A 44,853-nucleotide genomic window follows, 5' to 3' on the forward strand; every position below is an offset into this window, starting at 1 on the left:
TGGGGGCATGCCCCCAACCCCGTTGCCATCACATCAACCCTCAGCCATCAAAGCAAAGGACTCTACTTCTGAACGGTACCAATCAGGGGTGCACGTCAGATATGATCGCGACCCTATGGGTTCCATGTGGCAACCGATACACACTCATTGGAGCGGCACTGCTGTCTGGCACAAGAGCCTTGCCGCTTACACAGACTTGGAAATGGCCCGGTATCTGCCGAAAACCGCGCGCGACAAGCCGGTATTGCAAAACAGTCCTGATGCGAGCGAGATGGGGCCCACCGTCGATTACGGGTGCGCAAACGTGTACCGGATCGCGAAAAGGAGGATTAAAGTTAGCAAACAACGTGATATAATTAATACCATCAGAAAATTGGTTCCGGTTTCCACAATCAAGGTAAGTCTCAACCGGCAGCATTTCAGCCAAAATTACATCATGATTTTCAAGCTCGATATGATGATACGTTACACTCGGCACGGATACCTGTCGTATCGAAAGTCCATTGATCAATTTTTTGATCTCGATCAGGTATCCATCAATCCAGATCGCATGGTCCGGTGAGAGATAAAGATCCCGGCATGGTTGGCCAGAGCCGAAGGCATCCTTCTCGATCAGAACCGGCAGGACCAACTCTGGCGACCGGTGCCTGCGGCAATCCACCCGCCGCTGTCCATGCCAGATAATCTTGTGACGATCTCCGGTACGGGTAATGACGTGGTCCCCTTCGCACAAGGTTTCCACCAGCCGCAATCCGTCCGGGGTCAACAGCCGGGTGCCTTGCCTGAAACATGGAACAACGATCTCTACGGTTTTCGGATTGGTCCCACTGACAGCCTGGACGGCCAGTGAACCCGGCGCTGTTGAGAATGTAATCTGGTACGGCGTTTGCCCATCGTTGAGTGTCAGAACATTGCCTGTCACAGAACCGCTGACCTGCTGGGTCTGTCCGTAACCCGTTATGTCAATTGTATCGCCGGCAGAGAACCCTCCAATAGTACCGGAAAACGGGTGCGCCTGGTTTAAAACGACATTTGAACCTGAACCTGTAAAATCGATTAACATTCCAGAGGTAACATTATTTGAAAAAGTAACATTCCCGCCAGCCAGATCGATAATACCAGTACCAGATGCGATAGTATTAAAATCTAAATTTGTTCCTGATGAAATAACTATCGTTCCATCATTTACAAATGGGGCCAAAATGGTCGAGCTGCCAGAAAACTGCCAATTTGCGCCTGCAGCAATCGAAACGGTGCTGAATTGTAGAAATTCCGCCGATGGATCGGAAAATGTTCCGGCAACGTTCCCACCAAACACGAGATCGGCAACCGATCCGCCATAGACAAGGCCATCAAAGGTGGCGCCGGGCAAAATTGTCAATATATCTGTCGGGGTTGCCGCAACACCTGAAGCAAAGGATATGGCAGCCCCCGAGCTTGCACTGACCATACCTCCTTGAATAATATCAACATAATTCTGGCCACTTGGCACCAGAATGCCTGTCGCTCCGTCAATTGTCCCCAGATTGGTCAATTCAGCGACATTATTGAGTTCTACACCGACGCTACCCCCCTGTATCAGGGCTCCAACAAGATTTATCGCGCTTGCCGCTCCAATCTCCAGTCCAATGCCACCGTTTCCGGCAGTAATCATGCCTGCATTCAGAAGCGAACTGCCCGTTACATCGCCACTCAATTTGACCGCAATCGAGCTTGAACTGACTATCGTGGCCAGTGCATTATTCTGAATGCCAAAAGCGCGACCCGTTGTGGATTGTATTGCGCCAAACGCTCCAGAAATCAGTCCTGAATTATCGATCTGGCCGCCTTCATACAGAACGATACCTTCGCCAGACGGCGCCACGAGACTCCCCGCGACATCAATGGTCCACACCGCCGGTGCGACAATCGCGTTTCCCGATGCCACGGCAAAATTGCCCGTTACTGTAACCGGGTCAGCATACTGAGTTGATGAAAGCGAGATCTCTGTCGCCTGGCTCCCGGTAATCGTGTCAGACATTTTTGCCCCTCAAGATTCAGCCGAACAGCCATATAATCCTGAGGTTGTGTATATATTAAACTTTAAGTTGATTCTATATAAAATTTACGTTTCATTAATTTTTGCCCCCCTGAGGATGGTGCCAGGCAACTGGGCATCAGGGTTGAAATACCCATAAATCAGTCGAGCAGTTGCGCGATTGATCCCCGCCACCGCCTCGAGATCTTTCAAGCCTGCCTGGCGAACGCCTCTTGCGGACCCAAAATGATTAAGCAGGGCGCGTTTACGGGCTGCGCCAATACCAGGAATACCGTCGAGTTCGCTTGTCGTTATTTTGCGGCTCCTTCCGGCTCTATGGGTCGTGATTGCATACCGATGGGCCTCGTCTCTCAACCTTTGCAGGAAATAGAGTACGGGATGGCGCGGCGGCAGTTGAAACGGGGCACGCTCCGGCAAATGAAACCACTCACGCCCGGCATCCCTGTCCGGTCCCTTGGCAATCGCTACAAGCGGAATATCGACGATACCGAGTTCATCGAGCACAGCGCACGCCGACGAGAGTTGCCCCTGCCCACCATCGATGACGACCAGATCCGGCCAGGAGCCTTCTTCACGCAGCGGATCATCTGCCTGCGCGCGCGCGAAGCGACGCGTCAGAACTTCCCGCATCATGGCAAAGTCATCTCCGGGGGTGACGGGCCCCTTGATGGCGAAACGCCGGTAGGCTGACTTCACGAACCCTTCAGGCCCGGCAACGACCATCACGCCATAGGCATTGGTGCCCATGATATGCGAGTTGTCGTAGATCTCGACGCGCTGCGGCGAAGCCTCAAGCCCGAACAACGAAGCTGTGGCGGACAGGAGCTTTTCCTGGCCAGCAGATTCGGCGAGCTTTCGTTCCAGGGCTTCGCGGGCATTGGTGGCGGCATGATCGACAACCTGCCGCTTCTCCCCACGTTGGGGAACAGCCATCTCGACCTTATGCCCTGCCTTGAGACTGAGAGCGTCCCGCAGCAGTCCCGCCTGGGTAACGGCGGTGCTGAGCAGGATCAGAGGCGGCGGAATCTTGTCGTCATAGAACTGGGTGATAAACGCACCGATCACGTCACCAGCGACTGCCCCCTGAGCATGAGTGGGAAAGAAACTTCGATTCCCGTAGTTTCGTCCGCCGCGGATGAAAAAGACCTGGACACAAGACTGGCCTGCAGCCTGATGGATTGCGATGACATCGGCATCCCCAACCGTTTCGGGGTTGATCACATCGTCACCGCTTATATGTGCAAGACCGCGAATTCGATCCCGGATTGCAGCGGCCCTCTCATACTCCATGGACTCAGACGCTGCCTGCATTTCCGCAGCCAGATCACGCTGAACTGTACCGGCGCGGCCTGAGAGAAAATCGCTCGCCTGCCGCACCAGCGCACCATAGGCCTCGGCGTCTATGCGCCCGACGCATGGGGCGGAGCATCGTTTGATCTGATAAAGCAGGCAGGGTCGGGAGCGGTTGGCGAAAACGGAGTCTGCGCATGTGCGAAGCAGAAACACCCGCTGCAGCGCCTGGATTGTCTGGTTCACAGACCAGGCGGAGGCAAATGGTCCCCAATACCGCCCCTTTCGCGTCCGAGCACCTCTGTGCTTGACGAGTTGGGGAAACTCGCCCTCCTCGGTGATCATCAGCCACGGATAGGACTTGTCGTCTCGAAGCAGGATATTGAACTTCGGACGCAGCTTTTTGATGAGATTTGCTTCGAGAAGCAAAGCCTCGGCCTCCGTGTGCGTCGTGATGATCTCGACGCTCACAGTCTCCGAAACCATGCGCCGCAGCCGCTCCGGCAACCGGGCGACCTGCGTGTAGGTCGTCACACGTCTCTTCAGGCTGCGGGCCTTGCCCACGTAGAGGGCACTACCGTCGCGATCGAGCATCCGGTAGACGCCCGGCGCTGCCGGCAGCGACCCCAGAGCGGCCGCAATGATGTCGACCCCTTTGGGGGGCGTTTGGGGATCGGGCATTATGGTGGCCTGTCAGTGCGGCAAGACTGTGGATAACTCTGTGAACGAATTCGAAGCCTCTTGGCTTCAAGCGATAGTCAAGTCGGCCGGGGAATTTTATGGCAACCCGGGATCGGACAGATAAGCGACTGATATTGCAAACTAATCTTTCAACTCAAAACAACATGGCGAACTCCTGTAAACAATTGAACAAAACCGATTTGCCACGTCTATACGCGTGGACAACTTGCGATACAGCCGTTCAAAGATTTTGCCGGGATGGGATGATACAATGCCAAAAGGGATCACCAGCTATCGGAAAGTATCGCATCCAAACCGCGGTAAAGTCCCGATTGTCGATAGTGATATCATGACAGCCCGTTGCGCATCGAGGAGCCTCTTATGCCCGCCCAGCCCAATTCGCCAGATATCAACTCGCGTTCAAGCCTTTCGGTCCATGCGCTGAGACCTGGGGAAATCGAACATTTCCTCACCGACCTGAATGAAACGGAAGCTGCCTATCTGCGTGCGCAAGATTTCTCGGGCAAGGCCGCATCCGTCGTGTTGCTGCCAAGCCCGGAGGGGATATCGCGAGCCGTCTTGGGGCTTGGTGACCATCCGGGTCCGGCAACATTTGGCGACCTGCACAAGAAACTGCCGAACGGTATCGACTGGACCCTATTGCCTGGGAGTTATGATCCCGGCGAGGCATATCTCGGCATCACGCTAGGCGCATACCGGTTCGACCGCTTCCGCAAGCCAGACGCGAAGCTACCACACATTAGCGTGCAGAACGCACCAGACCGGGCCAAGCGTCTTGCCGAGGCGGTTTGTTTCGCCCGGGATCTCGTCAACATGCCAGCCAATCATCTGGGGCCTGCGGAACTCGCCGACGCGGGGGAAGCGCTGGCGAGGCGCCATGGCGCGCGATCCAGGCGGATTCGCGGTGCTGAACTTGCAAGCGGCTACCCGGCACTCCACGCTGTGGGGGCAGGGTCGGACCGCAAGCCGGAAATCCTCCAATTCAGTTGGGGGGAGAACCCTTCGCATCCCTTGATCTCACTTTGCGGCAAGGGCGTGTGTTTCGATTCGGGCGGCTACGATCTCAAGCCCAGCGCGGCGATGTTGCGCATGAAAAAGGACATGGGTGGCGCGGCAATAACCCTGGGCGTCGCGCAGGCCATCATGGCGCTCGACCTCCCGGTGAGGCTCGAAGTACGGATCGGATGCGTTGAAAATAGTGTTTCAGGACACGCCATGCGTCCGTTGGACGTACTGGCCACACGGGCAGGCCTAACTGTGGAGGTTGGAAACACCGATGCAGAGGGCAGACTGGTCCTGGCGGATCTGCTAACCGATGCGGCGGATGCAAAACCGGACTGGCTGATCGATTTTGCAACGCTGACAGGAGCCGCGCGTGTCGCACTCGGGCCTGAATTGCCCGCACTTTTCGCGAATGACGACAGGCTCGCGGATGCATTGATTGCCTCCGGTACTGCTGCACATGACCCTTTGTGGCAGTTGCCCCTTTGGCATGGCTACGAGTCGTGGCTGCACAGCAAAATCGCCGACATGAATACGGTTGCACCGAAACCCTTCTCCGGAGCAATCGTGGCGGCTCTCTTCCTCAAACGCTTTGTCCCCGCAGGCATAGCCTGGGCTCATATCGATACCTATGCGTGGAACGATTCAACTACACCGGGAAAACCGGAAGGAGGAGAAGCCCAGTCGCTAATGGCGACGGTTGGCGCTATTGAATATTTGGCCAGTATATCGGTTAGCGAACGATCCTAATAATTTGTAGGTAATTAAATAATATACAGCAACGGAATTGCAATGTTTTCATGTTTCAATATCTTGAGAATTAACTTCGACGTTCACACTTGACCTTCGATCAACCTGCTGGAAAGTTGGCGAACATCGATGTGATCTTTCGTAACGAAAGTTCAAGCTAGACGATGCAACGCCAGTGTCTTCTGGTGATCAGAATGCCGGGTAGCCGGAAGGAAATTGTGTCATGAGACAGCGTATGGATGCAGAAGGACTGGTGGAGATTTTCCGTGATACGATCGTCGCTCTCGTCAGGCGCGAAGGCGTCGATCTATCGGCCCGTCAGCTCGGTGTTTTTCTCACCTGCTATCTCGATGAAGACGCTCACACCGTGCGTGGCCTCGCGAACCAACTGAATGTTTCAAAGCCGGCAATCACGCGCGCCCTCGACCGGCTGTCCGATCTTGACCTTGCCCGCAGGAAGGTTGATCCAGCCGACCGTCGTAGCGTACTGGTTCAGCGTACAACCAAGGGCTCAGCGTTTTTGCGGGATATCCGTTCCGTGATGAGTGAATTGGCGATGGACGAACCACGACATTCAGAGCAAACCAACCGCTGTTCGGCGGCACCCAACTGAGTGGAAGAGTGGAATTAGATGATCGATCGGCGCGGGCTATTAGGCTTTGCTGTTGCCTTCCTCACCGCGTCAGGCATCCAAGCGCACGCAGCAACGGCACTGCCGGACCATACGCAAAAAACCCTTACGGCAGTTCTGACTTATCTGAATGGCCTGAAAACCGTAACCGCGCACTTCATGCAGGTTGGCCCTGACGGATCAGTTCGCACGGGCACTGCGATTGTCCAGCGTCCCGGCAAAATGCGGTTCCAATACGACAAGCCGAATCCACAACTCCTGGTTGCCGGCTTTGGCTTGCTTGTCTATCACGATCCCGAACTGAACCAGACAAGCAATATCCCGCTGGCCTCCACGCCGCTCGGCATTCTGCTGTCAAAACACATCCGTTTCGACGGTGACGTGAAATTGCTGCGGGTGACCACCCCGCCCGGTGAGATCCAGGTCACCTTGGCAAGGGTCGGGAAGGAATCTCAGGGGCATATCACCCTCGTATTCTCCACCAATCCGATCGAATTGCGGCAATGGCGGATCACCGACGCCCAGGATCGCGTTACTCAAGTCAGCTTATATGACCTTAAAAAAGCCCCCCCCTTCCCCGACAAGACATTCGAGTTCATCCCGGGCTTCAATTCGAACTGACCTCCCGTGATACGGCCGCCATTGTGGGTGCAACTCTGGCAGTCCGGAGAGCGATGCTGACAGGGGACGCCGGATTTGCGACAACCCGGTCATGATCTCCCGCTCATCAAAACTGATCGGCATTTCGTGCTGCCGCAAGCTCTTTGGCATTTACGGCATGGTCAATCACGCTGCCTCGGATACCTATGTCCGCGCCGTCGATTTCGTGGTTGGGGGGATGCCTCTGCTCATTCCAGCAAACGGCGATCGGGCGCATATCGATACGCTTCTGGACCGGCTCGATGGACTGATCCTGACCGGCAGCCGCAGCAACGTCGCTGCCGTATTCTATGGCGGACCGCCGCAACCGCCTGAAGATGCGCCCGAGGACCCCGAGCGGGACCTCGTGACGCTGCCCCTCGTGCGCGGTGCCATCGAACGGGGCTTGCCGGTCCTGGCAATCTGTCGTGGCCTTCAGGAGCTTAACGTTGCTCTCGGCGGCACTCTGCACCAGCGCCTGCAGGACCTGCCGGGAAGAATCGACCACTCGACACCCATGCAGCCACACGGGCCGGTCAGGACCGGGAAAGCTCATCATGTCATCTTGCGCTCCGGTGGCCAGCTCGCGCGGATCGTCAAAAGCGAAGCTCTTTCTGTCAATTCCCTCCACAATCAGGGGATAGACCGGCTGGCTCCGGGCCTGCTGGTAGAGGCTCGCGCAACCGATGGCACCATCGAAGCGGTCACCGGCACGGGAGCGGGCTATCTCGTCGGTGTGCAATGGCACCCCGAATATGATTTCGAGCATGATGCAGCGTCGCGCCGCATATTTGAAAGCTTCGGTGCGGCAGTGGATAAAGCAGGCTGATCGCTCGCAGGAAAAGTAGGAAACGGACATGCTCGACTTCGTGATCGCCCCTCCAGCCACACCGGCCGTGCCAGTCGCTGGCGGAGGATATTTTCCAATCCGGCGGATTTTCTGCGTCGGGCGAAACTATGCCGCCCACACCCGCGAGATGGGCGGAGATCCAAACCGCGAGCCGCCGTTCTTCTTCACAAAGCCCGCCGATGCGATCGTCGTGGGCGATTCCGTTCCCTTCCCCTCCGCCACGGACAACCTTCATCACGAGATGGAACTGGTTGTCGCTCTCGGCTCGGGCGGCAAGGATATTCCGCCCGGCGCCGCCCTTGATCACGTCTACGGATATGCCGCGGGCGTGGATCTCACCCGCCGGGATCTTCAGGACGAAGCAAAATCGCTTCGCCGTCCATGGGACATGAGCAAAGGGTTCGACCATTCCGCCCCGGTCGGCCCAATTGCCCCCTCATCGCGCGTTGGTCATCCTGCTTCGGGCCGCATCTCCCTCACCGTCAACGGCGAACAGCGTCAGAACGGCGACCTATCCGACATGATATGGCCCGTTGCCGATATCATCGCTTGTCTCTCCAGCCTCGTGGAACTGATGCCCGGCGACCTGATCTTCACCGGAACGCCGGATGGGGTCGGTCAACTGCGCCGCGGCGATCGAATCGCCGGGGTCATTGACGGTGTCGGCCAGCTCGAATTCACGCTCGCATGACACAACTGACCATCGCGACCTGGAACATCAATTCTGTCAGGCTCCGCCGCGATCTGCTGCACCGCCTGAACGAACTGGCGATGCCCGACATCATCTGCCTGCAGGAAACGAAAGTACCTGACGAACTCTTCCCCGACGATTTAGGCGCCGCGCTTGGCCTGCCTCACGTGCTCAAGCGCGGCATGAAAGGTTATAACGGTGTCGCCATTCTCTCTCGGCTCCCGCTTGAGACGCTCGAAGAGACGCCCGACTGGTGCATGAAATCCGATTGCCGGCACCTCGCCGCCCGGGTCGAAACCGGGTCGGAACCGCTTGTGGTGCACAATTTCTATGTTCCGGCCGGTGGCGACATTCCTGACCGCGAGGAGAACCCGAAATACGGCCACAAGCTGGATTTCATCGCCGAAACCCGTGCCCATTTCGCGGCCAACCGCCCACACCGCGCAATCCTGGTCGGGGATCTGAACATCGCGCCGCTGGAAAACGATGTCTGGAGCCACAAGCAATTGCTGGGCGTCGTCAGTCATACCGCTGCGGAAACCGAAGGGTTGAACGCGTGGCGGCGCGAAGGCTTCATCGACGCCATCCGGCATTTCGTGCCCGATGATCAGAAGCTTTTTACCTGGTGGTCGTACCGGAACCGGGATTGGCGAGCGTCAAACCGTGGCCGGCGCCTGGATCACATCTGGGTTTCGGCGGACCTGTCAGGCAAGCTGACCCGGTACGCCATTCTTCAGGATGCCCGAGACTGGGAACGCGGTTCCGATCACGTCCCTGTGGCGCTGACGCTCGATCTGTAAGCCTGCAAAGCGCGCTTCAGGGCGCGCCGCGCGGCGGCAGCCTCGCGGGCCAGCGCAAGCAGCTGCGGGATCTGGGCGGGCTGGCGCAAAACACTCCTCACGACCTGACCAAGCTGGATACGGCCATCCGTGCCGAGTGCGAGAAGCGCTGCCGGCGGCAGATGCCGTCCGGCAGGATCGGCGACAGCCCGCAGAACGGCAAACCCGAGGCCATGCTCCAGGGCAACGCGTGCAACGGCCGCGGATTCGAGATCGATCGCGACCGCACCGGTGGATGCGAAGAGCATCATCTTGTCTTGGGGAGTAACGGCAACCTTCCCGCCGCCGATCATGGCGTCAGCGGTCACCCCGCCGAAAATGTCCGCAAGCCGGTTGTCACATGGAAAAGCAGTGCCGGCAGCATCGAGTATCCGCCTTGGGATGAGCAAGTCGCCCGCCGCAGAACCTGGATCCAGCCCGCCTGCAAGACCGAAACTGATGATCGCCGAAACCGAGCTATCCCGTGCCAGCGATCGCGCTGCACGAGTTGCCCCTTCCGGCGTTCCACCGCCAACGGCGACCTTTGCGTCCATGCCATGCAGGAGGCTGGCTTCCGCGGTCAGCCCCGTCACGAATCCCAGCATGATGCGGACCGGGTGCTCAGCGCGGGCTGAGCACCATGATCATCTGCCGGTTTTCCATCTTCGGCATCTGCTCGACTTTGGTATCCGTCTCCATGTCAACACGGATACGTTCCAGCACCTTCACACCAAGCTCCTGATGAGCCATTTCTCGGCCACGGAAACGAAGCGTGACCTTGACCTTGTCGCCTTCGCCGATGAAGCTTTTCATGGCGCGCAGCTTCACCTGATAATCGTTCTCGTCGATATTCGGGCGGACCTTGATCTCTTTGATCTCGATCACTTTCTGCTTCTTGCGCGCCTCGTTTTTCTTCTTTTGCTGCTCGTATTTGAACTTGCCGTAATCGAGCAGCTTACAGACAGGAGGATCAGCATTCGGACTGATCTCGACAAGGTCGAGCCCAACCTCGCCGGCGCGGCGCTGCGCCTCTCTCGTGCTCATCACACCGAGCATTTCGCCCTCCTGGTCGATCAAGCGGACCTGGGGCACACGAATATCTTCATTGACGCGCGGGCCATCGCGGTTTGGCGGGCTCGGCGGAGCAGGTAGTCTGGCTATGTCGGTCTCCTGTCGTTGTGGACGCAAATAGAAATTAGCTTTATTGCTCTAGACGATATCGGGCTGCCAAAGCAACAGAACAAGCGCCCGGCCCTTCAGTTCCCCACGATCAGGTCCCCACGAATGGATCAGCCTCGTAGCGGACCGCGACCAGGGACAATCCCTCCGGCGGCGCAGTCGGCCCGGCGGCGGCACGATCGCGCGCAGCAAGAGCCTCGGCCACCCGGCCGACTGGCCAGCGCCCATCCCCCACCAGCTTGAGCGTGCCCACCATGTTCCGCACCTGATGATGCAGAAAGCTGCGCGCGTCCGTCTCGATCACCACCATGTCGCCATCCCGCATCACGTCGAGCCGATCGAGCGTACGCAGCGGCGACTTCGCCTGGCACGCACTAGCCCGGAAACTGGTGAAGTCATGCCGGCCCAGGAGGGACTGGGCCGCTTCGTGCATCGCCGAAACATCGAGCGGCACCTTCACATGCCAGACGAAGCCCTCCTGCAAGGCCGGCCGGGCTGCTCGATTGAGGATCAGGTAGCGATATGAGCGTCCGATCGCCGAAAAGCGCGGACTCCAGTCCGCCCACAATACCGGCGCTGCGGCAAGCACCACTACGGCATGCGGTTTCATATGGAAATTCAGCGCCTCGCGCACCGCCCGCGCGTCGAACTGGTCCGGCAATTCAAGAGCCGCAACCTGCCCGGCGGCATGCACCCCCGCATCCGTGCGACCCGCGACAACGCTTTCAGCAGTGCCGCTACCGCATAGCCGAGACGCTGCGGTCTCCAGCACCTCCTGCACGGACAATCCATTCTGCTGACGCTGCCAGCCGACAAATCCCCTGCCGTCATATTCAAGCCGGAGAGCCCAGCGTGTCACCCGAGACGCGTCCCGATACCCACCGAGTGCCCACGCAGAAATGCCTCCGCGGGCATGGCGGCGCGTCCAGCGCGTTGCACCAGCGTCAGCCGGATTGCTGCCTCGCCGCAGGCAATGGTCAGCCGATCGTCGAGCACCGTTCCCGGCTCACCCTGCCCTTCTGCGGCGTCCGCACGCAGGATCTTGAGCGTCTCGCCGTCCAGGCGAGTCTCAGTGCCAGGCCAGGGCTGGAATGCCCGGATTCGCCGCAGAATGGCCGCTGCCGGCGTGGACCAGTCGATCACGGCATCCGCCTTTGACAGTTTCGGGGCATAGGTCGCCCCGATTTCCGGCTGCGGCACCGGGATGCAATCCGCTTGCAAAGCCTTGAGGATCAAGCGGGCGCCAAGGGCAGCGAGCCTGTCATGCAGATCCGCCGTCGTATCCTCCGGGCCGATCGGCAGCGACTCGGCCAATAGCATCGCACCGGTATCCAACCCTTCGTCCATCTGCATGATGGTAACACCGGTCTGCGTATCCCCCGCCAGCACCGCGGCGTGGATCGGCGCGGCGCCGCGCCAGCGCGGCAACAGGCTGGCATGGATATTGATGCAGCCCCGCCGCGGCGCGGCCAGCATGTCCGCGGGCAGGATCTGGCCATACGCGGCGACAACGGCAACATCGAGATCGAGGCCACGGAAATAGGCTCTTTCTGCGTCATCGCGACGCAGGCGCTCCGGCGTCCGCACCGTCAGGCCGAGTTGATCGGCCGCCTCGTGAACAGGGCATTTGCGGATGCGATGCCCTCGCCCGACCGGACGCGGCGGCTGACAATACACCGCCACCACATCATGCCCCGCCGCATGCAGCGCCATCAGCGCCGGGACGGCAAATCCCGGCGAACCCATGAACGCAACGCGCATCAGCGCGTCGGCTTTCGGGCTGCCTTTTCGCGCAGATCCTTCGCCAGCTTGCGCAGAATCATGTTCCGCTTGAGCGCCGAGAGATGGTCAACGAACAGGACGCCATCCAGATGGTCGATCTCGTGCTGGATACAGGCGGCCAGAAGTCCATCAGCATCGAGCAGCCGCTTCTTGCCGCCCTCGTCCTCGAACGACACGCTGATCCGCCCCGGCCGGATCACCTCGGCATACTGTCCCGGCAACGACAGGCAGCCCTCCTCACGCGAGACAAGTTCGTCGCTGCGGGTGGTGATCTCCGGGTTGATCATGACGATGGGCTGCTTCTGGCCGTCCGGCGCCAGATCCATCACCACCAGGCGCAGCGACACGCCGATTTGCGGGGCGGCAAGACCGATGCCCGGCGCGCGATACATGGCGGCAAACATCCGCGGCACCAGTTCAGCGACCTCACTCCGGTCGGCGCCGACAACCCGGCGCGCCTTCATGCGCAGTCGCTTGTCGGGCACGATCAGGATTTCGGGGATTCCGGCATCGGCAATATCGGTCGTCACACTCATGCGCGGCATGTAGCGCCGCCGCCCCGCCCGATCAATCGGTACTTGCATTGGCCGCGATTTATACCCATTTCGGGGGTGCGAAACGCCGTCCGGGTTTCGCTTGTCTCGCTCGAAAGGAGGAGGCTTTGACCACTCGCGTTTTCACTTCGCCCCTGTTTCTGGGCTTCGATCATCTTGAGCAGGTGATTGAACGTGCCGCAAAGGCCTCGTCGGAGGGATACCCTCCCTACAACATCGAACAACTCAGTTCGACGAGCCTGCGGATCACGATCGCTGTCGCCGGGTTCACGATGGATGATCTCCAGATCACACAGGAAGACAATCAACTGGTGATCCGTGGCCGTCAGAACGACGACATGCAGGGACGTATCTTCCTGCATCGCGGGATTGCTGCACGGCAGTTCCAGCGGGCTTTCGTTCTTGCCGAGGGCATCGAGGTCAAGGGAGCATGGCTCGACAACGGGCTCCTGCATATCGACCTCGCACGACCGCTACCGGAAGCAAAAATCCGCACGATCGCCATCAAGAAAGGTGCAGGCGGCCAGAATGGCGCCAGCACGGCACGCACGCTCGACAGCGACGCGATTGCATCGCGCGTGGTTGGCCGTGAACTCCAGGAGGGTTCCTGACATGAACATCAAGACCCATGACGGCATCACCGAAGATGCCCCGTTCCAGGCGTTTCTCGATCCGCATCAGATCACCGAATCGCAGCTCGCCGAACTCGGCCTTGAGGAAATCGCTTACGTCCGCCCGATCATGACGCCTTCAGGCCCGGCCTTCGGTGTGTTCGCTGCCAACGGCGTGCCGATGGCGATCGCAGCCGACAATAACGTCGCCCGCGCCGCCATCGTCCAGCATGAACTTGCGCCGGTATCGGTTCACTGAGACCTTTGCGCCGGCTTGAGTAACGAGCGCATTGATTACCTTGCCATGGCAAGACATCCGGTCAGATGGAAACATCTGACCGGATACTTCTTTACAAGGCAGACATGACCCCGCCGGGGCAACCCACACCCGTGCCGCCAAGCCCGCAATAACCGTTCGGGTTCTTGGCCAGATATTGCTGATGATAGGCCTCGGCAAAAAAGAAGGGGGACGCCGGAACAATTTCCGTGGTGATCGTGCCAAATCCGGCCGCAGAAAGCGCCGGCTGGTAAGAAGCGCGGGCTTCTTCAGCGAGACGCAACTGCTCATCCGATGCCGCACAAACGATCGAGCGATATTGCGTGCCGATATCAGCACCCTGGCGCATGCCTTGCGTCGGATCGTGATTTTCCCAGAACACCTTCAACAGAGCCTGGAACGAAGTCACCTTCGGGTCGAAAACGACAAGAACGACCTCTGCATGGCCCGTGCGACCCGAACAGACTTCCTCATAGGTCGGGTTGGGCGTGAATCCGCCTGCATAGCCGACAGCGGTCACCACAACGCCCGGCACCTGCCAGAATTTACGTTCGGCGCCCCAAAAGCAGCCAAGACCGAAAATCGCGGTTTCCGTTCCCTGGGGATAAGGTCCGGCCAGCCGCGCACCGCTGACATGGTGGAATTCGGGACCGGCTATTGGCGTCGCGCGACCTGGCAGCGCCTCAGCAGGCGTCGGCATTCGCGTTTTCATCAAGCTCATCATGGCTTTGATCCCCTCCAACACTTTCATGCCCGGAAATCCAGCCCAACGGCAATCAGGCCAGCTCGGCCAGAAGCGAGTGTTGAGGATCTCTCGGCTCGGCATGATCTGTCAACGGGATCGGATAATCGCCACTGAAACAGGCATCGCAATAGGCCGGCGCTTCCGGGTCGCGCCCGCTATGGCCCAGGGCGCGATAAAGCCCGTCGATCGAGATGAATGCCAGACTGTCGACGCCGATCAGCGCGGCCATCTCCGCCTCACTGTTGCGAGCTGCAAGCAGTTTCGCGCGCTCTGGCGTATCGATGCCGTAGAAGCAGGAATGCGTGGTCGGCGGCGAGGATATCCGCATATGAACCTCGCGCGCGCCGGCCGCGCGCACCATCTCCACAATCTTCTTCGACGTGGTGCCGCGCACGATCGAATCGTCCACCAGCACAACGCGCTTGCCCTCAAGCGCCGGCCGGTTGGCCGAATGCTTCAGCCGCACGCCAAGATGGCGAATCTGGTCGGTCGGCTCGATGAACGTCCGCCCCACATAGTGATTGCGGATAATGCCGAGTTCGAACGGGATACCGCTCCGTTCGGCATAACCCATCGCGGCCGGCACGCCGGAATCGGGGACAGGGACGATCAGATCGGCCTCGACAGGGGATTCCTCGGCAAGCTGGCTGCCAATACGCTTGCGCGCCTCGTAAACCGACTTTCCATCGACAACCGAATCCGGCCGAGCGAAGTAAATATATTCAAAAACGCAGAATCGCGGCTTTTGCGGCACGAACGGCTTGAGGCTCCGCACGCCGTTGCGATCGATCGCCACGATCTCGCCCGGCTCGATATCGCGCACGAATTCGGCGCCGACCATCTCAAGCGCGCAGCTTTCCGAAGCCAGCACCCAGCCGGGACCGCTACCGTCAGCCCCATGCGTGCGGCCAAGAACCAGCGGACGGACACCCAAAGGATCACGAACGCCGATCAGCAGGTCATTGGTCAGCGCGACCAGCGAATAAGCCCCCTGGACTTGCTTCACCGCGTCGATCAGACGGTCGAGCACGGTTGCATAGAGGCTGATGGCAATCAGATGAACGAACACTTCGGAATCGGTCGTGGACTGGAACAGGCAACCGCGCCGCACCAAGGTCCGCTTCAGCGTATGGGCGTTGGTCAGATTGCCGTTATGGCCAACCGCCAGGCCACCGAATTCGAATTCCGCGAACAACGGCTGGACATTCCGCAGTAGCGTGGCGCCGGTCGTTGCATAGCGATTGTGGCCGATTGCGCGGGTTCCCGGCAGACCGGCCATGACCTTGGCGTCACCATAATTGTCACCGACGAGGCCTATACCCTTATGGGCATGAAAGCGGACGCCGTCATGCGTGACGATGCCCGTCGCCTCCTGGCCGCGATGCTGGAGCGCGTGCAGGCCGAGCGCCGTGATCGCGGCAGCGTCGGCGACGTTCCAGACGCCAACGACACCGCACTCCTCGTGCAACTTGTCGTCATCGCCAGCAGTCATTTGATTTTCGGATTGTATCACGCCGCTTGATCCCCTTGCGACCGGAGCTTGTCACATAATGCCTCGGTCCTGCCCTGTCGAGGACCAAACCATGCCGGCATCTATTGGCTGGGTCCTGTCACGCCCGCGGCGGAATTCGGCTGAGCGGACGGCATGGACGGTTCCGGACTGAGGTTGTCGACATGGGGCCTGTAGGCTGGCGGCAGAAACGCCACCAGAAATGCAGAGCCGTTCTCGGCGTAATTCAGGAACCGCGCATGCCGGATTGCAGCAGGCCATTCAGGCGGCTGCAGGAAAATCGACAGGCCGATATAGGCAAGGCACACGATCACACCGCCGCGTACAATGCCAAAGGCCAGACCAAGCGTGCGATCGATGCCCGAAAGGGCAGAGTCCCGCACGAGCGATCCGAGCCAAGCACTCAGGATCGACAGCACGATGAGCACAACGATGAACACAATACCAACCGAAGCCGGCAGCACGAGTTTCGGATTCCCCACAATCCCGGTGATCTGCGGCTCGATATCGGGATAGAGAAGGAATGCAGCCGCACCAGCTCCGATCCAGGCGCCAATCCCCAGAACCTCCCGCACGAAGCCTCGGGCCAAAGCGAGCAGGCCAGAAAGCAACACGATAGCAATCCCAACACCATCAGCCCAAGTCATAATTCCTCCTCCGCCCTGCTGCCACCCTCACTACCCATGGCCGCAACAAGATCGCTCAAATGTCCGTATTCGACCAATGACATGCCATCCGGCGACATCAGCCGCCTTTGTCCGCCAGCCACACGGCGCGGCAGCACGGCTCTTGCGAAGCCGAGCTTGACCGCCTCCTTCAACCGCAATTCCGCCTGCGCCACCTGGCGCAATTCGCCAGACAGGCCGATCTCGCCAAAGAAGACCGTCTGCGGATCGGCCGGCACTCCGCTGGCCGCCGAAATGAGGGCGGCGGCGACAGCAAGATCCGCGGCCGGCTCGGATACGCGCAATCCGCCGGCGATATTGAGATACACGTCGTGACCGCCAAGCTTCAGGCCGCAGCGTGCATCGAGAACAGCCAGCAGCATCGACAGCCGGCCCTGGTCCCACCCGATCACCGAGCGCCGAGCTGACCCCGCCCCGTTGGCCGAGAGCAGCGCCTGCACCTCCATCAAGACCGGCCGTGACCCCTCCAGACCCGCAAGCACAGCGCTGCCCGTGACATTGCCGTGCCGCTCGGCAAGAAAAAGGGCGGATGGGTTGGCAACCTCGGCCAAACCACCCCCGGTCATTTCAAATACGCCGATCTCATCGGTGGCGCCGAACCGGTTTTTCGCGCCGCGCAAAATGCGGAACTGGTGACCACGATCACCCTCGAAATGCAGCACAACATCGACCATGTGCTCGAGTACACGCGGCCCCGCGAGCGCGCCTTCCTTGGTGACATGTCCGACCAGCATCAGCGCGAAACCCTGCGTCTTTGCCGCCTGGATCAGGGCAAAGGCATTCGCGCGCACCTGGCTCACGGTGCCGGGAGCCGATTCGATGGTCTCGTCCCAGATGGTCTGGATACTGTCGATCACGACGAGTGCGACATTGGTCTCGGCGCGCAATGAACCGAGTATGTCGGCGAGAACTGTCGCGGAGGCCAGGTTAACCGGCGCCGCCTTGAGGTCGAGCCGTTCGGCCCGCAGCCTGATCTGCGCAACCGATTCCTCTCCGGAAACATACAGCACCCGCTGGCCGGAGGCGGCGAGACGGGCCGCGGCCTGCAAAAGCAGGGTAGACTTGCCGATTCCCGGATCGCCGCCCACCAGAATGACGGAGGCCGGCACCATCCCGCCCCCGAGCACGCGATCAAACTCGTCGATCCCAAGCGGAATTCGCGGCGGCGGAGGCGTCTCTCCCGCCAGCCCGACGAAATCGATTCCCCGGCCGGTCTGAACCGGTGCCTTGCGCCCCGTGCCGGTTGGAATGACCGTTTGCGGCTCAAGGGTGTTCCAGGCGCCGCAAGCTTCGCACCGGCCCGCCCATTTCGGGGCCACTGCGCCGCATTCATTGCACACGAAACGGGTGGCACCCTTCGCCATTCAGTCGCCGGTTACCGGTGAGATCGGCATCAGTTCGGCCGCCAGCCAAACCGCGTGAACAGAAATTGCCGCAGCGCCAGAAGTGCGTCCGGCGGAGCCGTGATCGGCGCGAGGGCGAGACCGGCGCTGTCCACCGTGAGGGCAATCGCACTCGCCGCCGCCGCAGACTGAAGGGCAGGCTGGCCGATCGCCCCCAGCGCGGCCTGGCGCCATAGCGCGACCGATACTGCGGGCGTCAGGCGCGGCAGGATCAGGATGAAATCCAGCCGGCTTGCGGCCACTACCGCCTGATAGGCGCGTTCAAGCGGCGCGGGCAGTGTTGCCACCCTGCGGGACGAGGCGAGTTCCTCAACCGTCGGCAAGGCGGGAAAGCGCTGCTCCCGCCTTGTCCCGCCAGCCTGATCGGAGCTGCCCAGCGTGCAGATCGCGCTACCGTTCGCCGCCTGCAGGGAGGCCATATCCGCCGGAATGTCTTCTCCAGCGAGCAATACCGCATCTGCCTCGCCGAGCCTGAATGCTCGTGCGACCGCCGATATGTCGCGAAGTCCGAAAATCGGCGAAATCGGCACGCCAAGCCGCTCGAACGCCAAAATCGCTGCCAGATCAGGACTTTCCGGCGCCGCTGCGGCCAGGCGGAGGGGGCTGGGCTGCGCGAGCCTTGCTAGCCCGCCACGCACCACAATCACGCCAGGATTGATCCCGGCAAGAATGGGAATCCACTCCCCCGGCCGGAAATGAACGCGCGGGTCGCCCGTCAGATAAGCGATCGGAGCTGCGCCAGGGAGCAGCGCTCCGGTATGGCCGTCCGCCGCGACAAGGGCCTGCAGCCGGTTTGCGCCAGTAACGCCGTCCCGTCCCCCCGCAGTTTGAACCCGCAAGAGAGCGTCCGGCGAGAGGATGGCTTGAACCCCGAGCGAAATCGCATGAGCCCAGCGGTCGATCCTCCCGCCGGGCAAGCCCCCCACCAAAATACGATAGTCACGATCCGACGTATCGGCGAAGATCGTGCCAGTCGGCGCGATGCTGCCCGCGGCGGACGATATCCCGGGAGTTGCCCCCGCCAATGTCGCGCCAAGTGCGCCGAGGATGAACCGGCGCCTCACCCTGCCAAACCTCTCGACCCGGACCTAACGGTCGTAGCTGACAAGAGCTTCGAACGGCACGTCAAGACGATCCCGTCCTTTCAGGAACTCCAGTTCGATGAGCGCCGCCGCGGCCGGCACCGTGGCGCCGACATTCCGCAACAGATTTATGCCAGCCGCCATCGTGCCTCCCGTCGCCAGCAGGTCATCGACGACGACGACCCGCTGCCCCGGCTGGACGGCGTCGGCCTGGATCTCGATGCGGTCGGTGCCGTATTCGAGATCATAATCATAGCCAACAGTCGGACCCGGCAGTTTGCCGCGCTTGCGGAGCATGATGAACCCGCACCCCAGCTTGAGGGCGAGCGGCGCCGCAAGAATGAAGCCGCGGCTTTCCACACCCGCAAGCATATCCGGGTGATATGCCCGAACCACATTGGCGAGACGCCCCATCGCCACCTGCCACGCATCGGCATGGCGAATGAGCGTGGAAATATCGTAGAACAGGATGCCCGGCTTCGGAAAATCGGGGATCCCGCGGATGTGATCCTTTAGATTCATGCCGCCGGTATAGCGGAGGCGGCAGCCTTGGCAACGTCCGCAAGGCCATCGTGCGGGACAAAATCATTCTTGCGCGAATTCACGCCGCCTTGCTCTCGTCACGATATGGGTGTTCCGCTATTCAGGCATCAGCTGGCGCCGTTTCCGCTCGACGATGTCGCGCGTTTCAGCTACACAACATATAGAGGATTTTTTGCTATGGATCGTCGTTCGCTACTAGGTATGGTGGCTGGACTTGTGAGCGCCGGTGGCATCGGAACATCATTTCCGGCAGCAGCAGCCGGAGCGGCCACCGATTCCCCCTACACGGCGCGCAGCCTCGGCAATCCCGACGCCCCTATCAAAATCTACGAATATTTCTCCCTCAACTGCCCGCATTGCGCCGAATTCGCCACGCATGCGCTGCCCAAGGTCATCGAAACCTACGTGAAGCCGGGTAAGGCGTATTACGTGTTCAAGGATTTCCCGCTAAACGAGGACGCTCTGTGGGCAGCCCAGATCGCCCGCACACTGCCGTCAAGGGCGTATTTTCCCTTCATCTCCGAACTTTTCCGCACGCAAGATGAATGGGCCTACGCGCCGGACCTGAAAACGCCCAAGGATTACCAGAACGCGCTGTTCCGCTACGCCGCCCTCGCCGGCATGGATCGCGCGACGTTCGACGCCGCCATTGCGAACAAGAAGCTGCGCGCCTTCGTCCTCAAGGAGCTGAACGAGGCGGAAAAGACCTACAAGGTCAATTCGACCCCCACCTTCATCATCAACGGCCGCAAGCGGGAGGGCGCTGTGTCGTTCGACACCTTCTCCTCCTGGCTCAAGGCCGCGTAGGTCCGGCTTGCCCGCGCGTTTCGCCCGCCTGCGGATCAGCGGGTTCAAGAGTTTCGCCGATCCGACCACGATCGACATCCTGCCTGGGCTGACCGGCATCATCGGGCCGAACGGCTGCGGCAAGTCGAACGTAGTCGACGCGCTGCGCTGGGCGATGGGTGAGGCCAGCGCAAAGTCCCTGCGCGGCGGCGAGATGGAAGACGTAATTTTCGCCGGCACAATGGCGCGTGCCGCGCGAAATCTCGCCGAAGTATCCATCACCCTGACCGACACGGGTGGCCTCGCCCCGGTTCCGTTCCAGAACGAGCCGGAACTCCAGGTCTCGCGCAAGATCGAGCGCGGCAGCGGCAGTTCGTATCGGGTCAACGGCCGCGAAGTCCGGGCACGTGATGTCGCGACCCTGTTCGCCGACCTCGCCTCCGGCGCCCGCAATTCCGCGATGATCAGCCAGGGCCGGGTCTCCGCCTTGGTAAATGCCCGCCCGGACGAGCGGCGCGCCCTGCTCGAGGAAGCCGCCGGCATCACCGGCCTGCACGCCCGCCGGCACGAAGCCGAACTCAAGCTGCGGGCAGCCGAGCAGAACTTGCTAAGGGCCGACGACCTGCGCGCCCAGCAGGAGTCCCGTCTCGCCGAGTTGCGCAAGCAGGCCCGGCAGGCCAATCGCTACCGGAATATCTCGGGGCTGATCCGCGACGCCGAAGCCGAATATCTCGCCATCGAGCGAGAGCTTGCGGAGCGCCGCCGCCATGCTGCGCGCGCGCACTTCGCCGAAGCCGACGCCGCGGTCGGCCGCGCCGAGCGGATCCGTGACGAGGTGCTAAGCCGCGAGACCTCGCAGAACGACGCGCTGCCCTCCTTGCGCGCGCGCGAAGCGGAAACGCGGACGCGTCTCGAGCGCGCACGGATCCTCGCCGAGCAGATCGATGCCGAGATTGCGCGTCTCGAAGCGGCTCGGCAGGAAGCCGAAGCGCGGGTGGCGACCCTGCGAAAGGACCACGCCGGCGCCGAACGGATTGCCCACGACGCCGAAGCCGCCGCAATTCGGCTGGAGGCAGAGCGGTCGCAACTCGCCGCCGATCACGAACTGGCTCCCGCCCGACTCGATCAGGCACGGCGCGAGGCCGAGGCCGCTTCGGCCGCCCTCGCGCGGTGCGACGCCGCAACCCAGCAAGCAACGGAAGCCGCTGCCCGCGCCCAGGCCGAGCGTCAGGCACTGGAAACCCGGCTGACCCAGGCCCGCAATACCGCCAGCCAGGCGGATCGCCGGGCCCGCGAAGCCGAAGCCGCCCATGCCAGCGCGCTGGCCGCTCTTGTGTCACCCGAGCGTCTTGCCGCCGCAGAAGCCGCCCGCGAGGCGGCGGAACTGGCCGTGACAACCGCCGAGGCCGCCTATGCCGAAGCCCAGAACCGGGTGCAGGAGGCGGAAACCCGGCGCACGGAGACCCATGCCGCCGCCATCCGCGCCCGCTCCGCCGCCACCGAAGCGGACGGCGCGGCGACGCGGCTCAAGGCCGAAACCGATGCGCTGAAAGCCCTGCTCGCCCAGAAATTCGGTCGCGATCCCGATCCGGTCCTGGACCGCATCAAGGTTCCCGCCGGGCTGGAAACAGCGCTTGGCGCCGCGCTGGGCGCTGAGCTCTCGGCAGGTGAACAGGCCAGCGCCGCCCGGCACTGGCGTCCCCTGCCAGCCATCACGTCCGAGGCCTCGCTACCCCGGATCGGCGAGACGATCACCGCACCCGAAGCCCTCCGACGTGCCCTTGACCACATTCTCCTGCTGCCGGCCGGCGAAGACGGCGATGCTTTGCAGGCGACGCTGCGCCCGGGGCATATCCTCGTCTCGATCGAGGGTGGGGTCTGGCGTTGGGACGGATTCGTGGTCCGTCCTGGCGCGCCGACGGAAGCGGCCGTCCGCCTCGCCCAGCGCAACCGGCTGGACCAGCTCGACATCGAGTTCGCGCGCGCGCGGGAAAGTGCAGAGGCGGCACGCGCCGCGCTGCAGGACGCCGAAACCGCCGAGCGCGATGCGCGGCGGACCGAGGAGGAGGCGCGTACGTCCCGCCGCTCTGCCGAATCCGCGATCGACCGCACCCGCAAGGATCTGCGCACGGCAACGGAGACCGCGAGCAGGCTGGCGGCTGAAGCCGAGCGATTGGCCACCCGCGAGACTGCGGCGGCCGAAACCCGCGCCCGATTCGAGGCCGAGGCCCAGGATGCTCGCGCTGCACTTGGCTCGATCGAGTCCGAATTCACGACACTGGATGATGCCCGGACCCTTCGCGACGCGCTGGAGCAAGCGCGCGCAGCCCTGGCCGAGAGCCGCCGGCGCGACAGCGAAGCGACCCAGGCCCTTCAACGCCTGCAGGCGGAAACCGAAACCCGCGGGCGCCGGCTGGACACGATCGTCCGCGAACAGGCGGACTGGGTCGAACGCGCACGTGACGCCAATGACCGACGCACCGACCTCGCTGCCCGCTTGCGCGAGGCCGAAGCCAGCCTCGATTCCCTCGGCGCGGATGGCGGCTCGCAGGAGCGACGGGCTGAAGCTGGCACTGAGCTGGCGGGGGCAGAATCCGACCACGAGGCCGCCGCGCGGGACCTTGCCGGCGCCGAAGACGCTGCACGGCGGAATTCTACCGCCGCGCGCGCCGCGGAGCAGGATCTAGCCCGCGCCCGAGAAGCCCGCATCGGCGCGGAATCCGCCGTGCGCGAAGCGGACCATGCCTGGGGCACCGTCGCCGAAAGAATGCTGGAGCGCCTGGGGGTCGATCCCACCTTGCCCGCAGTGGCCGATCCGTCGCCCGACGCCGCCGACAAGGCGCGGAAGCGGTTCGAGCGCCTCACACGGGAACGCGACGAAATGGGCCCGGTCAACCTGCGCGCCGATATCGAGGTCGGCGAGATCGAGACCCGTCTCGCCGCGATCGAACGCGACCGCGAGGAGATTACCAGCGCAATCGCGAAGCTGCGCGGCTCGATCGGCCATCTGAACCGGGAGGGCCGCGAGCGCCTCTCTGCCGTCTTCACCGAGATCGACCGCCACTTTCAGGCCCTGTTCACCCGGATGTTCGGCGGCGGGCGCGCGCATCTGGCCCTCACCGGCTCCGATGACCCGCTTGAAGCAGGACTCGAGATCTTCGCCGAGCCGCCGGGCAAAAAACTCGCAACATTGTCGCTGCTTTCCGGCGGCGAGCAGGCTCTTACCGCGCTGTCGCTGATTTTCGCGGTCTTTCGCTGCAATCCGGCACCGCTCTCGGTGCTCGACGAGGTCGACGCCCCGCTCGACGATGCGAACGTGGAACGCTTCTGCCGCCTGCTGGAGGATATCTCCCAGGATACCGGAACCCGGTTCATCGTTGTGACCCATCACCACCACACGATGGCGCGGATGGACCGCCTCTATGGCGTCACGATGCAGGAACGCGGGATTTCGCGCGTCCTGTCGGTCGATCTCGGCACGGCGGCGGCGATGGTCGAGCCCGCCGGCGCCATGGCAGCGGAATAGATTTCACGCTCGCGATATGTTGACTTGGAACGGCAGCATCGGTAGCAACCGCTGCCGCCTGTCGGCGGGCGTAAGGGTGTGAAAATGGGTGACGAACCGGCTCAGGGGCCAGATGATCGAAACGATTTCGATCAGCGCCTTGCCGCCGCGCGAAGTCGTGCCGGGCTAGACAAGTCCGCCAAAGGCGCCGCGCAGCAGGACAAGGGTCCCAATCCGTTCAGCGTCGCAACGCGACTGGGCGCCGAAATGGTGGCGTCTCTGGTCGTGTCGGTCGCGATCGGCTATGGACTGGATCGCCTTTTTCATTCAGCACCCTGGTTCATGATTGGCTTCGTGCCCATTGGCGCGGCTGCGGGGCTTCGAAACGTGTTCCGGGCCATGGGGCCAGGCGACAAGGACTGACCGGAGGATACGGATGGCGCAAGAATCGGGGATCAACGCTCTGGGGCAGTTCCAGCTGACCACCGGTTTCGGTGCGTTCGGCAAGGCAATCGAATTCACCAATTCGAACCAGATGATGCTGCTCGCCGCCGTGATCGTCACCTCTCTTTTCGTGATCGCGCTGCGCCAGCGCGCGCTGGTTCCCGGCCGCATGCAGGGATTGGCCGAAATCAGCTATGAATTCGTGCACAACATGGTGATCGACACAATCGGTGAGGAAGGCAAGCGCTTCTTTCCCTTCGTCTTCACCCTGTTCGCCTTCATCCTGATCGGCAACATCCTCGGCCTGTTCCCGTATTTCTTTGCCTTCACCAGCCATATCGCGATCACCGGCGCGCTTGCGCTGTTCGTCTTTGCCCTCTCGACGCTGGTGGGCTTCTGGTATCATGGCATCGGCTTCCTGAAATTCTTCTCCCCGCCGGGCGTGCCGGGCTGGCTGCTGCCGCTGCTGATCCCGATTGAAATTGTTTCCTTCCTTTCGCGCCCGATTTCGCTTTCGGTCCGACTTTTCGCGAACATCACCGCAGGCCATGTGATGTGGGAAGTGTTCGCCGGCTTCATGCTGATGCTGGTCTCGGGCCTGGGTGCCGTTGGCGTCGTCGCCGCGATCATCCCGCTCGGCCTCAACATCGCGCTCACAGCGCTCGAGTTCCTGGTCGCGTTCCTACAGGCTTACGTGTTCGCGATCCTGACCTGCCTTTACCTGCACGATGCGATCCACATGCACTGATCGCCTCGCGCATCCCTTTAACTCCACCGGCCTGACCGGCCTCAGCTACCGCTTGAACTGAAAGGAATCCTAGTTATGGCCATTGACACCCTTCTGCTTGCTCGCGACGTCGGTGCAGGTCTGGCGACCATCGGCGTTGCCGGCGCAGGCGTCGGTATCGGCAACCTGTTTGGCGCTTTCGTTGGCGCGGTCGGCCGCAACCCGGCGGCTCGCGACAAGATGTTCCGCGACGTTCTGCTCGGCTTCGCCCTGACTGAAGCCGTCGCGCTCTACGCGCTGGTCATCGCGCTCATCATCCTGTTCGCCTGAACCACCGGCAGGGATACTTCACGCGATGCGCCGAACCATCATACTGCTCGCTGCCACCACCCTGGGCCTGACGCCGGCTGTCGCCATGGCTGAAGGCAAGATGCCGCAGATGGATTTTGCCAATCCGCTGACCGGCGCTCAGGTCGTGTGGATGGCGGTCATCATGGTCGCGCTGTATTTTATTCTGGCGCGCTGGGCTCTGCCCAGGATCGGCGGCGTGATCGATAACCGTCACAACCGCATTGCAAGCGACCTTGAAACCGCCCGCCGTGCCAAGGCGGAGGCCGAGCATGCAGTGCGGGACCTCAATCTCGCGGTCCAGAACGCGCGGGAATCGAGCCAGGGTGCGATCGCCGAGGCGGTGAATGCCGCAAAGGAACGCGCCCGGGCACAATCCGCGACGCTGAACGAGCGGCTCAACGCGCAGATTTCAGCGGCCGAAGCCGAAATCGAGGCAGCACGTCGTACGGCGGTCAACGCTTTGGCTCCGATCGCGCGCGACGTCGCGTCCAGCCTGCTGCACCGCCTGACAGGCGAGGCTGCGGAGCCTGGTCGCGTCGATCAGGCGATTGCGGCACTTTCAACCCAGGGGTGAGCGACCATGGAATATGAAGCCCTTACCGGTACGCTGTGGGACAAGGGAACTTTCTGGGTCACCGTTGCGGTCCTGATTTTCCTCTTTTTCTTCGGCAAGAAGATCGTCGGGGCGATCACCACGATGCTCGACCAGAGAAGTGCTGAGATTCAGCGCGAACTGGATGAAGCCTCCCGTTTGCGCGCCGAAGCCGAAGCCATGCTGAAGGATGCCGAAACCCGCCGCGAGGCCGCACTCGCGCAGGCCAAGGACATGCTCGCCATGGCCGGTCGCGAGGCCGAACGCCTTGCAGCCGACTTGCTGACAGAGGCCGAGGCTTCCGCCCGCCGGCGTGAACAGATGGCGAAAGAGCGGATCGCTGCGGCCGAATCCGCGGCTGTTGCCGAAGTCCGCGAGGCTGCCGCGGCACTTGCCGCGCTTGCTGCAGAACGGGTTCTCAAGGAAACCATCGATGCGGCCCACGATCAGGGTCTTATCGATCAGGCGATCTTCGGTTTGCCCGCAGCGCTGAGGCAGAAAGCAGCCTGATGCCTGGCGGATGCTGCCCTTCCGGGCAGCGTCCGGCTCCGGGCATGGCGCAAACCCCCGCCGGTTGATATACCCGGTCGTGAGCGGCACCGTTTTCATTTCCTTTTCGCCGCCGAGATACGAGGTCCACCCATGGCGCGTCGCCGGCAACTTTACGAAGGCAAGGCAAAAATTCTGTTCGAAGGGCCGGAACCCGGCACACTCGTGCAGTATTTCAAGGACGACGCCACCGCGTTTAACGCCCAGAAGAAGGGCGTGATCACCGGCAAGGGCGTATTGAACAACCGCATCAGCGAGTTCCTGATGCAACGCCTCGGCGAAATCGGCATTCCCACCCATTTCGTCCGCCGCCTCAACATGCGCGAACAGCTTGTGCGCGAGGTCGAGATCATCCCGATCGAGGTGGTCATCCGCAACGTCGCGGCGGGCAGCATGAGCACCCGGCTCGGCATCCCCGAGGGGACGCGGCTTCCCCGGTCCATCATCGAATACTATTATAAGAACGATGCGCTGAACGATCCCATGGTGTCCGAGGATCACATCACCGCATTCGGCTGGGCCAGCACGCAGGATATGGACGACATCGTCCATCTCAGCCTGCGTATCAACGATTTTCTGACCGGCCTATTCCTTGGTGTCGGAATCGTATTGGTGGACTTCAAGATCGAGTTCGGCCGGCTGTGGGAGAACGAGGATATGCGCATCGTTCTCGCCGATGAAATCAGCCCGGACAACTGCCGACTCTGGGACGCCAAGACCAACGAAAAGATGGACAAGGATCGTTTCCGCCGTGACCTCGGCCGGGTCGAGGAAGCGTATCAGGAAGTCGCCAAGCGGCTCGGCATCCTGCCCGAAGCCGGAACCCGCGACATGAAGGGCCCGGAGATGATGCAATGAAGGTTGTGGTCGCGGTCAAGCTGAAACCCGGCGTGCTCGATCCTCAGGGCAAGGCCATTGGCCACGCACTCGAAGGCCTGGGATATGACGGCGTCACGGATGTCCGGGTCGGCAAGCTGATCGAACTAGACATCGCCGAGACTGACCGCGAGAAGGCAAGGTCTACCGCCGAAGCGATGGCGAGACGCCTGCTCGCCAATACAGTGGTCGAGAACTTCGAGATTTCACTTCCCTGACGACCGGGCGTTGCGGCGCCCGCCATTAGCGCCCATCTCGAAGGTAATGATGGGCGAGATGAAAGGCGCCAGCGGCGTCAATGGCCTCCTCCAAGGGCCCCGCGATGAATAGGGTCGTTTCACTTCTCATACGCCCGATGCGTTTGCTTGGGCACCGCTGGTACCGGCGCCTGCGGATGGATCTGTGGTTTCCACATGTCCCGCTGGCGCTCGCAGTCGGCGTCGCTGGCGCGCTCGCGATTCTGCCGACTATCCAGAAATTCGCTGCGGAATATCTTCATCTCGATCTGGCCAACCTGGTCAGCGCCATTCACCCGATTTCGGGAAATATTCCCGGCCTTATCCTCAACGGCGTTCCAACCGTCGTCGTTGGCGCACTCCAACTCCTGATCGCCATTGGGTTGCTGGGCCGCTCGCGTATCGCCTGGCTCTCGGCCATCGGGATCACGCTTGCCCAACTTCTGCTGACCGTTCATGTCCAGGCAGCGTCCAGACTCGATGGGGAAGCGATCTACATCATCGCCCTGCTGGCCTCGCTCCTGCTCGCACGCAACCACTTCTCCCGTTCTTCACTGGCCGCCGGCACGCTGTTCGCTGTGGCCTCGGTACTTGTCTTGATGGTGTACGGGGTGCTCGGTTCACTGCTTCTCGGCGCCGGCTTCAACCCGCCAATCACCAATCTGCCGTCAGCGCTTTATTTTGTTATCGTCACGATGTCGACCGTGGGGTATGGCGACATCCTCCCCAAGAGCGAGAACGCGCGGCTTTTCGTCGTCTCGCTCATCGTGCTCGGACTGACGGTCTTCGCAACCGCACTGACTGCCGTGATCGGCCCGGTTCTGCAGAATCGGATAAACCGGACGATCGGCCCCCGGAGGCAGAAAATGAAACGCGTCAACCACTTCATCATTTCCGGCCATGGCGTCCTTGCCCGAAATACAGCCCGCGAACTGCGCAATCGTGGAGAATCCGTGATTGTCATAACGGAATTCGAGGATGCGAGTTTCGGCGATGCCGAGACGGTGATCGGCGATCCCACCGACCTCGATACGCTCCGCAAAGCCGGTGGCGAGCATGCGCGGGCGATTCTTGCCCTTTCGGATGACGACTCGGAAAATGCCTTTGTCGTTCTCGCGGTCCGGGAACTGGGCACGGATGCCAAAAAGGTGGCCGCGGTGAGTACCCGCAAGAATCTCGAGCGCGTCCGACGGGTTCACCCCGACATGGTTCTCGCTGCCCCAGTCTTCGGCAGCGAGGTGCTGGCAATGGCCCTCATGGAGGAGAAAATCGATGGGGACTGGCTTCTCAGCCGGTTCCTCGATGTTCGCCCCCATGAAGACAATACCTGATTTTCCGCTCCCTCGGCGCGAGATTCAGGAGATATCGGACTGCCAGATCCGCACGGCAGGCCGCCCGGTCGTCGCGGCGGTCAAACGGGCCTGCTCGAGACCGGAGCGGGCATTGGCGAGAACCGCCGCAGGGTCATCGCCCGAGCGTGACCACCGCGACGCGATGCCAATGGCGACATGGCGACCGGTTCCCGCCAGCATCGCATCCAGCCGCGCGACGATCCGGTCTCCCCGCTCGGCAGCTACCAGATGATCCACCCCATCGCACCAGGCGGCAAGGCGGGTCGGGCCGATCCGCCCGATCAGGTCGCTCGGACGCAACATGTCGCGCAGGGTTTCGGCCGACTCACGAATGACGGCAGATGACGCTTCCGATCCTTGCGTGCCGCTCGATCTGACCCAGCCTATGGCGAACATGGTGCCAACGCGTTCCTCGATGTCCAACCGGTCAAATCGGCGATCCGCCTGTGCGAGGAAACTCGGCAGGGGCCACAATCCGGTTTCAGGATCGAGCGCATTCCGCTTCTTGGTGGCGCCAGCCGTAAGCAACCGGGTCACGAGGCGCCGCAAATGCGGTCCGATCGCGGTCAGCAGATCGGTTTCCGCGGCAGTGAACCGCCTGTCTCCACGACTACGCCAGGCCACGAGTGAAGCCGCAGGGAGATGCCCGGCAGTTGCAGTTTCCAGATCGACGGGAATGGTGAGGATTTCACCGCCGATGCAATCGGTCAGGCCGATGCCATAGGGGTAATCAGCGAGGATCGTTTCCCCCCCCTGCTGCACCGTCGCCGGGCGCACCACGAAACACATGCCGGAATCGGGAAATTCCGCTGCCAGCAAGGCGCAGGCCGCGGGGCCGGCGGTACTCGGGTCAGGCAGTCCTGCCAAACTATCGATCATGCGTGCCATGCGGTCGAGACGCCCTGAAATGTCTCGTCCGTCACGGGCGCCCTCGGATGCTTCCATGGAAAAGCCTGCCTCATACGTCATTATCAGGCTTTTCGCAGGATTGGGTAAATAACGTATTACCGCCCGATTGACAGGCTGAACCCACCTCAGCATGGTCTCGCCGGAACAAATACGGAAAGGCCGCCAATGGATCACACACCGCTCGCCGCGACGATTACCGCTGCCTGGGACCGCCGGGACCAACTCGATCCGGCCTACCAGGGACCAGTGCGCGAGGCGGTGAACCAGGCCCTCACCTTGCTGGACGACGGCGTTCTGCGGGTGGCGGAACCCGGCCCGGACGGCTGGACCGTGCATCAATGGCTCAAGCAGGCCATTCTCATGTCCTTCCGCCTGCTGCCGAACCGGAGCATGGAAGGAGCCGGCGGTGCGCCCGTGTTCGACAAGGTGCCGATGAAATTCGGCGACTGGGACGATGCCCGCTTCGCGGCCGCGGGGATTCGGGCGGTGCCGGGTGCGGTTGTCCGATATTCCGCTCATGTCGGGCGGAACACGGTGCTGATGCCGAGCTTCGTCAATGTCGGCGCCAGGGTCGGCGAGGATACGATGATCGACACCTGGGCAACGGTGGGCTCCTGCGCGCAGGTCGGCCGCAACTGCCATATCAGCGGCGGTGTCGGAATCGGTGGAGTGCTCGAGCCGCTACAAGCCAATCCGGTGATCATCGAGGATGACTGCTTCATCGGCGCGCGCTCGGAAGTCGCTGAGGGCGTGATTGTGGAGCGCGGCGCCGTGCTTTCGATGGGAGTGTTTCTCGGCGCCTCGACCAAGATCGTCGATCGCGCAACCGGCGAGATCTTCTATGGCCGCGTACCAGCCTATTCCGTTGTCGTGCCCGGAGCATTGCCGGGCAAGGCGCTGCCTGACGGCAGCCCGGGCCCATCGCTCGCCTGCGCCGTGATCGTGAAGCGGGTCGATGCCCAGACCCGCTCGAAGACCGCGATCAACGAGCTTCTGCGGGCGTGACCGGCACGGACCCCGTCCCGATCGCGCAGCTTTTGCTGCGCCACCGCTCGGTCACGCCGGTCGATGATGGCGCTCAGACAACGCTTGCTGGTCTGCTGGAGTCGCTCGGTTTCACGGTCGAGACGCTGCAATGCGGCGAGGTTTCCAACCTCGTCGCCCGACGCGGAACCGGCAGCCCGCATTTCGCCTTCGCCGGTCACACCGATGTCGTTCCCCCTGGCGATGACTGGCGCCACCCGCCATTCGGCGGCACCATCGCGGATGGGCTGCTCTATGGGCGGGGCGCCGTCGACATGAAGGGCGCGATCGCAGCCTTCGTCGCAGCGCTGGCATCCCGACCGGCATACCGGGCGGGAACCATCTCCCTGCTGATCACGGGCGATGAGGAGGGCGAGGCCGTCGACGGAACCCGGCGCATTCTCGACCATTTGGCCGAAAATCGCGCCCTGCCCGAATTCTGCCTGGTCGGCGAGCCGACCTGCCGGACCACGCTTGGCGATACGATCAAGATCGGCCGGCGCGGATCGGTTTCGGCCCGTATCACTGTTCCCGGCGTGCAGGGGCATGTCGCCTATCCCCATCTCGCCGACAATCCGCTTCACCGGCTGATCCCTGCCCTTGAAGCGCTCCGCACGCGGCAACTCGATACCGGCACAGCCTGGTTCGAACCGTCCTCGCTGCAAATCACCAGCGTCGATACCGGGAATGCGGCCGGCAACGTGATCCCGGCCAGCGCATCGGCGCGGCTGAACATCCGGTTCAATGACCGGCACAAGGGGACCGAACTCGCCGCCTGGATACGCGAAACGGTCTCGACCTACGCGCCCGGCGCAAAATGCGAGACCAGCATCAGCGGCGAGGCGTTCCTGACCAAACCCGGCAAGGATATCGACCTGCTCAGTGATGCCATCGCCAAGGTAACCGGCATCACGCCCAAACTGGACACCGGCGGCGGCACGTCGGATGCCCGGTTCATCACGTCATGTTGTCCTGTCGCCGAATTCGGTCTGGTCGGAACCTCAATGCACCGGGTCGACGAGGCGGTTCCGATCAGCGAGTTGAGAGATTTGTCCGAAATCTATGCCCAAATTCTGGATCGTGTGTTCGCATGAATGGTGAGGATCGTTTTGCCGGAGCGCTGTTCAGCACCCTGCGCGGCATCTTCCGACTGGCCCTCGGCAGACTCGATGCGTTTCGCGAGTTCGGGAACACACCCGCCGCCTTCTCGGCGTCGATCGCGCCGCTGATCGCCTTCCCGATGGTTGGCGCGGCACTTCTGGCGGCACGTGGCCACTGGATCTACGCGGCGGGGCTCATGCTGTCCCGACTGTGCGGCGTCCTGATACAACCCGTCATCATCGAACGGGCATCGCACTGGCTTGGACGTCGCGACCGATGGCTGATCACTGCCACGGCGCTGAACTGGTCGATCTGGGTCGTGTTCGTTCTCATTCCCCTGGGAATGGTCGTCAATGACATCCTGCTCGCGCTCGGCGCCGGGCAGGTCGGCGCGCTCACCCTCTCAGGCGGGCTGATCGCCCTCTATATGCTGTGGCTGCAGGGTTTCGTGCTGCGGGCCGGGCTGCAGACCAGCTGGTGGAAGGCGCTCGGGCTGCTGTTCGTGGTCAACCTGAGCACGGCTGCACTTTACGCAGTGCCGTATGTTTTCCATCCTGGCCTGCTCAGCCTGACACTTCGTCCTGCTTCAGGCTGAGCGCGCGCGCGTATACCAGCTTGCGTGGCAACTCCAGCTCCCGGGCAACGGCCGAAGCCGCATCCTTGATCGACATGACCGCCAGTGCAGCTTCGAGCGCCTCGTCCAGCGCCTCTGCCGATGCGCTTGTCCGGGTCGCAGGACCGATCACCAGGGTGATCTCGCCGCGCGCGGCGGTCGTCGCGTAATGTTCGGCGAGCACGGAAAGCGGGCCTCGCCTTATCTCCTCGAATCTTTTGGTCAGTTCGCGCCCCACCGCAGCGGGTCGATCTCCGAGGATCGCCTGACAATCTTCAAGACACGCCGCCAACCGGTGGGGGGCTTCATAAAACACCAATGTCGCGACAAGTCCGGCGTGCTCCGCCGCGACCAGACGCTGCAATGCGCTGCGGCGAGCGGCCGAGCGCGGCGGCAGAAAACCGGCGAAGAGAAACGGATGGGGTGGCAGGCCGGACAAGGCGAGCGCCATGACGGCTGCATTCGGCCCCGGCACGGCACTGACAACGAGTCCCTCGTCGATCGCCGCACGCACCAGCCGGTAACCAGGATCGGCGATGAGCGGTGCCCCCGCATCGCTCACCAGGGCGAGCCGCTTTCCCTCGCGCATCATGCTGATCAGCGCAGGGGTTCGGGCCTGTTCGTTATGGTCGTGGAAAGATTGTAATTTTGTTAAGATTTGATATTGAGCCAGCAGGGTCGCGCTAACGCGGGTATCTTCGCATAATATGATGTCTGCTTCGCGCAGCGCGCTGACCGCGCGTGGCGACAAATCGCCCAGGTTGCCGATTGGCGTGGAAACCAGCACAAGGTCGGGTTGCCGACGAGAGGCCGTTTCGGATGCAAGTGGAGAAGTCTCGGATGTCACGAACGACATTAACGCCTGTGGCTTTGGTTTTGGCAACCGCTGCGGCACTCGCACTTGCGGGATGCAGCACCGCGCCGCGCCCCACCGCCACCGGCGGCGAGGTCTCATCGATGCAACCGACGGCGCACGCCACACGGACGCAAGGTCCCGTCGCGTTGCTGGTGCCGCTGACCGGCCCCTACGGCGCCATCGGACAGTCGATCGAGAAGGCCGTCAAACTGGCATTTTCAGCACCAGGCGCACCTAGGCTGGATGTCGAGAACACCGGCGGCACGGCGGCCGGCGCCGCCAGCGCCGCGCATAACGCCATCGGCAAGGGTGCCGGTCTCATCCTCGGACCGCTTACCATGGCGGAAGCTCGTGCGGTCACGCCCATCGCCCAGTCGGCGGGCGTGAATGTCCTTGCCTTCACCAATGACGACAGCGTTGCGCGCCCTGGCATCTGGCCGCTGGGCATCTCGCCCGACCAGCAGGTCGGCAGGGTGGTTTCCTACGCCATCGAAAGCGGTCGCACCCGCACCGCCGCGATCCTGCCGGATAACCTGTTCGGCCGGCTCATGGCCGCCGCCCTGCGCCGCACCACAGCCCGGCTCGGCGCTCCACCGCCGCATATCGGATACTATTCGGCATCTTTCTCCAGCCTGAACGCAACGACGCGGAGCATCTCACAATTCGACAGCCGGGGTGCCGGCCTGATGTCGCGGATTCGCGCTGCCCGCGACGAGGACAGCGCGGCGGGACGTCGCCTCGCGGCCAAGCTGCGGAGCGAACCCGTCCCGCCGCCGCCCTTCGATGCCCTTCTGCTTGGTGCGACAAGCGAAGACCTCGCCGAGTTGCAAACCTTCCTTCCGTATTACGAGGCCGGTCCGCCACAGGTTCAGCTGATGGGCCCCGCGCTCTGGTCCAGCCGTGCCAGGGCGATGGCCACGCATGAGGTTCTGCGCGGTGCGATCTATGCGGCGCCCGATCCGTCGGCAGGCCTGCCATTTAACCAGAAATTCGAGGCAACCTATGGCGGTGTCACGCCGCCATCGATCGACAAGGTTGCCTTCGACGCCGCGGCGATCAGCGTACTCGCGGCGCATGAAGGCGGGTACAAGACATCCGTTCTGACGGCATCCAGCGGGTTCTCGGGTACCGACGGTCCGCTCCGGCTGCTGCCCAACGGTCATGTCGAACGCGGGCTCGCGGTGTTCCGGATCGAGCCGAACGGTCCAAAAGTGGTTTCGCCCGCACCGCAGACATTGCCATCCCCGGCACCATCGCCGAACGCATGACCTGACCGGATGCGCCGACCGATCGCAACGATAGCGGCCTGGCTCGGCGGTCCGCCTGCCATCGTCCTGTCCGGACTGATCTTTGCCCGCGCGATCCCTCTCTGGGAGGGCATCGGCTGGCTGGCCGGCTGCGCCGCCTGGTCGGGAGCGGCGGGCATGGTTCTGGCGCGCGATCTGCGGCGCTTCAGTGCCGCGCTCACCGCGCCGTCATCGCCCTCGGCATTGCAGCTCGTAACACCGGGGCTGACCAACCTCGCCCAGCGCATCATCCAGACGATCGCCACGGAACGCGAAACCCGCGAAGCCGCCGCCACCAACGCCAACTACAGCCAGTCTCTTCTCAACCGCCTGCCGGATGCGCTGTTCCAGCTCGACGGCCTGCCTGGGTCGCGGCGGATCGTCTGGAGAAACCCCGCAGCGGTCAGGATCTACGGCGCCGAGGAATCGGCACTCCTCCGCCATCCGCAGTTGCGCGCCGCCCTTGCGGAGGCGGAGCTGGCCGACCAGCCGGTACGGACCACCCTATCGCTCGCCACACCGGTCGCCAGGGTTCTGGATGCCACGGTGATCCGCAGCGGAGATCTTGGCCGCGCGGCCCCGGTCTACATCCTGCTGACCGACCGCACCCGCGAGCGCGAACTGAACCAGATGCGCGCCGATTTCGTCGCCAATGCAAGCCACGAATTGCGGACGCCGCTGACCAGCCTGATCGGCTTCATCGAGACCCTGCGCGGCCCGGCCCGCGGCGATGTCGAGGCCGTGCCCCGTTTTCTCGCCATCATGGCCGAACAGGCCGAACGGATGCAGAGGATCATCGCCGATCTGCTGAGCCTCTCGCGAATCGAGATGTCGGAGCATCAGCCCCCCTCCGAGCAGATCGATATCGGGCCGGTGATCCGCCAGGTCGCCAGCTTCATGGACCCGATCCTCGCCAAAGCCTCGACCAGGCTGACCCTGGATATCGCCGCCAGCCTGCCCGTCGTGCATGGCGATTCCGGCCAGCTCACCCAGGTCATCGGCAACCTTGTCGACAACGCGGTGAAATACAGCGCGCTCAAGCACGGCAATTCGGGCGGCAACATCACGGTGTCCGCGCATGCAACGCCAAATGCCGACTTTCCCCAACCTGGCATTCTGATTGAAGTGATCGATGATGGCCCCGGGATCGCGCGCGAGCATCTGCCAAGGCTGACGGAGCGATTCTATCGGGCTGACAAGGGGCGGGCGCGCGCCGTGGGCGGAACCGGGCTCGGCCTTGCGATCGTCAAGCATGTCGTCATGCGCCACCGTGGCCGGCTGGTGATCGACAGTGTCGAGGGAACCGGCACGACATGCCGCGTATGGCTGCCCGCGGCAGCGCAAGCAGCGCAGGGGTCGAGGCGCTCGGCCTGATCGGTGATGCCGGCGGTTTCATCGGTGTCACGGTTCGGCTAAAGCGGGGGCGCGGCGTTGGCCTTGCCTGGCTTCCGGGCGAGGCTTTCGGGAACAGGACCAGGACGCAAGCCTGTTGGCCAGCCGCTCGACAAGACGCCAAACCGTTCGGAAAGATCGAGCCTGAGGAACGATGTTTATCCCGCTCCGCCTTGCTGCCCTGAGTGTCGTCATCAGCCTGGTCTCGCTCGGGCTGAAGGTGACGGCGTGGCGCGTCAGCCATTCGGCGGCACTCTATTCCGACGCACTCGAATCACTGGTGAACGTCTTTGCCGCGGTGATGGTGATGGTGGCGCTCAAGGCCGCCGCCAAGCCCGCCGACAGCGAGCACCCCTACGGACATGCGAAAGCCGAACTGCTGAGTGCGGTCGCCGAGGGGGGCATGATCCTCTTCGCCGCAGTGCTGATACTCGAACGCGCCGCAAGCACGATATTTGTGCCGCACCTCCCTTCGGCGCCGGTCCTGGGCCTCGGCCTGAACGCGGCCGGCGGCCTCGTGAATGCCCTCTGGGCGCTCGCGCTCGGCCGGTCCGGCGTGACCCGGAAATTTCCGGCGCTGGCAGCAGATCAAGCCCATCTCGTGGCCGACGCCATCACCACGGTCGGGATCATCGCAGGATTGTCCATCGCCGTCCTCGCCGACCTGCCGGTCATCGACCCGCTGATCGCCATGGCCGTCGCGGCGCAGATTGCATTCATGGGCGGGCGGACAGTGCTGCGCGCCCTCAGCGCACTGCTCGACCGCGCGCCGCCGGCGGAAATGGTGGACCGGATCCACCGGCTCGTCGCCACCCATGCCGCCGGCGCGATCGAGGCGCATGACATGCGAATCCGTGAGGCCGGGCAGTCGCGCTTCCTCGAATTCCACCTCGTCGTGCCGGGGACCATGACGGTCGCCGAATCCCACACCATATGCGATCGGATCGAAGGTGCCTTGAAGCGGGAAATGGCAGGCGTGATCATCACGATCCATGTCGAGCCCGATCACAAGGCCAAGAACGAAGGAATTCTGGTGAAATGAGGTCTGCGAGATGGTGAAGCTGGATACGATCGTGACCCGCGGCGGCGACCGTGGCGAAACATCCCTGGCCGACGGATCGCGCGTCGCCAAGAGCCACACCCGCATCGCCGTGTTCGGCGCGCTGGATGAAACCAACACCGCGGTCGGTTTGCTCCGCGTGGTCTGCGCGCAGTCTCCCGAGATCGACTCGGTCCTCGCCGCCATCCAGAACGATCTGTTCGATATCGGCGCCGACCTTGCCGCGCCCGCCGACCCTAACCGCCCGTCAAGGCTGACCAGCGCCTATGTTGCCCGGCTCGACGAAGCCGCCACCGCCTGGAATGCGCGTCTTGGCCCGCTGACCAGCTTCATTCTGCCGGGAGGCACCGAAGCCGCATCCCGCGCGCATCTCGCCCGCACGATCGCGCGGCGTGCCGAACGCGAACTGGTGCGTCTCGCCGGCGAGACGACTATTTCAGATATACCGATCCCCTATCTCAACCGCCTGTCGGACACGATGTTCATTCTCGCCCGCCTGCTCAACGACGAAGGTCGCGCCGACACGCTCTGGCGGCCCGGCGGCGCCTGAGCGCCGGGACGCCGGCCAGTTTCAGAACATCATCCGAACAGACGGAGTCATCTGATCGGATAAAAATATTATTTTTATCAATATGATAGAGCACTACATCCGATCCAAAAGGATCCGATGTAGTACTCCAGAGAAGCCCGTCTCAAAGAAGGTGGAAGCTCGAGACCCTGGTACCGGTGAGCGTCAGGTCGGTGAGAACCTGATTTCCCCCCTGTAGCGTCACCTCGAAAATATAGCCGATCGTTGAGCCCACCCGCTGCGTCGTCAGGTATTTGACGGCGAAAGGCTGGGATAGCGGGATCTTCGCGTCGATGGCGGCCGCCTGAGCGGGAAACTTCTTGCTGTCGACATGGGCCCGGAATGTCGATGACGTCGGTGCCACGAAAGATTTGTAATCGGAATGCCCGATCGCCGAGAGCATCTGGGTCATGTCGCGCGTCGCCAGTTGCACCTGCGCGGGCTGGGCCTGGGCCACCGCAGATTGTGCCGCGATGGCGACGAGCAGCAATCCTGCTGCTCCAATCGAAAACTTCATCACGCGTCCCTTCCCTGTTCGTCTTCGAGCCCATTATGAGCGGGGTATTCATGCGCTCAAAGGGCTTCCGGCCTTTCCGGAACCACCGAATTGCGCACACACTGCTGTCCCGCCATCATGACCGACCGAAGGAGACGGATCAATGACCGACGCTTTCCGTGGCCGCCGCGCCCTCGTCACCGGGGCTTCCAGCGGCATCGGCGCCGATATTGCCCGCCAGCTCGCCCAGCGTGGTGCTGACCTCATTCTCACCGCAAGGCGGCAGGACCGGCTCGAGTCGCTGGCTGCCGAATGCCGCCTGTTCGGCGTCACCGCCGAAACCGCCGCCGCCGACCTCGCCGATGAGGCCGGCCGCCTCGCCTTGGCCGAACGCTTCCCGACCATCGACATTCTGGTGAACAATGCCGGACTAGGCGTCTTCGGCCCCTTTGCCGAGGCCGAATGGACACGGACCGAGGCGATGCTCGCGGTGAACATCACCGCCCTGACCCATCTCACACGGCTGTTCGCCGCTCCGATGGCGGCGCGCGGCTGGGGCCGTATCATGATGGTCGCCTCCACTGCCGCGTTCCAGCCGGTTCCGCTCTACGCCGCCTATGCCGCGACCAAATCCTATGTCCTCTCGCTCGGCGAATCGCTGAATGTCGAGCTGTCCGGACGCGGCGTGCGTACTACCGTGCTCTGCCCCGGCGTCACCGAAACCGAGTTCTTCGATGCCGCCGGCCAGATCCGCTCCACCTTCACCAAACGCAGCGCGATGACCAGCGCCGAGGTCGCGCGAATCGGCGTCGCAGCACTGCTCGCCGGGCGCTCCAGCGTCGTCGCCGGGCGAAGCAACGCGGCAATGGCCTTCGGCACCCGTTTCGCGCCGCGCGGACTCGCCGCCCGCCTCGCCTTCCGGATGATGAAGCCGTGAGCGATAGCGCCGACCCGATCCACGCTGAGCTGATCGCGGTCGTTGTCGCCGTCACCGACGCAACACCCCGCGTCCTCACCCTGCTCGATGGCAGCGCCCTGCCCGCCGGCCCGCTCGAATCGGCCCATCGATCGCTGCAGGCCGGGCTGCGCGACCGGGTGGAGCGCCAGACCGGACATCCGCTCGGCCATGTGGAGCAACTCTACACCTTCGCCGATGCCGGCCGCAGCCGTGCTGGGCGGAGCATCTCGATCTCCTACCTCGCCCTCAGCAGCGAGACGCGGGCTCGGCTCGGCGGCCAGGTCTCGTGGCAGGACTGGTACCGCTACTTTCCCTGGGAAGACCGCCGCACCGCGAACGACGCCGCCTCACGGATCGAACCCGGCCTGCGAAGCTGGGTGGGCACGGAGCCGACGCGCCGCGCGCGCATCGCCCGCTGCTTCGGGCTCGACGGCACGCCCTGGCAGGAGGATCTGGCGCTCGACCGCTACGAACTCCTCTACGAAGCCGGGCTGGTGCGCGAGGCCGCGCGCGACGGCCGGCCGGCGCATGGCGAGTTCGCCCCGGGTGCCACGCTCGCCGCCGACCACCGCCGCATCCTCGCCACCGCGATCAGCCGGCTGCGTGCCCGGCTGCGGGCCCGGCCCGCCGTTTTCGAGCTGATGCCGGAGCGATTTTCCCTGCTCGAACTGCAACACTGCATTGAATCCGTCAGCGGCCAGAAACTGCACAAGCAGAACTTCCGGCGCCTCATCGAAGGCCAGAACCTGCTGGAAGAAACGGGAGATTTCGCGAACGGCCCCGGCCGGCCGGCCAAGCTGTTCCGTTTCCGCAGTGCCATCCGTGACGAACGGGCCATGACCGGCAGCCGCCCGCCGCTCGCCACACCTTGACCGAATTATACTCACATCCACTATAAGAGGCGTTGATCCGGCCGATTTTCGGCCATAAAATCGCTCATGATATGCTCATTTCGAGCATAAGGATGTGGCCATGACTCTCGCCGCTGCCCCCGTTCCCGCGCCGCTCGCCGCACATGTCCCGCCCGCCGAATGGGCGCTGATGCAAGAGGACATCGCGGCAATCCGCGACCTCAAGCAGGCGCGCGACGCAATCATCCTTGCCCATAATTACCAGACGCCGGACATCTATCACGGCGTCGCCGACATCGTGGGCGACAGCCTCGCTCTCGCCCGTGAGGCGATGTTGGCCCGCGCTTCGGTCATCGTCGTCGCCGGGGTGCATTTCATGGCCGAGACCGCGAAGCTGCTGAACCCGGACAAGACGGTGCTGATCCCCGATTCCCGCGCCGGCTGCTCGCTCGCCGAAAGCATCACGGCCGCCGATGTCCGCGGCCTGCGCGCCCGCCATCCGGGCCTGCCGGTGATCGCCTATGTGAATACCTCAGCCGCGGTGAAGGCCGAGGTGGATTATTGCTGCACCTCGGCCAATGCCCGCAAGGTGGTCGAGCACGCCGCCCGCGCCGCCGGGACCGACGCGGTGATCATGCTGCCGGACCGCTTTCTAGCCGCCAACACTGCGCGCGAAACCACCATCCGCATCATCGCCTGGGACGGCGCCTGCGAGGTGCACGAGCGCTTCACCGCCGCTGACATCGTGCAGGTACGCCAGCAATATGACGGGGTTGCCGTCCTCGCCCATCCGGAATGCCCGGAGGAGGTGGTCGCCGCCGCCGATTTCGCCGGCTCCACCGCCGCCATCGCCGACTATATCGCGCGCCACCGCCCGGCCCGCGCAGCATTGATCACCGAGTGCTCGATGGCCGACAACATCGCCGCCGCCAATCCCGCAACCACCTTCGTCAAGCCCTGCAATCTCTGCCCGCACATGAAGCGGATCACCCTGGCCGGCATTCGCAGCGCTTTGGAAACCATGACCGAAGCGGTGACGATCGACCCTGCCCTCGCCACCCCGGCACGCGCGGCGGTCGAGCGAATGCTCGCGATACCTTGATAGCGCATTCTCGCGATACCTTGATGCGGATGCGCACAATCCCATGAACGCCCCGATCATTGTCGGGGCCGGGCTCGCCGGCCTTGCCGCCGCCCTGGCCGCCGCGCCACGCCCGGTGCGACTGCTCACCGCCGGCACGCTCGATGCCGGCGCCGCCAGTCTCTGGGCCCAGGGCGGTATCGCCGCCGCCATCGGCGCCGACGATGCCATCGACCTGCACATCGCCGACACACTCGCTGCCGGCGACGGGCTATGCGACGCCGCCGCGGTCTCGCGCATCATCGCCAGGGGGCCGTTCGTGATCGATTCCCTGCGCGCCCACGGCGTGCGCTTCGACGCCGGGCTCGGCCTCGAAGCCGCCCATGCGCGCCGCCGGATCAGCCATGTGAAGGATGCCACCGGCCGCGCCCTGACCACCGCGCTCGCCGCCGCCGTGCGCGCCGCCCCGCATGTCACGATCATCGAACACGCGCGCGCCGTGGCGCTCGATGTCGCGGAGAACCGGGTGCGTGGCCTCTGGGTCGAGACCGCTGGCTGCATCGTCCATCTCCCGACCGCCGCCGTGCTGATCGCGACCGGCGGCGTCGGCGCGCTGTGGCGCCACACCAGCACCCCGCCAGGTGCCGACGGCTCCGGCCTCGCCCTCGCCGCACGCGCGGGCGCCGTGCTGCGCGATCTCGAATTCGTCCAGTTCCACCCAACCGGACTCGATTCCGGCGCCACGCCGATGCCGCTGATCTCCGAGGCGGTGCGCGGCGAAGGCGCCATCCTGACCGATGAGACCGGTCAGCGCTTCACCGACGAACTCGCCCCGCGCGATGAGGTTGCCCGCGCCATTGTCCATCATCTCGCCGCCGGCCACCGCGTCACGCTCGACGCCACACATCTCGGCGCCGGCTTCGCCGCCCGATTCCCGACGATCGACGCCGCCTGCCGCGCCGCCGGGATCGATCCCGCGCGACAGCCGATCCCGGTGCGCCCGGTCGCGCATTACCACATGGGCGGCATCGCCGTGGACGCGCAGGGCCGCGCGAGCGTGGGCGGGCTCTACGCCGCCGGCGAGGCCGCCTGCACCGGGCTGCACGGCGCGAACCGCCTGGCCAGCAACTCGCTGCTCGAAGCCTTCGTCACCGGCACCGATGCCGGAACCGCGCTCGCCGGTGAACCCGATGCAACCTCGATGACCGCGTCCGCCGCTGCGCCGCGCAGCGCACCGCCACCGGCGCTGGTGCGCGATCTTGTCAGCCGCCATCTCGGCGTGCTGCGCGATGCCGCCGGCCTGGCGCACCTGATCGAGCGCCTCGCCCCGCTGGCTCCGGCTCACGATGCCGCGCTGATCGGCCTCATGATCGGCGTCGCAGCACTCGACCGCGCCGAAAGCCGTGGCGCCCATGCGCGGACCGATGCGCCCTCCCGCGCCGCGCAGCCGCGCCATTCCGATCTCACCCAGGCGGCGGCCCTCGCCCGTGCCGCTGCCCTCGCGCAAAGGCCCCACGCCGCATGACCAAGCTGCCCCGCATCATGATCGAACCGGCTGTTCGCGCCGCCCTGCTCGAGGATCTCGGCCGCGCCGGCGACATCACTGCCGACGCGGTGATTCCGGACGACAGCCGCACCACCGTCGCCTTCGTCGCCCGCGAGAAGGGCACGATTGCTGGCCTCGATTGCGCCGCCATCGCCTTCGACCTGCTCGATCCGTCCCTCGCGCTCGATATCCTGATCCCGGATGGCGGCACGGTCGCGCCCGGCGACGTGATCGCGCGGATCGAGGGAAAGGCGCGTGCCATTCTCTCGGCCGAGCGGACAGCGCTGAACTTTCTCGGCCAGCTTTCCGGGGTTGCCACCGCCACCGCCGGCATCGCCGCCGCCATCGCCCATACCGGGGCGCGGATCACCTGCACGCGCAAGACCATTCCCGGCCTGAGGGCCTTGCAGAAATACGCTGTGCGCTGCGGCGGCGGCGCCAATCACCGCTTCGGGCTCGATGACGCGGTGCTGATCAAGGACAACCACATCGCCATTGCCGGCGGTGTCGGCCTCGCGGTGCGCCGTGCCCGCGCCGCGGTGGGCCATCTGGTGAAAATCGAATGCGAGGTCGACCGGCTCGACCAGCTCGCCGAGGCGCTAGAGGCCGGTGCGCATGCCGTGCTGCTCGACAACATGGACCCTGCAACTTTGCGCCGGGCCGTCGTGATGGCGAAAGATCGTGCGATCACCGAGGCCTCCGGCCGGATCACCCCGGAGAGCGCCCCCGCCATCGCGGAAACCGGGGTCGACCTGATCTCGGCCGGGTGGCTGACCCACAGCGCGCGGGTGCTGGATATCGGGCTCGATTTCATGACATAAACAGGCATGAACCGCGCTCCCTTCACCATCGCCACCCTGCTCGCAATCGCCGGGCTGGTCCCCTTCCTGGTCAGCCTCGCCGCCATCATCACCGACCCGACGCGCGCTCCGCTCGCGACCACTGTCATGATCGATTACGGCGCCTGCATCCTCGCCTTTCTCGGCGCGGTACACTGGGGCTTCGCACTGGAGCCAGGCGGCATCGTGCCCGAGATGCGGCTGAACAACCAGCGCCTGCTGTTCGGTGTGCTGCCGGCGTTGGTCGGCTGGCTCGCTCTGCTCGCCCTCTCGCTGGCCCAGGCGCCGCGCCTGGCCATCGCGATCCTGATTGCCGGCTTCTTCGCGACCATCGTGGCCGAAACGGTCGGCCGCGGGCGCGACATCGTGCCGGGAAACTATCTCATCCTGCGCTGGGCGATCTCGATCGTCGTGCTCGCGGTGCTGATCGTCGCTCTGTTCATCGAGGCGGTAGGCATGCGCCAGGGCTGAACCGCGGGATGAACGGAATTTCATCCAGCGGTAAATCAGGATCGCCGAATTCCGCCGCATTCTCCTGACAGATTACGATCATCGATCAGGAGATGCCCACATGAAGCGAACCAGCATCATCGTCGGCGGTGCGATGGCCGCCTGTGTTGTCCTCGCCGCGACCAGCGTCGCCCAAGCCGACTGGGATGGCGGCCCGAGCTTTTCAATCGGCTTTGCCGGCCCGCCGGCCTATTACGCGCCGCCGCCGCCTCCGGTCTATTACGCGCCGCCCCCACCCCGCTACTACGCACCGCCGCCACCGGCCTATTATGCGCCACCGCCGCCGGCGTATTATGCGCCGTCCTTCCCGGCCGGCCTGTCCTTCGGCTTCAGCCTGCCGTTGGGCCACGACGACGATCACTAGAGCACTTTCCGATCCGGTTGGATCGGATGTAGTGCTCTATCATATTGATAAGTCGAGCATCTTTATCCGATCAGATGATTCCATCTGATCGGATGATGCTCTAGCACTACTTTGGCGGAAATCTGATTTTTAGGGTTCCCATGGCACGGATTGGGTGATTCATGGGGAGCCAGCTTTGATGGAGGCTGGCGATGGACGA

At 63.2% G+C, this 44,853-nt stretch carries 48 protein-coding genes; 32 read left to right on the forward strand and 16 right to left on the reverse strand.

The annotated features are described in order from the left end of the window. Positions 1-82 precede the first annotated feature (82 nt). Complete coding sequence (locus tag B7Z76_RS11235; RefSeq protein WP_291343985.1) at positions 83-2,020, reverse strand: Hint domain-containing protein; 1,938 nt, start codon at positions 2,018-2,020, stop codon at positions 83-85. A gap of 84 nt (positions 2,021-2,104) precedes the next feature. Beyond that, positions 2,105-4,009 carry an excinuclease ABC subunit UvrC gene (gene uvrC, locus B7Z76_RS11240; protein ID WP_291343987.1) on the reverse strand — a complete coding sequence of 635 codons (1,905 nt, stop codon included), beginning with the start codon at positions 4,007-4,009 and terminating at the stop codon, positions 2,105-2,107. Between the two features lie 381 nt (positions 4,010-4,390). Here uvrC and B7Z76_RS11245 point away from each other — a divergent pair, with 381 nt between their 5' ends. The 6 genes from B7Z76_RS11245 (at position 4,391) to B7Z76_RS11270 (ending at position 9,393) form a co-directional block, all read left to right on the forward strand. Next, positions 4,391-5,782: a M17 family metallopeptidase gene (locus B7Z76_RS11245; protein WP_291343989.1), complete on the forward strand. Its 1,392-nt coding sequence runs from the start codon at positions 4,391-4,393 to the stop codon at positions 5,780-5,782. 223 nt (positions 5,783-6,005) lie between these two features. Beyond that, positions 6,006-6,395 (forward strand): MarR family transcriptional regulator, encoded by a 390-nt coding sequence (locus tag B7Z76_RS11250; protein ID WP_174502695.1) that lies wholly within the window; start codon positions 6,006-6,008, stop codon positions 6,393-6,395. Between the two features lie 18 nt (positions 6,396-6,413). Next, a complete protein-coding gene (locus B7Z76_RS11255) occupies positions 6,414-7,034 on the forward strand; it encodes an outer membrane lipoprotein carrier protein LolA (RefSeq protein ID WP_291343992.1) in 621 nt (206 codons plus the stop codon). A 91-nt stretch (positions 7,035-7,125) separates the two neighbouring features. Further along, positions 7,126-7,881: a gamma-glutamyl-gamma-aminobutyrate hydrolase family protein gene (locus tag B7Z76_RS11260; protein WP_291343994.1), complete on the forward strand. Its 756-nt coding sequence runs from the start codon at positions 7,126-7,128 to the stop codon at positions 7,879-7,881. A 28-nt stretch (positions 7,882-7,909) separates the two neighbouring features. Continuing rightward, the gene (locus tag B7Z76_RS11265) at positions 7,910-8,593 is read left to right on the forward strand and encodes a fumarylacetoacetate hydrolase family protein (RefSeq protein ID WP_291343996.1); all 684 of its coding nucleotides are present in this window, start codon (positions 7,910-7,912) and stop codon (positions 8,591-8,593) included. Continuing rightward, on the forward strand, positions 8,590-9,393 hold the full coding sequence (locus tag B7Z76_RS11270; RefSeq protein ID WP_174502699.1) for an exodeoxyribonuclease III: 804 nt from the start codon (positions 8,590-8,592) through the stop codon (positions 9,391-9,393). The genes B7Z76_RS11265 and B7Z76_RS11270 overlap by 4 nt, the downstream gene beginning before the upstream one ends. Here the strand turns inward: B7Z76_RS11270 and B7Z76_RS11275 are convergent. From B7Z76_RS11275 to def, 5 genes are all read right to left on the reverse strand, one after another. Further along, on the reverse strand, positions 9,360-10,016 hold the full coding sequence (locus tag B7Z76_RS11275; RefSeq protein WP_291343999.1) for a hypothetical protein: 657 nt from the start codon (positions 10,014-10,016) through the stop codon (positions 9,360-9,362). The two genes, B7Z76_RS11270 and B7Z76_RS11275, sit on opposite strands and share 34 nt — an antisense overlap. 16 nt (positions 10,017-10,032) lie before the next feature. Next, positions 10,033-10,572 carry a translation initiation factor IF-3 gene (gene infC, locus B7Z76_RS11280; protein WP_174504769.1) on the reverse strand — a complete coding sequence of 180 codons (540 nt, stop codon included), beginning with the start codon at positions 10,570-10,572 and terminating at the stop codon, positions 10,033-10,035. A 109-nt stretch (positions 10,573-10,681) separates the two neighbouring features. Next, entirely contained in the window at positions 10,682-11,449 is a 768-nt protein-coding gene (gene truA, locus B7Z76_RS11285) for a tRNA pseudouridine(38-40) synthase TruA (RefSeq protein WP_174502701.1), read from the reverse strand. After that, positions 11,446-12,351 carry a methionyl-tRNA formyltransferase gene (gene fmt, locus B7Z76_RS11290; protein ID WP_174502702.1) on the reverse strand — a complete coding sequence of 302 codons (906 nt, stop codon included), beginning with the start codon at positions 12,349-12,351 and terminating at the stop codon, positions 11,446-11,448. The genes truA and fmt overlap by 4 nt, the downstream gene beginning before the upstream one ends. After that, complete coding sequence (def, locus tag B7Z76_RS11295; protein ID WP_291344042.1) at positions 12,351-12,917, reverse strand: peptide deformylase; 567 nt, start codon at positions 12,915-12,917, stop codon at positions 12,351-12,353. Before def ends, fmt begins: the two co-directional genes overlap by 1 nt. 116 nt (positions 12,918-13,033) lie before the next feature. Between def and B7Z76_RS11300 the strand changes: the two genes are divergently transcribed. Next, a complete protein-coding gene (locus tag B7Z76_RS11300; protein WP_174502704.1) occupies positions 13,034-13,537 on the forward strand; it encodes an Hsp20 family protein in 504 nt (167 codons plus the stop codon). A 1-nt stretch (position 13,538) separates the two neighbouring features. Continuing rightward, complete coding sequence (locus B7Z76_RS11305) at positions 13,539-13,796, forward strand: DUF1150 family protein (RefSeq protein ID WP_291344001.1); 258 nt, start codon at positions 13,539-13,541, stop codon at positions 13,794-13,796. Between the two features lie 91 nt (positions 13,797-13,887). Here the strand turns inward: B7Z76_RS11305 and msrA are convergent, their stop codons facing one another. The 6 genes from msrA to B7Z76_RS11335 form a co-directional block, all read right to left on the reverse strand. Beyond that, positions 13,888-14,565: a peptide-methionine (S)-S-oxide reductase MsrA gene (gene msrA, locus B7Z76_RS11310; protein WP_291344003.1), complete on the reverse strand. Its 678-nt coding sequence runs from the start codon at positions 14,563-14,565 to the stop codon at positions 13,888-13,890. 25 nt (positions 14,566-14,590) lie between these two features. Beyond that, positions 14,591-16,051: an amidophosphoribosyltransferase gene (purF, locus tag B7Z76_RS11315; protein WP_236656248.1), complete on the reverse strand. Its 1,461-nt coding sequence runs from the start codon at positions 16,049-16,051 to the stop codon at positions 14,591-14,593. A gap of 101 nt (positions 16,052-16,152) precedes the next feature. Further along, positions 16,153-16,716, reverse strand: coding sequence for a CvpA family protein (locus tag B7Z76_RS11320; RefSeq protein ID WP_291344006.1), 564 nt, complete (start codon positions 16,714-16,716; stop codon positions 16,153-16,155). After that, positions 16,713-18,119, reverse strand: coding sequence for a DNA repair protein RadA (gene radA, locus B7Z76_RS11325; protein ID WP_291344007.1), 1,407 nt, complete (start codon positions 18,117-18,119; stop codon positions 16,713-16,715). Before radA ends, B7Z76_RS11320 begins: the two co-directional genes overlap by 4 nt. A 29-nt stretch (positions 18,120-18,148) precedes the next feature. Beyond that, on the reverse strand, positions 18,149-19,222 hold the full coding sequence (locus B7Z76_RS11330; protein ID WP_291344008.1) for a hypothetical protein: 1,074 nt from the start codon (positions 19,220-19,222) through the stop codon (positions 18,149-18,151). Between the two features lie 24 nt (positions 19,223-19,246). Next, positions 19,247-19,762: an adenine phosphoribosyltransferase gene (locus B7Z76_RS11335; protein ID WP_174502711.1), complete on the reverse strand. Its 516-nt coding sequence runs from the start codon at positions 19,760-19,762 to the stop codon at positions 19,247-19,249. Positions 19,763-19,831: 69 nt separating this feature from the next. On the opposite strand from B7Z76_RS11335, the gene B7Z76_RS11340 reads away from it, so the two are divergent. The 10 genes from B7Z76_RS11340 to kch all read left to right on the forward strand — a co-directional run bounded on the left by B7Z76_RS11340 (position 19,832) and on the right by kch (position 29,180). Then, entirely contained in the window at positions 19,832-20,590 is a 759-nt protein-coding gene (locus B7Z76_RS11340; RefSeq protein WP_291344011.1) for a DsbA family protein, read from the forward strand. Between the two features lie 7 nt (positions 20,591-20,597). Beyond that, positions 20,598-24,095 (forward strand): chromosome segregation protein SMC, encoded by a 3,498-nt coding sequence (smc, locus tag B7Z76_RS11345; protein WP_291344013.1) that lies wholly within the window; start codon positions 20,598-20,600, stop codon positions 24,093-24,095. Between the two features lie 84 nt (positions 24,096-24,179). Then, complete coding sequence (locus tag B7Z76_RS11350; protein WP_174502714.1) at positions 24,180-24,497, forward strand: AtpZ/AtpI family protein; 318 nt, start codon at positions 24,180-24,182, stop codon at positions 24,495-24,497. 13 nt (positions 24,498-24,510) lie between these two features. Further along, positions 24,511-25,266 carry a F0F1 ATP synthase subunit A gene (locus B7Z76_RS11355; RefSeq protein WP_291344016.1) on the forward strand — a complete coding sequence of 252 codons (756 nt, stop codon included), beginning with the start codon at positions 24,511-24,513 and terminating at the stop codon, positions 25,264-25,266. A 75-nt stretch (positions 25,267-25,341) separates the two neighbouring features. Beyond that, positions 25,342-25,575 (forward strand): ATP synthase subunit C, encoded by a 234-nt coding sequence (locus B7Z76_RS11360; RefSeq protein WP_007422333.1) that lies wholly within the window; start codon positions 25,342-25,344, stop codon positions 25,573-25,575. 25 nt (positions 25,576-25,600) lie between these two features. Next, positions 25,601-26,170, forward strand: coding sequence for a F0F1 ATP synthase subunit B (locus B7Z76_RS11365; protein WP_291344018.1), 570 nt, complete (start codon positions 25,601-25,603; stop codon positions 26,168-26,170). A 6-nt stretch (positions 26,171-26,176) separates the two neighbouring features. Then, positions 26,177-26,698: an ATP synthase F0 subunit B gene (locus tag B7Z76_RS11370; RefSeq protein ID WP_291344019.1), complete on the forward strand. Its 522-nt coding sequence runs from the start codon at positions 26,177-26,179 to the stop codon at positions 26,696-26,698. A 132-nt stretch (positions 26,699-26,830) separates the two neighbouring features. Next, entirely contained in the window at positions 26,831-27,595 is a 765-nt protein-coding gene (purC, locus tag B7Z76_RS11375) for a phosphoribosylaminoimidazolesuccinocarboxamide synthase (protein WP_174502718.1), read from the forward strand. Beyond that, positions 27,592-27,831, forward strand: a complete 240-nt coding sequence (purS, locus tag B7Z76_RS11380; RefSeq protein WP_291344020.1) for a phosphoribosylformylglycinamidine synthase subunit PurS — start codon at positions 27,592-27,594, stop codon at positions 27,829-27,831. The genes purC and purS overlap by 4 nt, the downstream gene beginning before the upstream one ends. A 137-nt stretch (positions 27,832-27,968) precedes the next feature. Then, complete coding sequence (kch, locus tag B7Z76_RS11385) at positions 27,969-29,180, forward strand: voltage-gated potassium channel protein (RefSeq protein ID WP_291344044.1); 1,212 nt, start codon at positions 27,969-27,971, stop codon at positions 29,178-29,180. A gap of 24 nt (positions 29,181-29,204) precedes the next feature. Here the strand turns inward: kch and B7Z76_RS11390 are convergent, their stop codons facing one another. Beyond that, positions 29,205-30,284 (reverse strand): diguanylate cyclase domain-containing protein, encoded by a 1,080-nt coding sequence (locus tag B7Z76_RS11390; protein WP_291344021.1) that lies wholly within the window; start codon positions 30,282-30,284, stop codon positions 29,205-29,207. Here B7Z76_RS11390 and dapD point away from each other — a divergent pair. From dapD to B7Z76_RS11405, 3 genes are read left to right on the forward strand one after another with little or no spacing between them, the layout of a single operon-like run. Further along, positions 30,276-31,115: a 2,3,4,5-tetrahydropyridine-2,6-dicarboxylate N-succinyltransferase gene (dapD, locus tag B7Z76_RS11395; protein WP_291344023.1), complete on the forward strand. Its 840-nt coding sequence runs from the start codon at positions 30,276-30,278 to the stop codon at positions 31,113-31,115. The two genes, B7Z76_RS11390 and dapD, sit on opposite strands and share 9 nt — an antisense overlap. Then, positions 31,112-32,227, forward strand: a complete 1,116-nt coding sequence (gene dapE, locus B7Z76_RS11400) for a succinyl-diaminopimelate desuccinylase (RefSeq protein WP_291344025.1) — start codon at positions 31,112-31,114, stop codon at positions 32,225-32,227. The genes dapD and dapE overlap by 4 nt, the downstream gene beginning before the upstream one ends. Then, positions 32,224-32,829 (forward strand): hypothetical protein, encoded by a 606-nt coding sequence (locus B7Z76_RS11405; protein ID WP_291344027.1) that lies wholly within the window; start codon positions 32,224-32,226, stop codon positions 32,827-32,829. The genes dapE and B7Z76_RS11405 overlap by 4 nt, the downstream gene beginning before the upstream one ends. Here B7Z76_RS11405 and rsmI read toward each other — a convergent pair. Next, entirely contained in the window at positions 32,798-33,703 is a 906-nt protein-coding gene (rsmI, locus tag B7Z76_RS11410; RefSeq protein ID WP_291344029.1) for a 16S rRNA (cytidine(1402)-2'-O)-methyltransferase, read from the reverse strand. The genes B7Z76_RS11405 and rsmI overlap by 32 nt on opposite strands. A gap of 20 nt (positions 33,704-33,723) precedes the next feature. Here rsmI and B7Z76_RS11415 point away from each other — a divergent pair, with 20 nt between their 5' ends. From B7Z76_RS11415 to B7Z76_RS11430, 4 genes are all read left to right on the forward strand, one after another. Then, positions 33,724-34,971, forward strand: a complete 1,248-nt coding sequence (locus B7Z76_RS11415) for a penicillin-binding protein activator (RefSeq protein WP_291344031.1) — start codon at positions 33,724-33,726, stop codon at positions 34,969-34,971. A 9-nt stretch (positions 34,972-34,980) separates the two neighbouring features. Continuing rightward, complete coding sequence (locus tag B7Z76_RS11420) at positions 34,981-36,363, forward strand: cell wall metabolism sensor histidine kinase WalK (protein WP_291344032.1); 1,383 nt, start codon at positions 34,981-34,983, stop codon at positions 36,361-36,363. 172 nt (positions 36,364-36,535) lie between these two features. Beyond that, complete coding sequence (locus B7Z76_RS11425; RefSeq protein ID WP_291344033.1) at positions 36,536-37,423, forward strand: cation diffusion facilitator family transporter; 888 nt, start codon at positions 36,536-36,538, stop codon at positions 37,421-37,423. A 10-nt stretch (positions 37,424-37,433) separates the two neighbouring features. Next, positions 37,434-37,991, forward strand: coding sequence for a cob(I)yrinic acid a,c-diamide adenosyltransferase (locus tag B7Z76_RS11430; RefSeq protein WP_291344035.1), 558 nt, complete (start codon positions 37,434-37,436; stop codon positions 37,989-37,991). A gap of 142 nt (positions 37,992-38,133) precedes the next feature. On the opposite strand, the gene B7Z76_RS11435 is transcribed toward B7Z76_RS11430, so the two are convergent. Further along, positions 38,134-38,526: a hypothetical protein gene (locus tag B7Z76_RS11435; RefSeq protein WP_174502728.1), complete on the reverse strand. Its 393-nt coding sequence runs from the start codon at positions 38,524-38,526 to the stop codon at positions 38,134-38,136. 142 nt (positions 38,527-38,668) lie between these two features. Here B7Z76_RS11435 and B7Z76_RS11440 point away from each other — a divergent pair, with 142 nt between their 5' ends. The 7 genes from B7Z76_RS11440 to B7Z76_RS11470 all read left to right on the forward strand — a co-directional run bounded on the left by B7Z76_RS11440 (position 38,669) and on the right by B7Z76_RS11470 (position 44,654). After that, positions 38,669-39,442: an SDR family oxidoreductase gene (locus B7Z76_RS11440; RefSeq protein WP_174502729.1), complete on the forward strand. Its 774-nt coding sequence runs from the start codon at positions 38,669-38,671 to the stop codon at positions 39,440-39,442. After that, positions 39,439-40,335: an NrtR DNA-binding winged helix domain-containing protein gene (locus B7Z76_RS11445; protein ID WP_291344037.1), complete on the forward strand. Its 897-nt coding sequence runs from the start codon at positions 39,439-39,441 to the stop codon at positions 40,333-40,335. Before B7Z76_RS11440 ends, B7Z76_RS11445 begins: the two co-directional genes overlap by 4 nt. Positions 40,336-40,435: 100 nt before the next feature. Then, positions 40,436-41,416 (forward strand): quinolinate synthase NadA, encoded by a 981-nt coding sequence (gene nadA / locus B7Z76_RS11450; RefSeq protein WP_174502731.1) that lies wholly within the window; start codon positions 40,436-40,438, stop codon positions 41,414-41,416. Between the two features lie 43 nt (positions 41,417-41,459). After that, positions 41,460-42,920, forward strand: coding sequence for an L-aspartate oxidase (locus tag B7Z76_RS11455; RefSeq protein WP_174502732.1), 1,461 nt, complete (start codon positions 41,460-41,462; stop codon positions 42,918-42,920). Further along, the gene (nadC, locus tag B7Z76_RS11460) at positions 42,917-43,762 is read left to right on the forward strand and encodes a carboxylating nicotinate-nucleotide diphosphorylase (RefSeq protein WP_291344040.1); all 846 of its coding nucleotides are present in this window, start codon (positions 42,917-42,919) and stop codon (positions 43,760-43,762) included. Before B7Z76_RS11455 ends, nadC begins: the two co-directional genes overlap by 4 nt. A gap of 6 nt (positions 43,763-43,768) precedes the next feature. Continuing rightward, positions 43,769-44,251, forward strand: a complete 483-nt coding sequence (locus tag B7Z76_RS11465) for a DUF3429 domain-containing protein (RefSeq protein ID WP_174502734.1) — start codon at positions 43,769-43,771, stop codon at positions 44,249-44,251. Between the two features lie 100 nt (positions 44,252-44,351). Next, positions 44,352-44,654 carry a hypothetical protein gene (locus tag B7Z76_RS11470; RefSeq protein ID WP_174502735.1) on the forward strand — a complete coding sequence of 101 codons (303 nt, stop codon included), beginning with the start codon at positions 44,352-44,354 and terminating at the stop codon, positions 44,652-44,654. Positions 44,655-44,853: the final 199 nt, after the last annotated feature.

The organism is Acidiphilium sp. 20-67-58 (assembly GCF_002255515.1).
Taxonomy (GTDB): domain Bacteria; phylum Pseudomonadota; class Alphaproteobacteria; order Acetobacterales; family Acetobacteraceae; genus Acidiphilium.

Bases quoted from the DNA above. Each gene is read 5' to 3' on its own strand.
- fmt (WP_174502702.1), bottom strand. From the start codon at position 12,351: ATGCGCGTTGCGTTCATGGGTTCGCCGGGATTTGCCGTCCCGGCGCTG.
- kch (WP_291344044.1), top strand. From the start codon at position 27,969: ATGCGTTTGCTTGGGCACCGCTGGTACCGGCGCCTGCGGATGGATCTG.
- B7Z76_RS11270 (WP_174502699.1), top strand. From the start codon at position 8,590: ATGACACAACTGACCATCGCGACCTGGAACATCAATTCTGTCAGGCTC.
- B7Z76_RS11405 (WP_291344027.1), top strand. From the start codon at position 32,224: ATGAATGGTGAGGATCGTTTTGCCGGAGCGCTGTTCAGCACCCTGCGC.
- B7Z76_RS11305 (WP_291344001.1), top strand. From the start codon at position 13,539: ATGAACATCAAGACCCATGACGGCATCACCGAAGATGCCCCGTTCCAG.
- B7Z76_RS11250 (WP_174502695.1), top strand. From the start codon at position 6,006: ATGAGACAGCGTATGGATGCAGAAGGACTGGTGGAGATTTTCCGTGAT.
- B7Z76_RS11455 (WP_174502732.1), top strand. From the start codon at position 41,460: ATGAACGCCCCGATCATTGTCGGGGCCGGGCTCGCCGGCCTTGCCGCC.
- purF (WP_236656248.1), bottom strand. From the start codon at position 16,051: ATGACTGCTGGCGATGACGACAAGTTGCACGAGGAGTGCGGTGTCGTT.
- def (WP_291344042.1), bottom strand. From the start codon at position 12,917: ATGCCGCGCATGAGTGTGACGACCGATATTGCCGATGCCGGAATCCCC.
- B7Z76_RS11350 (WP_174502714.1), top strand. From the start codon at position 24,180: ATGGGTGACGAACCGGCTCAGGGGCCAGATGATCGAAACGATTTCGAT.
- B7Z76_RS11465 (WP_174502734.1), top strand. From the start codon at position 43,769: ATGAACCGCGCTCCCTTCACCATCGCCACCCTGCTCGCAATCGCCGGG.
- B7Z76_RS11470 (WP_174502735.1), top strand. From the start codon at position 44,352: ATGAAGCGAACCAGCATCATCGTCGGCGGTGCGATGGCCGCCTGTGTT.
- B7Z76_RS11370 (WP_291344019.1), top strand. From the start codon at position 26,177: ATGGAATATGAAGCCCTTACCGGTACGCTGTGGGACAAGGGAACTTTC.
- nadC (WP_291344040.1), top strand. From the start codon at position 42,917: ATGACCAAGCTGCCCCGCATCATGATCGAACCGGCTGTTCGCGCCGCC.
- B7Z76_RS11355 (WP_291344016.1), top strand. From the start codon at position 24,511: ATGGCGCAAGAATCGGGGATCAACGCTCTGGGGCAGTTCCAGCTGACC.
- B7Z76_RS11335 (WP_174502711.1), bottom strand. From the start codon at position 19,762: ATGAATCTAAAGGATCACATCCGCGGGATCCCCGATTTTCCGAAGCCG.
- B7Z76_RS11235 (WP_291343985.1), bottom strand. From the start codon at position 2,020: ATGTCTGACACGATTACCGGGAGCCAGGCGACAGAGATCTCGCTTTCA.
- B7Z76_RS11425 (WP_291344033.1), top strand. From the start codon at position 36,536: ATGTTTATCCCGCTCCGCCTTGCTGCCCTGAGTGTCGTCATCAGCCTG.
- purS (WP_291344020.1), top strand. From the start codon at position 27,592: ATGAAGGTTGTGGTCGCGGTCAAGCTGAAACCCGGCGTGCTCGATCCT.
- rsmI (WP_291344029.1), bottom strand. From the start codon at position 33,703: ATGTCGTTCGTGACATCCGAGACTTCTCCACTTGCATCCGAAACGGCC.
- uvrC (WP_291343987.1), bottom strand. From the start codon at position 4,009: ATGCCCGATCCCCAAACGCCCCCCAAAGGGGTCGACATCATTGCGGCC.
- B7Z76_RS11420 (WP_291344032.1), top strand. From the start codon at position 34,981: ATGCGCCGACCGATCGCAACGATAGCGGCCTGGCTCGGCGGTCCGCCT.
- B7Z76_RS11265 (WP_291343996.1), top strand. From the start codon at position 7,910: ATGCTCGACTTCGTGATCGCCCCTCCAGCCACACCGGCCGTGCCAGTC.
- B7Z76_RS11275 (WP_291343999.1), bottom strand. From the start codon at position 10,016: ATGCTGGGATTCGTGACGGGGCTGACCGCGGAAGCCAGCCTCCTGCAT.
- B7Z76_RS11245 (WP_291343989.1), top strand. From the start codon at position 4,391: ATGCCCGCCCAGCCCAATTCGCCAGATATCAACTCGCGTTCAAGCCTT.
- nadA (WP_174502731.1), top strand. From the start codon at position 40,436: ATGACTCTCGCCGCTGCCCCCGTTCCCGCGCCGCTCGCCGCACATGTC.
- B7Z76_RS11430 (WP_291344035.1), top strand. From the start codon at position 37,434: ATGGTGAAGCTGGATACGATCGTGACCCGCGGCGGCGACCGTGGCGAA.
- B7Z76_RS11440 (WP_174502729.1), top strand. From the start codon at position 38,669: ATGACCGACGCTTTCCGTGGCCGCCGCGCCCTCGTCACCGGGGCTTCC.
- radA (WP_291344007.1), bottom strand. From the start codon at position 18,119: ATGGCGAAGGGTGCCACCCGTTTCGTGTGCAATGAATGCGGCGCAGTG.
- B7Z76_RS11435 (WP_174502728.1), bottom strand. From the start codon at position 38,526: ATGAAGTTTTCGATTGGAGCAGCAGGATTGCTGCTCGTCGCCATCGCG.
- B7Z76_RS11260 (WP_291343994.1), top strand. From the start codon at position 7,126: ATGATCTCCCGCTCATCAAAACTGATCGGCATTTCGTGCTGCCGCAAG.
- B7Z76_RS11360 (WP_007422333.1), top strand. From the start codon at position 25,342: ATGGCCATTGACACCCTTCTGCTTGCTCGCGACGTCGGTGCAGGTCTG.
- msrA (WP_291344003.1), bottom strand. From the start codon at position 14,565: ATGAAAGTGTTGGAGGGGATCAAAGCCATGATGAGCTTGATGAAAACG.
- purC (WP_174502718.1), top strand. From the start codon at position 26,831: ATGGCGCGTCGCCGGCAACTTTACGAAGGCAAGGCAAAAATTCTGTTC.
- B7Z76_RS11365 (WP_291344018.1), top strand. From the start codon at position 25,601: ATGCGCCGAACCATCATACTGCTCGCTGCCACCACCCTGGGCCTGACG.
- dapD (WP_291344023.1), top strand. From the start codon at position 30,276: ATGGATCACACACCGCTCGCCGCGACGATTACCGCTGCCTGGGACCGC.
- B7Z76_RS11255 (WP_291343992.1), top strand. From the start codon at position 6,414: ATGATCGATCGGCGCGGGCTATTAGGCTTTGCTGTTGCCTTCCTCACC.
- B7Z76_RS11320 (WP_291344006.1), bottom strand. From the start codon at position 16,716: ATGACTTGGGCTGATGGTGTTGGGATTGCTATCGTGTTGCTTTCTGGC.